The following is a 56,097-nucleotide window of genomic DNA, read 5'->3' as shown; positions in this document are numbered from 1 at the left end:
CTCGCGGCCGAGGAACGGCTCCGAGTTGTCCGAGCCGAACTTGATCGCGCCGAGGCGCTCGGTCATGCCGTACTGGGTGACCATGGCCCGGGCCGTCGCGGTGGCCTTCTCGATGTCGTTCGAGGCACCGGTGGTCGGGTCGTGGAAGACCAGCTCCTCCGCCGCGCGCCCGCCCATCATGTAGGCGAGCTGGTCGAGCATCTCGTTGCGGGTGGTGGAGTACTTGTCCTCGTCCGGCAGCACCATGGTGTAGCCGAGGGCCCGGCCGCGGGACAGGATGGTGATCTTGTGCACCGGGTCGCTGTACTGGCAGGCCGCCGCGACCAGGGCGTGGCCGCCCTCGTGGTACGCGGTGATCTTCTTCTCCCGGTCGGACATGATCCGCGTGCGCTTCTGCGGACCGGCCACGACGCGGTCGATCGCCTCGTCCAGGATGCCGTTGTCGATCAGCTTCTTGTCCGAGCGGGCGGTCAGCAGCGCCGCCTCGTTGAGGACGTTCGACAGGTCGGCACCGGTGAAGCCGGGGGTGCGCTTGGCGACGGCCGACAGGTCGACGTCGGGCGCGATCGGCTTGCCCTTCTGGTGCACCTTGAGGATGTCCAGCCGGCCCTGGAGGTCGGGGCGCTCGACCGCGATCTGGCGGTCGAAGCGGCCTGGGCGCAGCAGCGCCGGGTCCAGGATGTCGGGGCGGTTGGTCGCGGCGATCAGGATCACGCCGCCCTTGACGTCGAAGCCGTCCATCTCGACCAGCAGCTGGTTGAGGGTCTGCTCGCGCTCGTCGTGGCCGCCGCCGAGGCCCGCGCCGCGGTGCCGGCCGACGGCGTCGATCTCGTCGACGAAGACGATCGCCGGGGCGTTCGCCTTGGCCTGCTCGAAGAGGTCGCGGACGCGGCTGGCGCCGACACCGACGAACATCTCGACGAAGTCCGAGCCGGAGATGGAGTAGAAGGGCACCCCGGCCTCGCCCGCGACGGCGCGGGCCAGCAGGGTCTTGCCGGTGCCGGGCGGGCCGTAGAGCAGCACGCCCTTGGGGATCTTGGCGCCGACGGCCTGGAACTTGGCCGGCTCCTGGAGGAACTCCTTGATCTCGTGGAGCTCCTCGACCGCCTCGTCCGCGCCGGCGACGTCGGCGAAGGTGGTCTTCGGGGTGTCCTTGGTGAGCAGCTTGGCCTTGGACTTGCCGAACTGCATGACCCTGGAGCCGCCGCCCTGCATCTGGTTCATCAGGAACAGGAAGACCAGGACGATGATCACGATCGGGAGCATCGACAGCAGCAGGCTGACGAAGGTGCTCTGCTTCTCCGGGCTGATCGTGTAGCCCTCGGCGAGCGTGCTCGCGTCCTTGTCGTTGACCTGGGCCTGGAGCTTGTCGGCGATGGCGACACCCTGGTCGCCGATGTAAGAGGCCTGGAACTTGGTACCGGACGGGGTCTTGCCCGTTCCGGCACTGGGCAGCGTGGCGCCGTCCTTGAGCTGGATCTTGATCGTGTTCGAGTCACCGGTGGTGATCTGCGCCGACTTGACGTTGTGCGCGTCGATCGCCGCGACGACCTGACCGGTGTCCACCGTCTTGTAGCCGTTGGAGTCCGAAACGACCTGCATCAGCACGATGACGGCGAGGACGGCCAGCACGATCCACATGATCGGCGCACGGAAGTATCGCTTGACGTCCATCCATGCGGGGCGTTGCCGCCCCGTCCCTCCTGCCACTCAACGGCGCCGGGGGGCTGTTGGGCCGCGGCGCAATCCGATTGGTGCTCATGTGAAGAGCGGTTTATTGGACCGTACCGCAGTCGGACCCACCCATGGCGGGAGCACGGCGAGACGGCTGTGGTTCTTTGTCCCCGGGGGTCCAACGGGCGGGAACGGCCTACTGTTCCCGCCCGTAACCCGAACGGGGCCGTCAGCCGCCGTAGACGTGCGGGGCGAGGGTCCCGATGAAGGGGAGGTTGCGCAGCTTCTCCGCGTAGTCCAGGCCGTAGCCGACCACGAACTCGTTGGGGATGTCGAAGCCGACGTACTTGACGTCGATCTCGACCTTGGCGGCGTCCGGCTTGCGGAGCAGCGCGCAGACCTCCAGCGAGGCCGGACCGCGCGAGCCCAGGTTGCCGAGCAGCCAGGACAGCGTCAGACCGGAGTCGATGATGTCCTCGACGATCAGGACGTCACGGCCGGCGATGTCGGTGTCCAGGTCCTTCAGGATCCGCACCACACCGGAGGACTTGGTGCCCATCCCGTAAGAGGAGACGGCCATCCAGTCCATGGTGACCTGCGAGTGCAGGGTCCGGGCCAGGTCGGCCATGACCATCACAGCCCCCTTGAGGACGCCGACGATCAGCAGGTCCTTGCCTGCGTAGTCCCGGTCGATTCGCTCGGCCAGCTCCAGGAGCTTGGCGTCGATCTCGTCCTTGCTGATGAGCACCTTCGCGAGGTCAGCGCCCATGTCGTTCTGGTCCACCGGGGATACGTCCTCAAACGTTCGGGGTCTGTGTGGCCGGCGGTCGGCTCCCCCTGGGCATGCCTCGCCCGTCAGTCGCCCTGCCGCCGAAAGACCAGCGTGCCACACCTGCGGGTGGCCTCGACGCCCCCGGGTAGGTGCAGCGGGCCCTGTCCGCGCCATCCGGTGACCAGCAGGTCGATCGTCTCCAGGTGCCGGGCGAACAGGTCCCCGGCCGGACAGCCCGCCCGCAGCGCGGCCCGGCGCAGCACCCGGCGGCGCACCGCGGGCGGCAGTTCGGCCAGCTTCACGGCGTCCAGGGCGCCGTCGCCCGTACGGAGGTCGCGTTCGGCCAGTGCGGCCCACTGGTCGAGGGCGTCGGCGTCGTCGCGGAACAGCCGGGCGGTGCGGGCCAGCGCCTCGACCACCCCGCCGCCCAGGTGCTTCTCCAGGACCGGCAGCACCTCGTGGCGGACCCGGGAGCGGGTGTAGGCGGGATCACAGTTGTGCGGGTCGTCCCAGACCGGGATCGACTGGGCGGCGCAGGCCTGCCGGGTGGCCGCCCGGTCCAGCTCCAGCAGCGGGCGGCGGTAGCGGCCCTTCTGGGCGGGCATCCCGGCCAGCGAGCGGGAGCCGGAGCCGCGGGCCAGGCCCAGCAGCACGGTCTCGGCCTGGTCGTCCCGGGTGTGGCCGAGCAGCACCGCGATCGCGCCGTGGCGGTCGGCGGCCGCGTCCAGGGCGGCGTAGCGGGCGTCCCGGGCGGCGGCCTCCGGGCCCCCGGCGCGGCCGACCCGGACCGGGACCGCCTCCACCGGGTCGAGGCCGAGGCTGCGCAGCCGGTCGGCCACCTGGGCGGCACGCTCGGCGGATCCCGCCTGGAGGCCGTGGTCGACGGTGACGGCGCCGACCCGCAGGCCGATCTTGGGGGCTTCGAAGGCGGCGGCGATGGCCAGCGCCATCGAGTCGGCGCCGCCGCTGACCGCGACCAGGACCAGCGGCGAGCCGGGCGCGGCCGGGGTCCGGGGCAGCCCGGAGGGGTGGCGCGCGGCGTTGCCGATCAGGGTGGTGCCGACCGCGGCACCCACCAGCGGCGCCCCGGCCGGGCGCTCCCGGGGCCGGCGCACGGGCGCGGTGAAGGTGGAACCGGCCTCGGCGGCGAGGTCGGTGAGCGTACGGCGAACGGCCAGGCGTATCGCGGCGACGGCGGGGTGAGGACCCACGGCGGACGACTCCTCGACGGAGGGGGGGACAGGACGTGCGGCGGACGCGGCGGGGACCGCGCACCCGCATGAGCACCCGGTTACCGGGCGCTCACAGATGGTGGCAGATAGTGGCCACCCACTACGCCACCCGCGCCCCCGGCAGGTCGACCGTCCCACGTTCGGGTGAATGAAGAAACGCTTCTTCACTCGTCGTCGGCCTGATTGGACCACTCGTACGAGCGGGTTTGACCGGCGCGCGCCGCTTGCCGTCCGGCGTACGGCGCGCCCGCGTCACGACCGCGCTCAGCGCGCCACCCGGGCCACCCAGGCGGCCGGGTCGTGGATCTCGTCCTTGGTGGGCAGGGTGTTCGGGGAGGTCCACACCCGGTTGAACCCCTCCATGCCGACCTGCTCCACCACCCCGCGCACGAACACCGCGCCGTCCTGGTACTGGCGCAGCTTCGCGTCCATGCCGAGCAGCCGGCGCAGCAGCAGGTCGAGCCGGTTGGCGCCGCGGTCCCGGCGCTGCTGGAACTTCTCCCGGATCTCGGCGACCGTCGGCACCACGGCCGGCCCGACGCCGTCCATCACCACGTCCGCGTGGCCCTCCAGCAGCGACATCACGGCCGTCAGCCGGCCGAGGATCTCGCGCTGCGCGGGCGACTGGACGATCTCCAGCAGGTTCCCGGAGGAGGCGCCCTCCCGGCTGCCGCCACCCGGCAGGCCGCCGAGCGAACCCGCCGCGTCCCGCAGCCGCTCCAGCAGGGCGCCCGGGTCGACGTCCGTCTCGGCGAGGAAGGACTGCACCTCGGACTGGATGTGGTCGCGCAGCCACGGCACCGCGGTGAACTGCGTCCGGTGCGTCTCCTCGTGCAGGCAGACCCAGAGCCGGAAGTCGGACGGGTCGACGTCCAGCTCCCGCTCGACGTGCACGATGTTCGGCGCCACCAGCAGCAGCCGGCCCGGCCCGGGGCCCTCCGGCCCCAGCCGCGGCTTGTCGAACAGCGCCGCCGGGCTGTCCGGCGCCTCCAGCGGGGGCTCGGCCGGGGCGAAGGTCTCGTACTGGCCCAGCACCTTGGTGGACAGGAACGCCAGCAGCGCCCCGACCTCGATCCCGGTCGCCTTCTCGCCCACCGCGCCGAACACCCCGGCCGCCGTGCTGTTCGCCCGACGCGCCTGGAGCTTCTCCACCAGCGGCTGGACGACCGTGCGGAAGCCCGCCACGTTGGCCCGGATCCACCCCGGACGGTCCACCACCAGCACCGGCGTCGCCGCGGCCTGGGACAGGCTGGACGAACGCATGCCGGTGAACGCCCGCACGTGCTCCTCCGCCTCCAGGGCGTGCCGGCGCAGCTCGGCGACCACCGCCGCCGCTTCCTCCCGGCTCACTTCCGGACCCGGCCGCACCAACCTGGTCGCGGTTGCGACCGCGAGGTTCCAGTCGACCATGTCAGCACCGCCACTCGCGCTCGTCATGCCCTCACCGTACGTGCTCCCCACCACCAACGGCAGCCACCCGCCGCGAACACCTCTCCCCAACGGGCCCCGGCCCCACCGGTCTCCGGCCGCGACCGGGAGCCGGCCGGGCCCCGGGGCGTGCCCGGCGGTGGGCGGCGGACCGGTGCGCGGCGGCGGGGTGCGCGCGCCTCGCGGCGGGGGTGGGAGGGCACCTCCCGGCCGCGACCGGGAGCCGACGGGGTCCCGGGGCGTGCCCGACGGTGGGCGGCGGAGCGGTGCGCGCCTCGCGGCGGCGTGGTTGTTGAAGGGCAGCGCCGGGTCAGTGGCAGCCGCAGGTGGTGAGGCGGGCGGCGACGCGGTCCATGGCGGCGCGAGCGGTGTCGGCGGGGGCGGCGGTACGGGTCATGACGGCGAAGGCGAGCAGGCGGCCGTCGGCGTCGACGACGGTGCCCGCGAGGGTGTTGACGCCGCTGAGGGTGCCGGTCTTGGCGCGGATCAGCCCGGCCGCGTCGGCGGCGCCGGACCCGGAGCCGTACCGCTTGTTGAGGGTGCCGGTGAAGCCGGCGACCGGGAGGCCGGTGAGCACCGGGCGCAGGGCGGGGTGCTGCTCGGAGGCGGCCAGCGCGAGGAGTCGGACCAGGACGGCGGGCGGTATCGCGTTGCCCGGGTGCAGGCCGCTGCCGTCGTTGAGGACCACGGTGCCCATCGGCACGCCGAGCCGGGTGAGCTCCTGGGTGACGGCGGCCGCGGCGCCCTCGAAGCTCGCGGGCTGGTGGGCGGCGATGGCGACCTGACGGGCGATCGCCTCGGCGAGCTGGTTGTCGGAGGTGGTCAGCAGGCGTTCGACCAGCCGGGCGACGGTCGGCGAGAAGACGTCGCCGAGGGGCGCCGTGCCGGTGGCGGTCGGGGCGGGCGCGGGCGCGGCGGCGGGGCCGGCCTTGCCCGTCACGGTGATGCCGCGGGCCCGGAGCAGCGCGGCGAAGGCCTCGGCGGCCGCGGCCGCCGGGTCGGCGACCCGGTCCGGCGCGTCCTCCCGGCTCTTCGGGTCCACCTTGGCCTCGTCCACCATCAGCGGGACCACCAGGGCGATGTTCTGGGCGTCGTGGTTCCTGTGCTGCGGGCCGCCCGCGTACATCGACAGGTCGTAGTCCAGCTGGACCGTCGTGGTGCCGAGGCTCTTGAGGCTGTCGGCGGTCTGCTGGGCGAGGGAGTCCAGTGAGGCGGGGGCGGTGTCGGCGTCGGCCGGCTGACCGCCGATCTGCACCTGGTCGGCGGGCAGCGCGGTGAGCGTCGGGTCGCCGCCGCCGACCAGGGTGATGGTGCCCGGGGCCGCGCCCTGGACCACCCGGGTGTGCAGCCGGGTGTCGCCCGGGATGAGGGACAGGGCCGCGACCGCGGTGGCCAGCTTGGTGGTGGAGGCGGGGGTGGCGGGGGTGTTCTCCCCGGAGCCGTACAGGAGTTGGCCGGTGCCGGCGTCCGCGACGGCGAAGGTGACCTCGCCGAGGTTCTTGTCGGCGAGCGCGGCGGCGAGCGCCTGCCGGAGGCCCTGCGCGGTGGGGACGGCGGCGCCCGGGCCGCCCTCGACGGCGGCCAGGACGGCGCCCGGCGCGGGGGCCGGGCGCGCAGCGGACGCGTCGCCACCCCCGGTGGCGGGCACGGAGGCGCCGGGCACGGAGGCCGCGGGCGTGGGCGCGGCGGGCGGCGCGGCCCGACGGGCGGGCGCGGCGCCCGGGTCGTCGTTCGACCGGGGACCGGCGCCGCCCTTCCCGTGCTCGCCCTTCCTCCCGCCGTGGCCGTTCGGTCCGTCGTGGTCCTCACCCTCGCCCGGCCCGGCGCTGTGCCCGCCCGGCGGCGGGGCCGGCTGCGCGACCGCACCACCCGAGGTCAGGACCGTACCGACGACCAGGAGCGCCGCTCCGAACAGCCCCGCGGCCGTCCCCCCGCGGCGGCCCGCCGCCCCTCCCCCTGTGCCCACCGACCGGCCCCTTTCCCGAGCACCCGCTCCCGTAGGAGACACTTGGATTCTGTCAGTCCCTACCTTGGAGGAACCGTTGGAGTTCGACGTCCTTATCGAAATCCCGAAGGGCTCTCGTAACAAGTACGAGGTCGACCACGAGACCGGCCGTCTGCGGCTCGACCGGATGCTCTTCACCTCGACCCGCTACCCGGCCGACTACGGCTACGTCGAGGGCACGCTCGGCGAGGACGGCGACCCGCTGGACGCCCTGGTCATCCTGGACGAGCCGACCTTCCCGGGTTGCCTCATCAAGTGCCGCGCCATCGGCATGTTCCAGATGACCGACGAGGCCGGCGGCGACGACAAGCTGCTCTGCGTCCCGGCGACGGACCCGCGCTGGGAGCACCTGCGCGACATCCACCACGTGTCGGAGTTCGACCGCCTGGAGATCCAGCACTTCTTCGAGGTCTACAAGGACCTGGAGCCGGGCAAGTCCGTCGAGGGCGCCAACTGGGTCGGCCGCGCCGAGGCCGAGGCCGAGGTCACCGCTTCGATCAAGCGTCTGGCGGAGCAGGGCGGCCACTGAGCCGTCGTTCCGATCCCACTCGGCCGGGGACGGTCGGAGGCAGGTCGGGACAGCCCGGGGCCGGGGTTCGCGGATTCGTCCGCGGACCCCGGCCTCTGTCGTGTCCGGGGACGGGACGTCTTGCCGACAGCCTGTCGGCAAGACGTGAAGTTAGGTTAGGCTAACCACATATTCAGCCGATTCCCACCGGCCGATCCCGGACCCTGGAGGCCGCATGCCCACGCCCGCGCCCGCCCCGTTCTCCACCGTGCTCCGCACCGCCAGCAGCGAGGAGCACGAGGCCGCCGAACAGTCCTCGTTCATGAGCCGGCTGCTGGGCGGCGGTCTCGGGATCGAGGCGTACGCCGACCTCACCGGCCAGCTCTGGTACGTCTACCGGGCCCTGGAGGACCGGGCCGAGCAGCTCGCGGAGCACCCGCTGGCGGGCCCCTTCATCGACCGGTCGCTGCTGCGCACCGCCGCCATCGAGCGCGACCTGGCGCACCTGCGCGGGCCCGACTGGCGGGACGGCCTGGCCCCGCTGCCGGCCACCGCCGCGTACGTCGCCCGGCTGGAGGAGCTGGCCGCCGAGTGGCCGGCCGGGTACCTCGCGCACCACTACACCCGCTACCTGGGCGACCTGTCGGGCGGTCAGATCATCCGGGGCATAGCGGAGAAGACCTGGGGCTTCGAGCGCAAGGGCGACGGCGTGCGGTTCTACGTCTTCGAGGAGGTCGACAACCCGGCCGCCTTCAAGCGCGGGTACCGGGCGAAGCTGGACGCGGCCGGGGAGGCGATGGACGAGGTCGAGCGGCGCCGGGTGGTCGAGGAGTGCAAGCGGGCCTTCGTGCTCAACGGGGCGGTCTTCCGCGACCTGGACACGCGCTACCCGCTGAGTGCGTAAACGTTCCTCCTTACCCCGGTCACGGGAAACGGCCCCGGCGAGCGCTTGCTCGCCGGGGCCGTTTCGGCACTCCGTCCGGGCGTCAGGCCTGGACCGCGCCACGGCGGTTGCGCACCAGGACGGTGGCGCTGCCGCCGACCAGCAGCAGACCGGCCGCGGTGGCCAGCAGCGGGACCACCGGGGTGTCCGCGCCGGTGGCGGCCAGCGAGCCGCCGCCCGTACCGCTCAGGCCGCCGGTGGTCAGCGAGGCCCCGCCGGAGGTACCGCTGCCGGTGCCCTGGCCGCCGCCGGCCGCGGAACCGCCGCCGGCACTGCCGTTGCCGTTGCCGGAGGAGCCGGCCGGCGGCAGCTTGGCGTCCTTGTCGAAGGCGAGGGTGGCGCTGACCGGGTCCAGGGCCGTACCGGCCGGGTAGTTGGAGAAGGCCGGCACCCCCTCGGCGGTGAGCGTGGCCGGCACGCCGGAGAGCGTCACCACGCCGCCGACCGGCTTCAGGGCGGCGGCCGGGACGTCCAGCCGGGCGATCCTGACACCGCTCAGCGAGGTCGAACCGCCGTCCTGGGACTTGCCGTTGACGTCGGCGGTCAGGAAGGCGCCGTCCCGGTCGATGGTCAGGCCCAGCTTGGAGAGCGTGGTGTCCAGCGCCCAGCCGTCCTTGCCGGGGTGGCCGAGGAAGCGGACCGAGCCGTTGAAGGCGGCGCTCAGGGAGTGGTCGGTGGTGTTGTAGGCGCCGGTGGCGCCGCCGAAGCGGTAGTCGGCCGCGCCGCCGCCGAACTCGACCTTCCCGGCGGCCATCGGGGACTCCAGGTACGTGCGGAAGCTCTCCTTGACCTTCCAGTCCAGCGTCCCGTTCACCACCGGCAGGGTGGCCGGGGCCGTGCCGGGGCCCCCGCTCGCGGACGGGGAGGCGGTGGCGCCGGGCGCCTGGGTGGCCGACGGCGAGGAGCCGGCCGAGGGGGTGCCGGACGACGGGGCTGCGGTCGGCGTGCCGGTGGCCGTGGCGGTGGGGCTCGCGCTCGGGCTGCCGGTGGGGCTGCCGGTCGGGCCCGTGCTCGGCGAGGAGGTGGCGGACGGCGTGGCGGTGGCCGTCGCGGTCGGCGGCACGGTCGGCGGGGTCGTGGCCGGGCTCTGCTTCAGCAGCAGCGACAGCGGGTCCATGTCCGCCCCCGCCGGGTAGAAGCCGGCGAAGGCCCGGGCGCCCTGCTCGGTCAGCTTGGCCGCGGCGGGCGTCCCGTTGGTGGTGTCCCGTGCGACGGTGAACGTCACCAGCGGCACGTCGTCCCGGCGGGTGACGTCGGCGGCGCCCACCGACTCCTTGGAGGCGGTGTCGGCGGTCAGCGTGCCGGTGGTGCCGGAGGTGGTGATCCGCAGGTCGCTGAGCGCGACGTCCAGCGCGCCGTGGTGGGCGGTGAAGTGCACGCCGCCGGTGAAGGAGGAGCTGAGCGCGTGCGTGGTGAGGTCGTACGCCGCGTTCGCCAGGCCGAAGTGGAAGGTGCCGTCGGCGTTGCGGGTCGCGCCGCCGGTCAGCTCGATCGCGCCGCCCTGGGAGGCCGGGCCCTCGATGTAGCTGCGGAAGCTGGCCTTCACGCCCCAGTCCAGCGCTCCGGTGTCGTACGTGACGCTGCTCGGGCCGCCCGCGCCGAAGGCCAGTGCGGGGGCGCCGAGGGCGGTCAGGCCGAGGCCGGCGGTGGCGGCCGCGAGGGCGGCCAGCCGGGTGCGGTTGCGGGACATGCTGGGTACTCCGTTCGGATGGGGGGAGGGAGCGGGGGGACGCTCCCGGAGGGGTCAGGCCGCGTCGTCGGCGTCGGGCCCGGTGGCGGGGGCCCCGGCCGCGGCGGCCGCCCGGCGGCGGCGGACGAGCAGGCCGCCGGTGGTGGCGAGGGCCGCCACCAGCACCGCGCCGCCGACCACGGCCGGCACCGGGACGCCGTCCGGGGAGGACGCGGCGACGGGCGCGGCGGCCGGGGAGGCGGGCGGGCTCGCGACGGCGCCCGGCGGGGTGGCCGGGGCGCTGCCGAGGTCGGGCAGCGGGGGCAGCGCGGCGGCCGGGTCGAGGGCGACGGCGAAGCTCAGCGGGTCCATCGCGGTGCCCGCCGGGTACAGGCCGCCGAAGGCCTCGGCGCCGCCCTCGGCGAGCGTGAGCGGCAGTTCGACGGCCGTCAGCAGGCCGCCCTCGGCCTTGAGGCCGGCCGGGTCGAAGGTCGCCAGCTCGACGCCGGGGAGCTGCCGGGTGCCGCCGTCCGGGGTCCGGCCGGAGACATCGGCGAGCAGTCGGCCCTGGCCGCCGGAGACGCTGACGCCCGGGTTGGCGAGGGTGAGGTCCAGGCCGTAGCCGTCGCCGGCGCGCATGCCGGTGAAGCGGACGGTGCCGGTGAAGGCGGCGGTCAGCTCGCCGGTCGCCGGGTCGTACGCGCCCTTGGCCGGGGTCCAGCGGAAGAACGCGCCGCCGTCGGCCGCGCCGCCGCCGAGCTCCCAACGGCCTTGGGCGATCGCGCCGGTGACGTAGTCGCGGAAGGTGCGGCGCACGCCCCAGTCGAGGGCGCCGTTGGCGAACCCGGTACGGGCCGGGGCCTGGGCGGCCGGCTCGGTGGCCAGCGGGGCGGCCGGCTCGGTCGGCGACGGGGCGGTCGCCGGCGGTATGGTCGCGGGCGCGGCCGTGGCGGCCGCGCCGGACGTCGGGGCGGGGGCCGCCGGCGTCGGCTGCGCGGCGGGCAGGTTGACCGAGAGGCTGAGCGGGTCAAGGGCCGTGCCGGCCTGGTAGAAGCCGCCGAAGGCCTTCGCCCCGGCGTCGGTGAGGGTCGCCGGGACACCGCTCAGCGTCAGGGTGCCGGCCGCGCCGCGCAGGTCGACGCCGGCCAGCGAGAGGTCGGCCAGCTTGGCCTGGCTCGCGCTGCTGACCTGCCCGGTCTCCTTGGACTTGCTGCTGACGTCGGCGTACAGCCCGGCCGCGCCGCCCTGGACGGCCTTGAAGGTGAGCCGGCCGATGCTCAGGTCGAGCGCGTCGGAGCCGCCCTCCTGGTGCCCGGTGAACCGCACGCCGCCGGAGAAGGCGGCGGTCAGCGCGCCGGCCGCCGGATCGTACGTGCCGTTCGCCGAGTGGAACCGGAAGGTGCTGCCGCCGACCGTGGCCGCGCCGCCGGTCAGCCCCCAACTCCCCTTGGCGATGGGCCCGGTGACGTAGGTCAGGAAGGACTGCTTGATGCCCCAGTCCAGCCGTCCGCCGGAGACCCTGCCCTCGGCGGCGGCCGCCGGCCCCGGCGACAGGCCCACGGCCAGCAGGGCGGCGAGGGAGGCCACCAGGGCGGCGGCCAGACGGCGGAGCCGGCTGGACAGGGGCACGGCGAATCACTCCTCAGGAGGCATGGGGGGATGCCGCAAAGGGGGCCCGGTGGGCACCACCCCCTTGCGGAACCCAGGTAAGGCTAACCTAATATATGAGTCAAGAGCCCCGCCGCCCCCTCCCCAGGCGGCGGGGCGCCACAGGCACCAACTCCCGGTGAAGGGAACCAGGTTGAGCAGCGTTACGATCCGATCCGGGGCGGCCCGCGGGCCCGTCCTCCTGCTGCTCGCCCTCGGCCTGCTGCTCGCCCTCACCGCCTGCGGCGCCGCGAGCGGAACGGCCGGGGCAGCGGGGGCGGCCGTCTCCCGCACCCCCGACGCCGTCGAACCGCTGCCCGGCGAGCCCGTCCCCCGGCTCCCGGCCACCACCGCCTCCGCCGACGGCCGCCAGGTCACCGTCACCAGCGCCGAACGGGTCATCCCGCTCAACGGCAGCCTCGCCGAGCTGGTGTTCAGCCTCGGCCTCGGCCCCAAGGTGGTCGCCCGGGACGTCTCCACCACCTTCGAACAGGCCGCCGCCCTGCCGGTGATCACCCAGGCCCACGACGTCTCCGCCGAGGGCGTGCTCTCACTGCACCCCACCGTCGTCCTCGCCGACCGCTCCACCGGCCCGGCCGAGGCGATCGCGCAGATCCGGGCGGCCGGCGTCCCGCTGATCGTCCTGGACGACGCCAAGCGGCTGGCCGACGTCGGACCGCGCATCGACACCGTCGCCGCCGCACTCGGCGTCCCGGACGCCGGACGGCAGCTCAAGGAGCGCACCGAGCAGCGGATCGACCAGGCCATGGCCGCCGTCCCGGCCGACGGCCGGCACCCCCGGGTCGCCTTCCTCTACCTGCGCGGCAGCGCCTCCGTCTACCTGCTCGGCGGCCCCGGCTCCGGCGCCGGCTCGCTGATCGAGGCGGTCGGCGGCGAGGACGCCGGCACCGCGGCCGGCCTCACCAACGACTTCGTCCCGCTCACCAGCGAGGCCCTGGTCAAGGCCGCGCCCGACGCGATCCTGGTGATGAGCAAGGGGCTCGACTCGGTCGGCGGAACGGACGGCCTGCTCAAGCTGCCCGGCGTCGCCCAGACCCCGGCCGGGCTCGACCGCCGGATCGTCTCGATCGAGGACGGCCAGCTGCTCAGCTACGGCCCGCGCACCCCGCAGGTCCTGCGCGGGATCACCGCCCAGCTCTACCCGGCGGACGCCAAGTGACCACCGCCGTACGGGAGGAGACCTCCCGCGAGGCCCCCGGGGAGAGCGCCGCACCGACCGCCGGCCGGACCGCCCTGCTCACCGCCGGACTCGCCGCCACCCTGCTCCTCTGCGCCCTCCTCGCGGCCGGCGTCGGCGCCTACCGCATCCCGCTCGGCGACATCCTCGCCTCCACCGCCCACCGCCTCGGCCTCGGCGGCCACGCCCTGGACCGGGTGCCCGAGTCCGTGCTGTGGAACGTCCGGCTGCCCCGGGTGGTGCTCGCCCTGCTGGTCGGCGGCTCGCTCGGCTGCGCCGGGGCACTGATGCAGGGCGTGTTCGGCAACCCGCTCGCCGAGCCCGCCGTGATCGGGGTCTCCTCCGGCAGCGCGGTCGGCACGGTGGCCTGCATCGTGCTCGGCCTGAACACCCTGGGCGGTTGGACGGCCCCCGTCTTCGCCTTCGCCGGCGGCCTGCTGACGGTCGTCGCGGTGTACGCGATGTCCCGCTCCGGCGGGCGCACCGAGGTGGTCACGCTGATCCTCACCGGCGTCGCCGTGAACGCCTTCTGCGGCGCGCTGATCGGCATCCTGCTGTTCATCGCCGACCCCGCCGCGATCAGCCAGGTCACCTTCTGGCAGCTCGGCTCGCTCTCCCAGGCCACCTGGGGCAAGGTGCTCGCCGTCCTGCCGTTCGCGCTGGCCGGCCTGGCCGTCGCCCCGCTGTACGCCCGCAGGCTGGACCTGCTGGCGCTCGGCGAGCGCCCGGCCCGCCACCTCGGAGTGGACGTCGAGCGGATGCGGCTGGCGCTGATCACCGTCGTCGCCCTGCTCACCGCGGCGGCCGTGGCGGTCAGCGGCATCGTCGGCTTCGTCGGCCTAGTCGTCCCGCACCTGCTGCGGATGCTCGCCGGGCCCGGCCACCGCTTCCTGCTGCCCGCCTCGGCACTCGGCGGCGCGCTGGTGCTGGTGGCCGCCGACCTCGCCTCCCGCACCGTCGCCGAGCCCGCCGAGATCCCGCTCGGGGTGGTCACCGCACTGATCGGCAGCCCGTTCTTCTTCTGGCTGCTGCGCCGGACCAGGACCAGGCAGGGAGGCTGGGCGTGAGACTGCGACGCCACCGGGAGATCCCCGAACGACCGGAGCCCGGAAGCGAGTTGCTCGCCGCCGAGGGCGTCCGACTGAGCCTCGGCGGGCGCCCGCTGCTGGACGGCGCCGCCGTCCGGGTCGCGGCCGGCGAACTGGTCGCGCTGCTCGGGCCGAACGGCGCCGGCAAGTCCACCCTGCTGTCCGTACTGGCCGGCGACGTCCGGCCGGACGGCGGGTCGGTCACCCTGCGCGGCCGCCCGCCGGCCGACTACGGCGCCGCCGAACTCGCCCTGCACCGCGCCCTGTTGCCGCAGTCCGCCGCACTGTCCTTCCCGTTCCCGGCCGACGAGGTGGTCCGGATGGGCCGCGCGCCGTGGGCGGGCACCGCGGCGGCCGCCGAGGACGCGGCGGCCGTGGCCGAGGCGATGGCGGCCACCGAGTCCACCGCCTTCGCCGGGCGCCCGTTCACCGCCCTGTCCGGCGGCGAGCGGGCCCGGGTGGCGCTGGCCCGGGTGCTGGCCCAGCGCACCCCGCTGCTCCTGCTGGACGAGCCGACCGCCGCCCTCGACCTGCGCCACCAGGAGCTGGTGCTGCGGGTCGCCCGGGCCCGGGCCGCGGCCGGGGACGGGGTGGTCGTGGTGCTGCACGACCTGTCCCTGGCGGCGGCCTACGCGGACCGGGTGGTCCTGCTGACGGGCGGGGCGACGGTCGCGGACGGGCCGGTCGCCGAGGTGCTGCGGGCGCCGATGCTCAGCGAGGTGTACGGGCATCCCGTCGAGGTGCTGGCGCACCCGCGCACCGGGGTGCCGCTGGTGCTGCCGGAGCGCTGAGCGCTTCGCCGGCGCTCAGTCCTCCAGCCGGAAGCCGACCTTGATGCACACCTGGTAGTGCTTGATCCGGCCGTCCTCCAGGTGGCCCCGGACCTGCGAGACCTCGAACCAGTCGAGGTTGCGCAGCGTCCGGGAGGCCCGCTCCACCCCGTTGCGGATCGCGGCGTCGACGCTCTCGGCCGAGGACCCGACGATCTCGGTCACCCGGTACACATGGTCGGTCATGGCGGACTCCCTCAGCTGTACGGACGGCCCCCGGTCCACCGTGCACCGACCCGGGTCCGCCCGCACCCCGACGGGCGGCCTCCCGCCTCCGGAGAGGCCGCCTAGAACGCCGCCCGCACCTCGCCGACCGGCACGCCGCCGCCGAGCAGCGGGGCCGCGCCGATCCGCTCGACGGTCCCGTCCGCCCCGGTCACCCCGAGCCGGCGCAGCGCGGCCGCCAGCACCGGGCCGCGGGCCCGCTCGGCGCCGTCCTCGATCTTGAAGGCCAGCGCCCGGCCGTCCGGCAGCGCGACCACCTGGACGGCCTCGGCGCCCATCTTGGACAGCGCGCCCGGCACCGCCCGCATCAGCCAGGTGTCGGCCCGGCGGGTGCCGGCCACGTACTCGGGGTGGGCGCGCATCGCGTCGGCGACGCGGCGCGGCCCGCTGCCCTCGGCGGCCAGCAGCAGGCCGCGGTAGCCGCGGGCCAGGCCGGTCAGCGACACGGCCAGCAGCGGCGCGCCGCAGCCGTCCACCCCGGCGTGGGCGGCGGTCTCGCCGGTGGCCTCCTCCAGGGCCTCGCGGGCCAGCCGCTGGATCGGGTGGGCCGGGTCGAGGTAGCTCTCGGTGTCCCAGCCGTTGGCCGTGCAGGCGGCCAGCCAGCCGGCGTGCTTGCCGGAGCAGTCCATCAGGATCGGGGCGCGCCCGCCGCCGGCGGCGAGCAGCAGCTCCGCCTCGGTCTCGTCCAGCGGCAGGTCGGCCGGGGTGCGCAGGGCCGACTCGTCGAGCCCGGCGGAGCCGAGGATGCTCCGCACGCCATCGAGGTGAAACGATTCCGCGGAGTGGCTGGAGGCCGCCAGCGCCAGCAGCTCGCCCTCGATCGCCAGCCCGGCCCGCAGCGTGGCCACCGCCTGGAACGGCTTGGCGGTCGACCGCGGGAAGACCGGGGCGTCCGGGTCGCCGAGCGCGAACTCGACCGAGCCGTCGGCCGCGAGCAGCACCAGGGAGCCGCGGTGGCGGCCCTCGACGAAGCCGGAGCGTATGACCTCGGCGAGAACGGGCGCGGGGGCGGGCAGGGACATGGCGGTGTGAGCCTTCCGGGGCGAGGGTGGGCCGGGAGCGAGCCGGGCCTCACCCGCCCACGGCGACCCACCCGGTCAGAGCGGCCCCCGTGCGAGCAGGTCGTCGACCCGTGCTTCCCCATCACGGTACCTGCGGGTGATCTCGGCGTTGCAACCGTCGGCCGTGCGCAGCAGCCGCTGGCGCCGTCCGGACACCTCCCGCTCGTACGCCCGCAGCCGCTCCAGGGCGGCCAGCAGCTCCTCGGCCGGGTGCGCCGCCAGGTCGGCGAGCTGGACGTCGCCCATCAGCGCGTCCGCCTCCAGCCGGGACTCCCGGGTGCGCGGCGGCCCGAGGGTGACGTGCCGGGCCGAGCGCCGCACGGTGGAGGGCGCGTCGGTCAGGATGGCCGGCAGCCGGTCCAGCAGGTCGCCGGGGGCCGGGTCGGGGCCGGACGGGTCGGCCGTACGGACCGGGCCCGTGCCGGGCCGCCGGTCGAGTTCGGCGCGCAGGATGTCCATCCGCCCGTGCAGCAGCCGCCGCAGGTAGGACAGGTCGGCCTCCTGCTCCAGGGTCTCCCGGCGCAGCACCCGCAGCTGCTCCAGGCCCAGCCCCTCCAGGTCGGGCTCGTCCTCCGCGCCCGCCGCCGGACCGTCCGGGCCCCCGGGGGCCCGCACCACCGACCCGGACCGGTCCCGCGCCACGCTGCTCGCGTCCATCACCCAACCACCTGACGTCGTCCGATCCCGCCCGCTCGCGGCACCCCGTCGCTGCCGCCGGTCCGACCCGTCCCCCGACGGGCCGCGCGTCCCGTCCACCGGCCCGCCGGGAACCCCCGGAGGCTCCGGTCCCCGGCCGTGACGCCCACCGGGGCGGCACCGCCAGACGCCTGACCTACCGGCTCGACCGCCCGGCCGAACCCGGGTCCGGCGCGGCGGACCTCCTGGCGCCCCGGACCCCTCGTACGGTCCACCAGCGTGCCACCCCACCCGGCGCACGCGCACCGCCCGTGCACCCGAACGGCCCCCTGGCGAACGGGGGTGGCTGATATGACCAGCCCTTTCCCCAGGAAGAGTGGCGCCCGATTCCGCGCAGGCGCGCACCCCAGGGCGTGCACGGCCTTCGCGCGCGCCCCTGGTGTGCGCCCTGGGGAGGCCGCCGGGGCGGAGGGACGGGGCCGACCGGAGGGGCGGCCGGGCGGAACGGCCGGGAAGGGTGCGGCGCTGAGCCGGGGGCACGGCGGATGCGCGGGCGCGGAGCGGCGGCGGACGCGCCGGGCGCGGGCCGCGCGGAAAGCACCCGGGGCTCCTCCGGGGGCCGTACGGCGCTCCGGCACAATGGCGGCATGCGAGCAGTGGTGCAGCGAGTGACCGAGGCCCGGGTGACCGTGGCCGGTGAGACCGTCGGCGCGATCGAGGGGCCCGGGCTCTGCGTCCTGGTCGGCGCCACCCACGACGACACCCCCGCCAAGGCCGCCCAACTGGCCCGCAAGCTCTGGACGCTGCGGCTGCTGCCCGCGAACGACGAGGGCGTCGAGCAGAGCTGCTCGGACCTCGGCGCCCCGCTGCTGGTGATCAGCCAGTTCACGCTCTACGGCGATGCCCGCAAGGGCCGCCGCCCCACCTGGAACGCCGCCGCCCCCGGCCCGGTCGCCGAGCCGCTGGTGGACGAGGTGGTGGCGCAGCTGCGCGCGCTGGGCGCCAAGGTGGAGACGGGCCGGTTCGGCGCCGACATGCGGGTGGCGCTGGTGAACGACGGCCCGTTCACCGTCCTCGTCGAGGTCTGACCCCGCCGGGGGCCCCACCGGGCCCGGCCGGGGCGCCGAGCGGCCCCGGCGCGGCCCTGGACGGCCCTACTGCGGGACGATCACGTCCTGGGTGCCCGGCACCGTGCCGGCCAGCAGCACGGCGTCCACCGGGACGTTCCGCTTGACGATCGCCAGCGCGATCGGCCCCAGCTCGTGGTGCCGGGCCGAGGAGGTCACGAAGCCCAGCGCCCGCCCGTCCGGGTCGGTGGCCAGCCGCACCTCGGTGCCGTGCGGGGGCAGCGTCTCCTCGGTGCCGTCCAGGTGCAGGAAGACCAGCCGGCGCGGCGGGCGGCCCAGGTTGTGCACCCGGGCGACGGTCTCCTGGCCGCGGTAGCAGCCCTTCTGCAGGTGGACGGCGGTGCGCAGCCAGTCCACCTCGTGCGGGATGGTCCGGTGGTCGGTCTCGAAGCCCAGCCGGGGCCGGTGGCCCTCGATCCGCAGCGCCTCGTACGCCCAGACCCCGGCCGCCGGACCGTACCCGGCGGTGAGCCGCTCCAGCTCGGCGCGCGGCACGAACAGGTCGCGCCCGTACGGGAGTTCGCGGACGGCGGCGGCGCCCTCGACGGCGGCGGTGGAGCCGGCCGGCAGGTGCACCACGGCGTACTCGGCGGTCGCGTCGGCGACCTCCACCCGGTAGAAGAACTTCATGCCCTCCAGGTAGGCGACCAGCGCCTCCTGGGTGCCCGGCTCGACGTGCGCCCAGGTGGTGGTGCCGTCGTCCACCAGGTAGAGCGCGTGCTCGACGTGCCCGTTCGGGGAGAGCACCAGCGCCTCGGCGGCCTGCTGCGGCGGCAGCTCGCTGACGTGCTGGGTGAGCAGCAGGTGCAGCCAGGAGAGCCGGTCCGCGCCGGTCACGGTGACCACGCCGCGGTGCGAGAGGTCGACGAAGCCGACGCCCTGCGACAGCCTGCGTTGCTCGCGGAAGATGTCGCCGTAGTGGGCGGCGACGCCCTCGTCGGCCCCCTCGGCGGGGACGGCTCCGGGCAGGGAAAGCAGCGGGCTCTTCACACCGGTCATACCGGCCAGCTTACGGCTGGTCCCCGACGAGCTTGGCGGTGCAGTCGGCGCAGCGGCCGAAGATGGCGAAGTGCTTGAGGTCGGTGTCGAAGCCGTGCCGCTCGCGCAGGCTGTCGATCAGCGGCTGGGCGATCTCGGTGCCGGTCTCGGTGACCTTGTCGCAGTCCCGGCAGACCAGGTGCAGGTGGTGGTGGCGGCCGGCCAGGTGGTAGGTCGGGGCGCCGTGGCCGAGGTGGGCGTGCGAGACCAGGCCCAGCTCCTCCAGCAGCTCCAGGGTCCGGTAGACGGTGGAGATGTTGACACCGCTGGCGGTCCGGCGGACGTGGCAGAGGATGTCGTCGGGGGTGGCGTGGTCGAGCTCGTCGACGGCCTCCAGCACGAGCTGCCGCTGCGGGGTGAGCCGGTACCCGCGTTCGCGCAGGTCGGCCTTCCAGTCGCCGGAGAGCTGCCAGTCGGTGGTGCCGGTGTCCGCCACGGTACTCGTCCCTGCCAATGGTCGGGGGTCCTGGAGCAAGTGTAGGGACCGGCCGGGGGCCGGTCCCTACCTCGTGCACGGAAGTGCCGGTCGCGCGATCGGCCTACTTGAAGAAGGCGATGCCGTCGTCCGGCAGGTCGTTGATGTCCTTGATCAGCTGGGCCGGGCTGAGCACCTTCTTCAGCTGGGCGGACATGTACGGGCGCAGCGGCACGCTCGGGGCGGCCTTCTCGCCGACCCAGAGCAGCTCGCCGTTGACGAAGCCGTACAGCCGCTTGCCGCCCGAGTACTCCGGGGAGCCCTCGATCCGGGCGACCGCGTCGGTGGAGACGTCGACCTGGGGCTTGCCGTCGGCCAGCTCGCCGTACCAGATCTCGACCGTGCCGTCGTCGCGGACGGAGGAGATCTCGATCCCCCGGACACCGCTGGTGCCGTCGTGGTTGCTGGTGATGCGCCAGAACGCGTGCTCGTTCTCCAGCGGACGGACCTTCTCGCCCTCGCTGTCCAGCACCCAGGTCCGGGAGCGGAACTCCAGGAAGGGGCGGCCGTCGTGGCGGATCACGATCTCCTGGCCGAAGTTGCACTTCTCCGCGCCCGGGAAGTCGTAGACGCCCGCGCCCTCCCAGGTGCCGAGGAGGAAGGCGAGCGGGACGACGTCCCTGTGGAGGTCAGAAGGGATCTCGATCATGTTCCTGGTCGCTGTTCTCGTCGGTGTGGGACTGCCTCAACCGTACGGCAGTCTCAGCGCTGGCCCTGGTACAGCTTCATCACCGAGAAGATGGCGAACCAGGTGATCAGCACGGCCATGAGGGCCAGCAGACCGTCGAAGAAGATTTCCAGACCGGACACGGGTGGCTCCCAGGCGGCGACAGTGTGGTGGATTGTGCTCGGCTCACTCTATCCGCCGGGTTCCGGAGGGTCGCGGTGAGCCCCACCACGTCGCCGTTCGCGCCGTCCTCCCGCGGCTGCTCAAGCTTTGCCCAAGGCTTCCGGGGATGCCGGACGGCGGGGGCGCCGGCACCTCTAAGGTGGCGCCATGGCGAAGAAACTGGTCATCAAGGTCACCGCAGGGGCGGACGCGCCGGAGCGGTGCTCGCAGGCGTTCACGGTGGCGGCGGTGGCCGTCGCCAGCGGGATCGAGGTCTCGCTCTGGCTGACCGGGGAGTCCTCCTGGTTCGCGCTGCCGGGCCGGGCCGCGGAGTTCGAACTGCCGCACGCGGCGCCGCTGCCGGACCTGCTGGAGTCGATCCTGGCGGCCGGCTCGGTGACGCTGTGCACCCAGTGCGCGGCCCGGCGCGGGATCACGCAGCAGGACACCGTCGAGGGTGTCCGCATCGCGGGCGCCCAGGTCTTCGTCAGCGAGATCATGTCGGACAACGTCCAGGCGCTCGTGTACTGAGGCGCCTCGCGCGTCGACGCCTACGGGTGCTCCTCGTGGTCGGGGCGGTCCCGGTCGTGGCCGGGCTCGTCCCACTTCGGGTCGTCCCAGCGCGGGTCGTTCCACCAGTCGTCGTCCGGGTCGCGCTTGTTGGCGAACACCGCGGCGGCCGGCGGGATGACCATCGCGACCACGCACATGCCGATCGCCGCGCCGACCGAGAAGAACCGCACCACGCCCCAGGCCATGACGAACAGGCCCAGGCACACGCCCATCATGGCGAAGTAGTAGCGACGCCGCCGCCTTGCCTGCACCCCTCCACGGTACGACCGAGGGCCCCTGCTCGGCAGGGGCCCTCGGAGTCTGGTCCGGGATCGTCCCGGCTCCGGTCAGACCGCGATCGCGACCTCGACGGCGGTGCCCTGGGAGGCCACCACCTGACGGTCCACGGTCTGGCCCGGCACCAGCGCGCGCAGGGTCCACTTGCCCGGGCGGGCGAAGAACCGGAACTGGCCGGTCGCCGAGGTGGGCACCTCGGCCGTGAACTCGCCGCCCTCGTCCAGCAGCCGCACGTAGCCGTTGACCGGCTCTCCGTCGCGGGTCACCGAACCCTGGATGATCGTCTCGTTCGCCACGTCAACTCCTGCCAGGTCCGGGCCGCCGGCCTTCGCACCGCACATGTCTGTCTCCTTCTGACTTACGGGTCGAGCCGGGGGCTCAGTTGCTGCCGAGCTCGATCGGCACGCCGACCAGGCTGCCGTACTCGGTCCACGAGCCGTCGTAGTTCTTGACGTTCTCCTGGCCGAGCAGCTCGTGCAGCACGAACCAGGTGAGCGCGGAGCGCTCGCCGATGCGGCAGTAGGCGATGGTGTCCTTCGCCAGGTCGATGCCCTCGGCCTCGTACAGCGCCTTGAGCTCGTCGTCGCTCTTGAAGGTGCCGTCGTCGTTGGCGTTCTTGGCCCACGGGATGTTGCGGGCGCTCGGCACGTGGCCGGGGCGCTGCGACTGCTCCTGCGGGAGGTGCGCCGGGGCGAGCAGCTTGCCGGAGAACTCGTCGGGCGAGCGGACGTCGACCAGGTTCAGGGTGCCGATGGCGGCGATCACGTCGTCGCGGAAGGCGCGGATCGAGGCGTCGGCTGCCTGCGCCGTGTACTCGGTGGCCGGGCGGGCCGGCACCTCGGCGACCAGGTCGCGGGAGTCCAGCTCCCACTTCTTGCGGCCGCCGTCCAGCAGGCGGACGTCGCCGTGGCCGTACAGCTTGAAGTACCAGTAGGCGTACGAGGCGAACCAGTTGTTGTTGCCGCCGTACAGCACGACGGTCTGGTCGTTGGCGATGCCCTTGGCGCTCAGCAGGGCCTCGAAGCCGGCCTGGTCGATGAAGTCGCGGCGGACCGGGTCCTGGAGGTCCTGCTTCCAGTCGATCCGGACGGCGTTGCGGATGTGGTTCTTCTCGTACGCGGAGGTGTCCTCGTCGACCTCGACGATGACGACCTTCGGGTCGTCCAGGTGGGCCTGGACCCAGTCGGCGTCGACCAGGACGTCGCTGCGGCTCATGGTGGGTTCTCCATCCGAGGGCGGTTGTGCGGAAGGTGCTGCTCAGGAGGGTGCTGCAGGGTGCCCGGGAGGGTGCGGTCCGAAACCCTGTCCGAATAGCGGGACGAGGGGGTGGGCCGGTGCGGCCGGGCAGGAGACTGCGGAGTACCTCGGCGACCGCCGGCCCGGGGGGCCGGGCGCGGTCGCCGGAAAGATCGGCGGCGGGCGTCAACTGCCCTGCCGGGGGCGCCGAATCAGCGCATTCGACACAGACAGGCGGCCACGCGGCACAGGTCTACCGCCCGCCGCTTCGTGAGGTCCGTCTGTCGCTTCATGCCGACGATGCTAGGGACACCGGAGGCCCGCTGTCATCAGCGTATCGAATAGTGGGATCAGAACGACCGGATGATGGGATTTACCCCCGGTCCGGCCTGTCCGGGCCCGGCCGGCGGCCCCCGGAGGGCGTGCGCGGGGCGCGAACGACACCGCTCCACGGCCCACGCTGGACAGCGCGTCTCGCGGAGCGGAACGATTCGGCACAGCCGTGGGCGGGCCTTGGGACCGGGCCGGGGACGGGCCGGGGACGGGCCGGGGACGGGCCTGGATCAGCCCAGGAGCTTGACGTCCTTGCCGTCGAAGGTCAGCTGGAGGCCCTCCGGCAGCGGCGTCACACCGCCGCCCCCGCCCTCCTTGTCGGCCAGCTTCAGCCCGGCCGGCAGCGAGTCCAGGGTGAAGCTCATCGGCTCCAGCTGCTGGTTGGTGGCACCGGCCACCAGCCCCGCCAGCGAGCTCAGCCGGAAGCCGTCCACCGTGACGGTGTTCCCCTTGTTGCGCACGCTGCCCTCGCCGATCTCGATCGGACCCAGCGAGGCCTTGACCTTGCCCGGACCGGCGTAGGCCAGGCTCAGCCGGGAGTTGCCGCCCACCGGCAGCTTGGCGCCGTGCAGCAGCTGGGAGGCGGGCGGCAGCAGCTGCGCGAGGTCCGGGTAGGAGATCACCCCGCTGCCGGTGCCGCTGTCCACCGTGGCACTGCTCATGCTGTCGCTGACCTTGACCCCGGCGAGCCGCGCCTTGAACGAGTGCAGCGCCACCTGGTGGCTGCCGTCGCCGACGGCCAGGCCGTCGGAGGAGATCCGGACGTCGTCCAGCTTCATCGACAGCACCTGGGTGAGGAACGGGAAGCCCTCGATCGAGACGTCCGGGCGCTGGCTCATCCGGCCGCTCTTCACGATCCGGTCGGCGGCCTCGTCCTCGGCCACGCCCACCGCGATCCGGTCCGCACCCAGCAGCAGGCCGGAGAGCACCGCCAGGCCGATCGTGGCCTTCAGCCATCCGCGCATCGTGTCCCCCGTCGTCGCCGGTCGCTGTGGTCGTTCGTCGCTGTGGTCGTTCGCAGTGGGTCGTTCACCGTTCCGTGGCGGACGCAGGACACGTCCGCCCTCGCACGACCGTACGACGTCCCGCCCCGGAACATGGTTCCGGGGCGGGAATTCGACCTGAACAGGCCTGGACGGGTGGGTACGGGTGGCTCAGGCCAGCAGCTCCGTGGCGATCCAGGCCAGCGGCGCGGCCACCGCCAGCGGCAGCGCCACGCCCGCCGTCATGTGCACGAAGCGGGACGGGAAGTCGTACGCCGCGACCCGACGGCCGACCAGCGCACCCAGCCCGGCCAGCGCACCGAGCGCCAACGGGGCCCCGACCAGCAGGCCCAGCAGCACCGCCGCGGCCAGGCCCAGCACCGGGCCCAGCTGCTTCGGCCCGGGCAGCGGCGCCGCGGCCAGCAGGGTGGCCAGCGCCACCGCGCCCACCGCGGCCGGCACCCAGTCGGCCAGCAGCAGCGCGGTGCACAGCACCGTCACCACGGTGGCCGAGCCGAGCACGGTCAGCGCGTAGAACCGCTCCTTCGGGTCCGACGGGCGGAACGTCTGCAACACCAGGACGAGCAGGAAGAACCCGCCCAGGGTGCCCACCACGGCCGCCACGCCGCCGTCGGAGTCCGCCAGCAGCACCGCCACGTCCGCCGTCAGGCCCGCCAGCGCGGCGAGCAGGATGCCCTGCCGGGCCGGCCACATGCCGTTCAGCCGGAACCAGCCGGCCGCCGTCAGCAGCTGGAGCGGCGCGACCACCAGGGCCAGCGCGACCTGCCCGAGCGCGGCACCGCCGGCCAGCAGCACGGCCACGGCGGCGGTGATCAGGGCCGGCTGCAGGCCCGGGTCGATGATCGGCGAACCGGTCCGGCCGCGCGGACCGGCGGGCGGCACCGCCTGCGGCGGGACGGCCCCGTACGGCGGCGCGGCGGGGGCGCCCAGCGGGCCGGGGGCCACCGGGCGCTTGAGCGTCATGGTCGGCGGGTCGAAGGCCTCCGCCGCCTGCTGCGCGGGGGCCTGCTGCGGCGCCGGGGCCGCGTGCCGGGCCCGCGGCCCCGGCGGCCGGGGGAGCTGCAGCTGGATCGTCGGATCCGGCTGGGGCTGCACCGGCTGCTCCGGCGGCCGCCGCCGCTGCCGCGGCTGCGGAGCCTGCTGCGGCTGCGGGACCTGCTGGGCCTGCGGGACCTGCTGGGCCTGCTGGGCCTGGGGCGGCTGGTACGGCTGGTGGGCCTGCTGCGGCTGGTGACCCTGCGGCTGATGCGGCTGGTGACCCTGCGGCCGGGGCGCGCCCGACAGCGGACCGGACACCACCACCGGCGGCAGCAGCGCCGTCGCCTCGGCGTCGCTCACCGCCGGCACCGGCGGCAGCAGGGTGGTCGCGGCCGCGTCGTCGAACGCGGGCACCGCCGGCAGCACCGCGGTCGCCGCCGCGTCGTCCACCGGGTAGCCGTACGGCGACTGGTGGCCGGGCTGCTGCGGCGGGACGTACGGCTGCTGTTGCTGCTGCGGGTACGGCTGCTGCGGCTGGTGGGCCTGCGGCGGGTACGGCTGGTGGGGCTGCTGCGGCCACTCGCCGTGGCCGCCGTGGTTCGGGTGGTTCGGGTTGTTCATGTCCGTCACGCCGCTCAGCCTCCCGCGAACGGCGGGAGGACCTCGACCGTCCCGCCCTCGGTCAGGGCGACGGTCGCGTGGTCGCGGCCGCCCACCTGGGCCCCGTCGACCAGGTACGAGCAGTGCCCGAGCAGCTGGACGAGCTTCGGCCGGTCGGCGTGCCGCGCCCTGGCCGCCGCCAGCGCCTCCGCCAGGGTCGCCGCCTCGTACGGCTCCTCGGCCAGCCCGGCCTCGGACTTCGCCGCCGCCCAGTAGCGGATCGTCCCGCGCACCCGGGCGCCGCTCGCGGGCTCGGTGGTCGCGCCCATCGGGCCACCCCTTCTCGTCGTCCTCGCCCGGCTCCGGTACCCCGGTCCGGCTCGCCACCGCGACGGCCGCCCGACCACCCGAACGATGGACCCGAACAGCGCCTCCGATGTGCGCCCCCCATGATGGCGTGTCGGCCACCACGAGCGGCAATCGCCCTGGCCGGACCGGCACGGAGTACGCACCGGCCTCGCACCGGACCGCCACCCGGAGGCGCCGGACCAGCGCCGGACCGGCGCTCGAAGCTGTGTCCAGCCTCACCCGGCGCACGCCCGAATTGGGCGAACCGCCGGATTCCGGCACTCCCGGCGGAGGGGGCGGTCGGCTATCCTCGACCACCAAGAGGGATCCGGGCAGAGTCGCCCCCGGGTCCTTTTGTGCTTCCAGGACGCCGGTACGGACGTTCTTGCGATTCGTCGGCCCACCCCCGGCGCGCAGCAGGGACCTCCCGGCCGGCGCGGCACAACGACGTGCCCCGGCCGGCCGGGGCATCGCCACCCGGCACCGGGCCGCCACCCGGCGCCGGACCAGACCGGAGGGTTCGCGGTGAGGAACAGGGCAGAAACGATGCGCCCGGGGTTGCGGGACCCCCGGCGGACCCGCCGTCGCGCCCCGCACGCCGTCCGCTCCCCCGGTCCGCCGCGACCGGCCGTCGTCCTCCCCTCCCCCTCAGCACGTGCGCCATCCGGCTGTGGCGGCAGCCGTCACGCGACCGCGACGACCCGGAAAGGGGACCACCGGGTATGAGTTCTCTCCTCCTCCTCACCAATGCGCTGCAACCGTCCGCCGAAGTGCTGCCCGCCCTCGGACTGCTGCTGCACAACGTCCGGGTGGCCCCCGCCGAGGGCTCGGCCCTGGTGGACACGCCCAGCGCGGACGTCATCCTGGTCGACGGCCGGCGTGACCTGCCGCAGATCCGCAGCCTCTGCCAGCTGCTGCGGTCCACCGGCATCGGCTGCCCGCTGATCCTGGTGGTCACCGAGGGCGGCCTGGCCGCCGTCACCGCCGAGTGGGGCATCGACGACGTCCTGCTGGACACCGCGGGCCCGGCCGAGGTCGAGGCCCGGCTGCGGCTCGCGCTCGGCCGCCTCCAGGTCGTCACCGACGACAGCCCGATGGAGATCCGCAACGGCGACCTCTCGGTCGACGAGGCGACCTACTCCGCCAAGCTCAAGGGCCGGGCGCTCGACCTCACCTTCAAGGAGTTCGAGCTGATCAAGTACCTCGCGCAGCACCCCGGCCGGGTCTTCACCCGGGCGCAGCTGCTGCAGGAGGTCTGGGGCTACGACTACTTCGGCGGCACCCGGACGGTGGACGTGCACGTCCGGCGGCTGCGCGCCAAGCTCGGCGTGGAGCACGAGCAGCTGATCGGCACGGTGCGCAACGTCGGCTACCGCTTCGTCGTCCCGGAGAAGCCCGAGAAGGGCGAGCGGCCGGAGCTCGCCCAGCGCCCCGCCACCCCCCTGGACGCCTGAGGACCGGCCGGGCGGGCCGTCCCCCGCCCGGCTTGTCCGGTTCCTCCCGGAGCCGCCCGCCGGCCTGCCGAACAAGGCCCCAGCTCCCCCTGCCGCCCCGGAGGCCACACGCGTAGACTCCCCCCGTGGCCAAAGTGACGCGCGACGATGTAGCCCGGCTGGCTGGTACCTCGACCGCGGTCGTCAGCTACGTCATCAACAACGGTCCGCGCCCGGTCGCACCCGCGACCCGGGAGAAGGTCCTCGCGGCGATCGACCAGCTCGGCTACCGGCCGAACAGCGTCGCCCAGGCGATGGCCTCCCGGCGCACCAACCTGATCGGCATGGTCGTCCCGGACGCCCGCCAGCCCTTCTTCGCCGAGATGGCGCACGCCGTGGAACGGGCCGCCTCCGAGCGCGGCAAGCTCGTGCTGATCGGCAACTCCGACTACGTGGACGACCGCGAGGTGCACTACGTCCGCGCCTTCCTCGGGATGCGCGTCTCCGGCCTGATCCTGGTCAGCCAGGGCCCCTCGCAGCGCGCCGCCGAGGAGTTCGCCGCGATGGAGGGCGCCAAGGTCGTGCTGCTGCACCGCCGGCCCGAGGCCATCGACGACGTCGCGGTGGTCACCGACGACGTGGCGGGCGCCGAGGCGATCGTGCGCCACCTGCTGGAGGTGCACGGGCACCCGTACGTGGCCTGCTTCGGCGGCCCGGTCGAGTCCCCCGCCCCCGGCGACCCGGTCATCGACCACGTCGAGGGCTGGCAGCGCGCCATGGACGCGCACGGCGTCCCCACCGAGCCGCACCTGATCGACGCGCCCTTCCACCGCTACGGCGCCTACGACGTCGCGCTCGGCGTGCTCCGCTCGCCGGACCGGCCGCGGGCGATCTTCTGCTCCACCGACGACCAGGCGATCGGCGTGCTGCGGGCCGCCCGCGAGGTCGGCCTGCGGGTCCCGGAGGACCTCGCGGTGGCCGGCTTCGACGACGTGCCGGAGGCCGCGCTCGCCGACCCGCCGCTGACCACCGTCGCCTCCGACCGCGACGCGATGGCCCGGGCCGCCGTGGACCTAGTGCTGGACGACTCGCTGATGGTGCCCGGCTCGGACACCGAGCGGGTCCGCACCTTCCCGTCCCGGCTGGTCATCCGCCGTTCCTGCGGCTGCGGCGGCGACGCCCCCGGCCGGTCCGTAGCGGAGTAGCCGGCCCGGACCGGAGCGGCGGGCCCGTACCGGAGCGGCCGGTTCCGCTCGGCAGGCGGGCTGACCAGGCTTTATGAGAACCCAACGGGCTTCTCTCCCCGTTCTGAGCCGGTTCTCATCCACTCCTCATGCACCGGGCCGAGCTTGGTCGACATGAGCGAGAAGCAGCAGCACCCCAGCGAGCAGTACGGCCCGTACGAGCCCCACGAGCAGTACGACCCCTACCAGGCCCACGGCCGGTACGGGCAGCACGGCCAGTACCAGGCCCCCGGGCAGTACGAGGCCCAGGAGCCCCGGGTGATCGAGGGCACCGTGCTCGGCAGCGGCCCGGCCGCCGGCGGCTCCGGCACCACCGGCGCGGACGGGTACGGGCCCGGGTACAGCTACCGCGAGGACCACTCCGACGGCGGCTTCGACGCCCCGCCGCCGCCCCCGCCGATCCCGCCCGAGCCGCCCACGATCCTCGGGCCGGGCTCCCCCGAGGGCCCCGGCCACCACGGCGGCCGGGCCCGGCGCGGACTGCTGCGCGGCCGGCTCGCCCTGGTCACCGCCGTCGCCGCGGTCGCGGCCGTCCTCGGCGGGGTCACCGGCGGCCTGGTCGCCGCCGACCACCAGGGCTCCGAGAACCGCGTCGGCACCATCGCCAGCCCGGTCTCCGCCCGCTCCGACGGCACCGCCGACGTGGCCGCCGTCGCCGCCGCCGTCTCGCCCAGCACCGTCGAGATCACCGTCAAGACCGGCAACGGCACCGCCACCGGCACCGGCGTCGTCCTGAACACCGACGGACAGATCCTCACCAACTACCACGTGATCGACACCGCGTCCGCCGGCGGCCGGATCACCGTCACCTTCAAGGACGGCTCCACCGCCCAGGCCACCGTCACCGGCACCGACAAGGCCCTCGACGTCGCCGTGATCACCGCCACCGGCGCGAAGAACCTCACCCCCGCCGTCCTCGGCGACTCCTCCACCGTGGCCATCGGCGACCCGGTCGTCGCCATCGGCAACCCCGACGGCCTCACCGGCACCGTCACCTCCGGCATCATCAGCGCCGAGAACCGCGACGTCACCGTCCAGCTCGACGAGGGCAGCACCAGCAACAACGGCGGCTTCGGCCTCCCCTACCTGCCCGGCGTGCCCGGCCTGCGCGGCACCGCCCCGCAGTCCGACAGCGGCAGCACCACCACCTACAAGGCCTTCCAGACCGACGCCGCGCTCAACCCCGGCAACTCCGGCGGCCCGCTCATCAACGCCAACGGCCAGGTCATCGCCATCAACTCGGCGATGTACGCGCCCGGCGGATCCGGCTCCTCCGGCGGCTCGGCCGGCAGCGTCGGCCTCGGCTTCGCCATCCCGATCAACGACATCAAGCAGGTCCTGCCGAAGCTCGAAGCCGGCCAGAACCTGTGAGCACCGCTCCCTGAGACGGACAATTGCTCCCAGCAGGCCCTCCACCCGACGAGAAAGGGCACCCGCCCATGACCCCGTCCGCCGACGACCGCACCACCGCCGAGGCCGGCCACCCCTTCGCCCGGCTCCTCGTGGTCGACGACGAACCCGCCCTCCGGGACGCCCTGGAGAGCAGCCTCGCCTTCGAGGGGTACGAGGTCGCCACCGCCACCGACGGCTACGAAGCCCTGGAATCCGTCGAACGCGACCGGCCCGACCTCGTCCTGCTGGACATCATGATGCCCCGGATGGACGGCCTCACCGCCGTCCGCCGGATGCGCTCGCGCGGCGACACCGTCCCGGTGCTGATGCTGACCGCCCGCGACGCCGTCGGCGACCGCGTCACCGGTCTCGACGTCGGCGCCGACGACTACCTCGCCAAGCCCTTCGAGCTCGACGAACTGCTCGCCCGCGTCCGCGCCCTGCTGCGCCGCAACGCCCTCGCCGCCGAGGCCGCCGCCCGCGCCGCCGTCGAGGACGAGAGCGAGGTGCTCGCCTTCGCCGACCTGCGGATGAACACCGCCACCCGCGAGGTCACCCGGGCCGGCAAGCCGATCGAGCTCACCCGCACCGAGTTCATGCTGCTGGAGATGTTCCTCGCCCACCCCCGCCAGGTCCTCACCCGCGAACAGATCCTCAAGGCGGTCTGGGGCTTCGACTTCGAGCCCTCCTCCAACTCCCTCGACGTGTACGTGATGTACCTGCGCCGCAAGACCGAGCAGGGCGGCATGCCCCGCCTGATCCAGACCGTACGCGGCGTCGGCTACGCCCTGCGCCCGGCCGCCGGCACGAGCGCGTGAACCACGTCCCGCCCCCACCGCTGGCACCCCCGCTGGCACCGCCCCGCACACCCCGCCGCCGACAGCGCCTCCTCCACTGGTTCCGCTCCCGCTCGCTGCGCAGCCGCCTCACCTTCCTGAGCGCGGCGGCGGTGGCGGTGGCGATCGCGCTGTCGGCGCTGGCGTGCTGGTTCATCGTGGAGAAGCAGCTCTACGACCAGGTGCGGACCGACCTGGCCAACGCGACGCTGCCGCCGCCGCCTCGCGGGGTACTCGGCCTCCCGTGCTACGCGACGCCGGACCAGGCCCTGCAGAACCAACCGAGCGGCACGGCTGCGGAGAACAGCGCAGCGGTCGTCCGGGACACCCAGTACGTCGTGGCCAACCCGACGGGCGTCTGCCTGCCCCCGTACGCGACCAAGGCGATCGAGCTCAAGCCCAGTGACTCGGCAGGGTTCAGCCTCAAGAACGGCCAATCGATCATCCGCGACGGCCGGTTCACCGATGGCACGCCTGCGGTCGTCCGGATCTCACTGACCCATTTCCCAGCGCGCCCGGCCCTGCTGATGGTGGCCACCTCCACCCAGCCCGTCGAGGACTCCCTCCAGGGCCTCGCCATCCTCCTCGGCTCCGTCTCCGCCGGCGGCATCCTGCTCGCCGCCATCGCCGGCCGGCTGGTCGCCCGTTCCTCCCTCAAGCCCGTCGACCAGCTCACCGACGCCGTCGAGCACATCGCCCGGACCGAGGAGGTGGGCACCACCATCCCGGTCAACGGACACGACGAGATCGCCCGCCTCTCCACGTCCTTCAACTCGATGAGCACCGCCCTCGCCAACTCCCGCGAGCGGCAGACCCGGCTGATAGCCGACGCCGGGCACGAGCTCCGCACCCCGCTGACCTCCCTGCGCACCAACGTCGACCTGCTGATCCGCAGCAACGACACCGGCCGCCCGCTGCCCGCCGCCACCAAGACCAAGCTGCTCGGCAACATGAAGGCGCAGATGCAGGAACTCACCGTGCTGATCGGCGACCTGCTCCAGCTCTCCCGCCCGGACACCCCGAAGAGCGGCCCGGCCCCCACCGTGGTCGCCCTGCACGAGCTCGCCGGACGGGCCGTCGAACGGGCCAAGCTGCGCGGCCCGGGGCTGGTCTTCGAGACCGACACCGAGCCCTGGTACGTGCACGGCGACGCGGCCGGGCTGGAACGGGCGGTGATCAACCTGCTGGACAACGCGGTCAAGTACAGCCCGCCCGGCGGCACCATCGACGTCCGGCTGCACCGGGGCGTGCTGACCGTCCGCGACCACGGCCCCGGCATCCCGCCGGACGAGCTCCAGTACGTCTTCGACCGGTTCTGGCGCTCGCCCTCCTCGCGCCAGCTGCCCGGCTCCGGCCTCGGGCTGTCGATCGTCGCGCAGAGCGTCCGGGAAGCGGGTGGCGAGGTCACCCTCGGCCCGGCCGCGGACGGCGGTCCGGGCGCGCTGGCCACCGTCCGCCTGCCCGGCGGCCCCGCCCCGGAATGACGGAATGACGGAATGACGAAAGGGGCGGGTGGGGCGCCCCGACAGCGCCCCACCCGCCCCCGTCCCAGGGCTCACGCCCCGGAGCCGGCTCACGGTCAGTCGATGTCGCTGCCCGGGCCGATGATCTTGATCCGGTCCCGCGCCGGGGCCTGGAGCGGCGAGGCCGCCGTGCTGTGGGCGCTCAGGTAGGCCACGAAGACGTCCAGGTCCGAGGCGCCGACCAGCTTGTCGGTGCCGGCCGCGAAGGCCGGGAAGCCGTCGCCGCCGCCGGCCAGGAACTCGTTGGCCGCGACCCGGTAAGTGGCCGCCGGGTCGACCGGCGCGCCGTTCAGCCGCACCGAGTCCACGACCACCCGGTCCGCACCGGTCTTGCGCATGTCCAGGGTGTAGTGCAGGTTCGAGGACACCTGGAGGACCTTCGGCGCGGCCGCGTTGGAACCGCTCACCTGCTGCTGGAGCAGCTGGATCAGCTGGGCCCCGGTCAGCGTCTTGACCTGCATCATGTTGGTGAACGGCTGGACGGTGAACGCCTCGCCGTAGGTCACCACGCCGTCGCCCTCGCCGCCGGAGGCCTTGTAGACCAGGTCGGAGCGGATGCCGCCGGGGTTCATGAAGGCGACCTGGGCGCCGCCCTTGTCGGCCGGGGCCAGCCCGGCGAGCTGCGAGTCGGCGATCACGTCACCGAGCGGCTTCTCCAGGTCGCTGCTGCCGCGGCCGTTGATGTCCGAGGCGACGTAGCCGACCGGACGGTTGGCGATCGGGGCGGCCAGCTTGGAGTAGTGGTCGACCAGCGCCGTCATGTCGGACGCCTTCTCGACCGTGCGGCGCACCACGTGGTTCTCGGCCTTGACCGAGGGGCGCACGATCTCGCCGGTGGTCTTGTCCAGCTTCATGTCGATCTCGGTGAAGAGCCGGCCGAAGGAGGCGGCACTGGTCACCGAGCGCGGGACGCCATTGGGGTCGGGGATGCTGCAGGCGTACGCGTTGTGGGTGTGGCCGGTGACGATGGCGCCGACCGCCGGGTCGATCTTCTTGGCGATGTCGACGATCGGGCCGGAGATGCCCTGACCGGCCGCGCCGCAGTCGTAGTTGTAGACGCTGCTGGCCGGGTAGCCGCCCTCGTGGATCAGCGCGACGATCGAGTTGACGCCCTTGGCCTTGAGCTCGGCGGCGTACTTGTTGATCGTGGTGACCTCGTTGGCGAACTTCAGGCCCTTGACGCCCTCGGCGGTCACGATGTTCGGCGTGCCCTCCAGGGTGACGCCGATGAAGCCGACCTTCACGCCCTGGGACTTGGTCACCCAGTAGGGCGCCAGCAGCGGCTTGCCGGTCTTCTCGTCGGTGACGTTGGCCGACAGGTAGTTGAAGTTGGCGCCCTTGAAGGTGCGGCCGGGCTCGTAGCAGCCGTCGGTCGGGTGGCAGCCGCCGTCCTGCATGCGACGCAGCTCCTGCGCGCCCTCGTCGAACTCGTGGTTGCCCACGGAGGTGACGTCCAGGCCGAGCTTGTCCATCGCCTCGATGGTCGGCTCGTCGTGGAAGAGCGCCGAGGTCAGCGGGCTGGCGCCGATGATGTCGCCGGCCGCGACGGTGATCGAGTCGTCGGCCGGGATGCGCGCCTTGCGCAGCTCGGTGGCCAGGTACTCGATGCCGCCGGCCGGGGTGGCGACCTCCTTGCCGGTGGCCGGGTCGATCTCCTTGATCGTGCCGGACGAACCGGCCGGAGGCTCCAGGTTGCCGTGGAAGTCGTTGATCGCCAGCAGCTGGAGGTTGACGGTCTTGTGGCGCTTGGCGTCGGCGGCCTGGGCGGCCGTCGGCACGACGACCGTGCCGAGCAGACCAGCGGCGGCGACGACGGCGAGCGCCGTCCGTCGGGATCTGACGGTGAGCATGAAGGATTCCCCTGCACCTTGGAGGGAGCACCGGCTGCGGACAGCGGCGGCGTTCGGGCGTGTGACATGTGTTGCGACTGCGAAGCCTAGGGTCAACGCGCGTAGCTGTCAGGACGTGGAACGTAACGAGAGGATTACCTACGGACGAACCGTCACCGTCCGCCGGGTGCGGAGCCTGCGGAGAAGGCCCCTCAGACCCCCGGCTCGGCCGCCAACTTCTGGTCCGCGCGCACCCGTTCGGCCACCGCGTCCTCGGTCATCGCACGGTCGGTGTAGACCAGCGGGCGCTCCGCCTCCGTGATGATGTGTTTGACCACCTGGACGTTGCTGTTGACGTCCCAGACCGCGATGCCCGGCGACAGGGTCGGGATGATCTCCACCGCCCAGCGCGGCAGGCCCAGCACCCGGCCGGTGGCCCGCGCCTCCTCGGCCTTCTGCATGTAGATCGTCCGGGTCGAGGCCATCTTCAGGATCGCCGAGGCCTCCTTGGCCGCCGCGCCGTCCACCACGTCGGACAGGTGGTGGACCACCGCGACGAAGGACAGGCCGAGCCGGCGGCCGAACTTCAGCAGCCGCTGGAACAGCTGGGCCACGAAGGGGCTGTTGATGATGTGCCAGGCCTCCTCGACCAGGAAGATGCGCTTCTTCCGGTCCGGCCGGATCCAGGTGTGCTCCAGCCACACCCCGACGATCGCCATCAGGATCGGCATCGCGATCGAGTTGCGGTCGATGTGCGAGAGGTCGAAGACGATCAGCGGCGCGTCCAGGTCGATGCCGTCGGTCGTCGACCCGTCGAACATGCCCCGCAGGTCGCCGTCGACCAGCCGGTCCAGCACCAGCGCCACGTCCAGGCCCCAGGACTGCACCTCGCCCACCGCCACACCGAGTGACTCCACCGAGGACAGCTCGGGGTTGCGCAGGGTGTCGATGATGTCGTCCAGCACCGGCTGGCGGTCCTTCACCGAGGCCACCACGTGGGCGTGCGCGGCCTTCAGCGCGAAGCCGGCCCGCTCCTCCAGCCCGCGCCCCATCGCCACCTCGACGATCGTGCGCAGCAGCGACAGCTGGCCGTTCTGGGTGATCGCCGGGTCCAGCGGGTTGAGCTTCACCCCGCCGTCCCGGGCCGCCATCGGGTCCAGCCGGACCGGCTTTATGCCCAGCGCGTTGGCGATCAGGTTCCACTCGCCCACGCCGTCCTCACCCTGCGCGTCCAGCACCACGACCTGGCGGTCGCGGAACCTCAGCTGCCGCAGCACGTACGTCTTCTCCAGCGCCGACTTGCCGTTGCCGGACTCGCCGAGCACCAGCCAGTGCGGCGCGGGCAGCTGCTGCCCGTACAGCTGGAACGGGTCGTAGACGTACCCCTTGCCGCTGTACACCTCACGCCCGATGATCACCCCGGAGTCGCCCAGCCCCGGCGCGGCGGTCGGCAGGTAGACGGCCTGCGCCTGGCCGGTGGAGGTGCGCACCGGCAGACGGGTGGTCTCCACCTTGCCGAACATCAGGCTGGTGAACGCCTCGGAGAGGTTGCCGAGCGCCATGGGCGGACTCCTGACGGGTCAGCGGTGGACGGACGTACGGGTGTGCGGGTGCACGGGTGTGCGGGTGCGTCCGCTCAGCGGCGGATGCCGGTGGCGAACGGGAGGGTGTTGACGAAGGCCCGGTGGTGCTCGCGGTCGCACCACTCCAGCTTGAGGTAGCTCTTGCCGGCCGAGGCCCGGATGGTCCGCTTGTCGCGGGCCAGCGCGTCGGGGTTGCGCGAGGAGACCGTGATGTAGCCGACCAGGTTCACCCCGGCCGCGCCGGAGGCCAGGTCGTCGCCGCGCTGGTCCACCCGGCCGGTGTGGGCCAGGTCGCGCGGGTCGACCGTGCGGTTCATCTTGGCCGCGCGGCTCGCCTCGGCCTCGTCGTTGGTCTTCTCGGTCAGCATCCGCTCGATCGCGACGTCGGTGGGCTCCAGGTCCATCGTCACCGCGACCGTCCGGATCACGTCCGGGGTGTGCACCAGCAGCGGCGCCAGGAAGTTGACGCCCACCGGGGTGAGCGGCCACTCCTTGATCCACGCGGTCGCGTGGCACCACGGCTCCCGGGTCGCCGACTCCCGGGTCTTCGCCTGCAGGTACTGCGGGTCGGTCGCGTCCAGCTCGGCCGGCCAGGCGTTGCGCCGGGACATCGCCTGGATGTGGTCGATCGGGTGGTCCGGGTCGTACATCGAGTGCAGCAGCGAGGAGAGCCGGGCCTGGCCCAGCGGCTGGCGCACCCGGATGTCCGCCTCGGCCAGCCGGGCGCAGATGTCGGTCAGCTCGCGCGCCATCACGGCCGCCAGCCCCTCGTCGTCCCGCGCCCGCCGCCCGGTGGCCGTCCGGCCCATCGCGTGCGCCTCGGCGGCCAGGTCACGGGTGTAGTGCATGCAGGCCACCAGGTACGCCCGGTGCTGCTCCGAGGAGGTCGACACCATCGACTGGAGCTGGTCGTACGAGTCCTGCAGCCAGCGCGGCGAGGACGGGTCCCCGCGCCGCTCGACGTCCTTGGCGTGCGCGTCCGGGTCGGCCGGCAGGGTCCGGGCCAGGATCTGCAGCCGGGTCACGAAACCGTCCCCGTTGGCGACGTGCTTCAGCAGCGTCCCGAAGCGGTCGACCAGGGCCTCCTGGTCCTCCGAGTCCCGCAGGCCCACGCCCGGGCCCTCGATCTCGATCGCGGCCGTCACCGTGCGCCGCTCCAGGTGCATCAGCACCCCGACCTCGTCCGGCCCGAACGGCGCCGTCAGCCAGCGCAGCCGCCCCACCCCCGGCGGCGGGCCGACCTCCACCTCCCGGCCGTCCAGCCGGGTGCCCGCGTCCATCACGTCCGAACGCCACACCGCCCGCCCGCTGCGGACCGTCCGGCGGTAGGTGCGGTTGATCTCCACCCACTTGTAGAACGTCCGCCTGCGGTACGGCACGTACACCGCCGCGATGGCGAGCGCCGGCAGACCGACCAGACCGCCGATCCGCAGCGGCAGGACCGGCATCAGCAGGCCCCAGAGCATGCCGAGGAAGGCCCCGAAGATGATCAGCACGATCTCGCCGGACTCCCGGTTCCGGCCGATCGGCGCGTTCGGGCGGGCCTTGCCGATCAGGTAGGTGCGGCGCTGGTGGACGTACGGCTGGGCGTACTGGGCACCGTACTGGCCGAGCGGTTCACTGCTCACTTACCCGTCACCCTCCCTTCGCTGGATTGCTGTCGCGGATCGGAACCGGGCCCTGCTTCGGCCCGCCCTGCGGCGGCGGGGACGGCGTCCGCCCGGCGTGCGCGGCGATGCCCGGCGCGACCGAACCGCCGCCGGCACCCCCGCCGCCACCCGTACCGGCCGCCTGGCCGCGGTCGCCGTGGGTGCTGATGCCCTGCTTCATCAGGTTCGCGGTGCCGTTGATCATCGCCGAACCGGCCTGCACGGCATTGGCCCGGGCCCCGCGCATGTTCAGCATCTCGTCGCCGAAGCCCGGCACGAAGCGGTAGACCGAGGCGCTCGCGAAGATCGACAGGAACAGGATCGCCAGCCCGGACAGCACCCGGGCGAAGTCGTCGTCCGCCCCGGAGCCGGTCGCCACCGCGCCCGCCAGGCCCAGGATGACCACGATGATCGGCTTCGCCAGGTCCACCGCCAGCATCACCCCCGCCCAGCGCCGCACGTGCTTCCACAGCTGCCGGTCCACCAGCCCCGCGTACACCGCCGTACCCAGCAGCGCGCCGACGTACAGCATCGCCGCCCGGATCAGCAGCTCCACCCAGAGCACCGCCGCCGCCAGCACCGCGACCAGCGACACGATCACGAGTATCAGCGGGCCGCCGCCCACGTCGCCCTTCTCCAGCGTGTCCGCGAAGCCCCCCAGGTACGACCCGGTGTCCGTCTTCGTCCCGACCGCGATCGCCTTGGTCAGCCCGTCCGTCACGCTCACCACGGTGTACAGGATCAACGGCGTGAAAGCGGACGCCACCACCGTCAGCCACAGGAAGCCGATCGCCTCCGAGAACGCCGTCGCCAACGGCGCCCCCCGCACCGCCCGCTTCGCCACCGCCAGCAGCCACAGCACCAGCGTGATCACCGTCGACACGGCGAACACCACGGCGTACTGCTGCAGGAACGACGCGTTGGTGAAGTCCACCTGCGTCGTCCCGTCGATCGCCCCCGACAGCTTCCGCACCACCCACGCCGCGGCCTGCGCACAGCTCTTGGCCAACGACCCGAGCGGATCGGTCACGGCCCCGACGGCGCCGCCACCGGGGAGGGAGCCCCCGCCGGGCTTGTCGGCGCAGAGAATGTCGCTGCCCGAGATCGGCAGGTCAGGGCAGTTGGATTTGGCGGTGCCGCTCGGATTCGGCGTCGGCGACGGCTCCGCGAGCACCCGCTGGGCGGCCGCCAGCGCCGCCACCTGCAAGGTGGCCAGCACACCGGCGAGGGTGCCCACGCGGCGCCGTGCGCCGGAACGGCGTGAGGTCTGGTCAACGCGCAAAGCGGAACCCCCCGAACTGCTGGACGGCGCCGGTGATCTCATCGGCGGTGGCGGCCTGCTGGTCTGCGGGCAGCGGCGCGGGGCCCTGCCTGCTGGTGTAGTCGGTGAGCTTCCAGTCGCTGCCCGTCCAGTGCAGCGAGAGCGTGAGGGTGAACCAGTTGGTGGTCACCGGCTGGACGGAGTGCTCGCCGGCGAGGCCGGTGAGGCCGGTGCACCACACCTCGACCTTGGCGTCGCCGTCGCTGTAGCCCGTCGACTTGGTGCCGACCGGTACCGTGCGGCTGACGAAGGTGAGGCCCTTGGGCGCGTGGCCCTGGGCGTCGAGGCCGTAGCGGGTGGCGGTGTCGCCGCCGAAGCCCTGGTCCAGCCGGCCCTGGAGCCCTGCCAGGGCGTCCGGGTCGGCGATGGTGGTGATGATGCCGTGCCGGCTGTCGGTGCGGAACATGTCCGCGGAGCCGATCGCCACCGCGTAGTTGGTGGCGGCCGACTGGGCACCGGGTTCGGTGTGCGGGTAGCCGGTGGGGATGCCGTTGACGGTGGTGCCGACGGGCTGGTCGCCGCTGGGGGCGGGGCCGGCGCCGGAGCCGGCGCGGTCGGCGGAGGCGCCGCCGCCTCCGGTGCCGCTTCCGCTGCCGGGTGTGACCCGGTTGGCGATGGCGATGGCCACGACGAGCAGGGTGACGACCACGAGGACGGCCAGCAGAGCGCGCAGCGGGCGGGACTGACGGTGGTTCTGCTGGGGGGAGGACTGTTCGCCGACCGGCAGGCGCGTACGGGTGCGCGGCTGGTCGTCGGACAACGGCACGGCGGCCCTCCTGGTGCGGGGAGCCGGGGCGGCTCCGGGGGCCCTCCGCCCGGGGGCGGGCGCGAGCGGAGGGTGGGAACGGGGGTGGGGTCCTGGCGGGCCGGCCGTCGGAGGGGGTCCGGACGGGGACCCGGTCTCAGGCAGGTCGGACTACTGCTGTCCGATCGTCAGATCGCCATGCCGTAGACAATGGTGAACAGAGTGCCGAGTGATCCGATGATGAACACGCCGGTCAGTCCGGCGACGATCAGCCCCTTGCCCTGTTCGGCGCCGAAGCTGTCGCGCATCGCGGTCGCCCCGATCCGCTGCTTGGCCGCGCCCCAGACCGCGATGCCGAGGCAGAGGAGGATGGCGACGGCCATGATGACCTCGACCATCACCCGCGCCTCCGACCCGAGGGTCGCGAACGGCCCCCAGTCCGGGGCGATTCCGCCGATGATGGTGTCGATGTTCGGCTTCTTGGGGGGGTCCTCGGCCAGGTGGCTGACCGCATTGGTGTGCACGCTGCTCAGGTTCATTTCCATCTCACCGCCCGATCAGGCAAATTCAAGGGCCCGGACCCGGCCCGCGCGAAGGGTCGGTACCTATTCTTGGCCAGATCTGATGTCGACTTGGCTACTTCTCGCGGATTGGTCGTGAGGCATCGGACACGTACGCGAGGATGTACACCGTACGAAGGATAGCGCTCACTGTTCGTATCTCTGATGATTGCGGTGAGCAACGCCTTCCGGGACACTTCGACTGACGACTCGTCGGGATGGTGCTGATGGTACTCCGGAAGGCCGGTACGGCCGCCGTCGCTGCGGGAGTTGTTGGTTTCGGGTTCATCGGGCTGGTGACGATAGGGACTTATGCGGCGAGTGGGACGCCGCAGCAGGCGGCGAATCGTTCCGCCCTGTCCCCCGGAACGGTCCCCGCGGCCTACCAGGAACCGATCCAGCGGTGGGGTGCGCTCTGCGCGGAGATCTCCCCGCCGATGCTCGCGGCGCAGCTGTACCAGGAGAGCGGTTTCGACCCCAAGGCGCGCTCCGGGGTCGGGGCGCAGGGCATGGCGCAGTTCATGCCGGGCACCTGGAGCTCGTACGCCACCGACGGCAACGGGGACGGCAGGGCGGACGTCTGGGACCCGCTGGACGCGATCGCCTCGGCCGCGACCTACGACTGCGCGATCGCCAAGCAGGTCGCGAAGGTCCCGGGCGACCCGCAGGCCAACCTGCTGGCCGCCTACAACGCCGGCGAGGGCGCGGTGCTCAAGTACAACGGGATCCCGCCGTACCGGGAGACCCAGGGCTACGTGCGGAACATCCAGGCGATGGCCCGCAGCTTCACCGCGCCGGTCTCGCCGACCGCGCCGCTGGAGGTGTCCGCGCAGTCGTCGGCCGCGATCTACTTCGCGCAGACCAAGCTCGGCACCCCGTACCTGTGGGGTGGCGAGGGCCTGCCCTCGCAGAACGGGCGGTTCGACTGCTCGGGCCTGACCCAGGCCGCGTTCGCCAGTGTGGGCATCACCCTGCCCCGGGTGGCCAACGACCAGTGGTACGCCGGGCCGCACCCGTCGCGGGACCAGCTGCGGCCGGGCGACCTGGTGTTCTGGGCGACGGACCTGAGCGATCCGCGGAGCATCCACCACGTCGGGATCTACGTCGGCGGCGGGTACATGATCAACGCGCCGCACACCGGCGCGGTGATCCGCTACGACAAGATCGACACCCGGGAGTACATCGGCGCGACCCGGGTCACCTCGGACGGCGCCCAGGCGCTGCCGACCCGCAACAACGACGGCGTGGTGAACGCCCCGAGCCGGCCGGGCGGGACGGAGCCCACCGCCCCGGCGGGAGGCCAGGGCGGCACCCAGGGCAGCGCGCCGGGCAGTGCTCCGAGCGGTGCTCCGGCAGCCTCCGGCCGGCCCGCGGCCGCCGCCCCGCCCGCGCAGGCCGGGCCGAGTCCCACCGGGACGGGAGGGTAGGCCCGAGGAGGCCGGGACGGCCGGGACCTGTGTGCGCGCCGTGGACGCTGAGTCACGTTTACATAACCGCGTGTTTCCATGGAACGCTGTGTCCCGGCGATGACGTTGGGTCCGGTGGCCCCCCGTCAGCTTTCGGCGCCGGGCCAGCCCCGGCGGGAACGTACAGGTGCAGTGGACCAGAAGGAGGTGCGGCGTGTCGACGCCGCTTGCCGACACGACCAACCCCGACCTCGACCTGCTCTACGCCGTCAACGGCCTGGCCAAGCGCTCCCCGCAGTGGCTTGACCACCTGGTCTCGTGGATCGGCGAGTACGGCATCCTGATCGGCCTGGCGATGCTGGGCCTGGTGGCCTGGCTCCAGGCCAGGCGCCGTCCGGACGCGCCGGTGGCGATGGCCGGGCTGCTCTGGGTGCCGCTCTCGGTGGCGGTCGCCGAGCTGGCGAACCTGCCGATCGCCGCGATCGTGAACCGCCCACGCCCCTTCGTCGACCATCCGGGGCTGCTGGTGCTGGTGGACGGCAAGGCCGGCACCCACTCCTTCGTCAGCGACCACTCGACCATGACGATGGGCGTCGCGGTGGCGCTGTTCCTGGTGAACCGCAGGCTGGGCTGGATCGCCGGCGGGCTGGCGCTGCTCCAGGGCTTCTGCCGGATGTTCATGGGCGTCCACTACCCGACCGACGTGATCGGCGGCTTCGCGCTGGCCGTCGCCGTGGTGCTGCTGCTGGCGCCGATCGCGATGGCGGTGCTGGTGCCGTTCTGCCACGCGCTGAGCCGGACGGCGGTCGCCCCGCTGATCCGGGCGCCCGAGCGCGGCGGCGCGGCCCGCGGCGGGGCCGGTCCGCGCGGCCGTCGGCGCGGGCGCGGGGCGGTGCGGGCCGGGGAGCAGCCGCCGGAGTCCGACCTCGCGGCCTGAGCCCGCGGGCGGACGCGGCCAGGCGGTCCAGGCGGTCAGTCCGGCTCGGCGCCGTTCCCGGCGAGGTGGTCGGCCCCCTCACGGCGGGCCAGGTCGCGCGAGCGGCGGGCCGGGGAGTACCAGCCGCAGCTGCAGGTCGCGAAGGCGAAGGAGCCGCGCTCGCTGATCACGAGGCGGTGTTCGGGCATCCTGGTGGTGCCGGGTGCGACCGGCAGCTCACTGTGCACGTGGTTCACCGTAACGCGCCGGACGCCCCCCGCGCGACGCTCCGGCGGTACCGGCCCCGTAACCCTTCGCGCCCCAACTCGTTTGCCCGGAAAGAGCTCTGCCCACCGGTGGTGTCCGGCGGGGCAGTCGGGCCCGAGGGGGTTGTCGCGAGGATGAAGATGACCGACCAGCAGCGCACCGGACGGCCGGCACGCCGGCCGGGTCCGCACCTGCGCTCGGCGGCCGGGGCCGCCCTGCTCGCCGCCGCCCTGGCCGCGGGGGCCGCCGGCTGCTCCGGAGGATCCGCCGACGGCTCCTCCGACCAGCAGTCGGCCGCGCCCGACCAGCTCGCCGCGGACCCGCTGACGGCGGTGCGCAACGCCGCCGACATCACCGGCCGCACCGGCTCCGCGCACACCGCGACGGAGCTGGTCACCGAGTCCGCCGAGAAGAAGGCCTCGTTCAGCGGCACGGGCGGCTACGACTACGTCAAGCGGATCGGCCGGCTGGAGGTCCAGGTGCCGCCGGGCGCGGCGACCACCGGGAAGATCGTCGAGGTGGTCCTGCCGGGCACCGTCTACCTCCAGAACAGCGGCGCCAAGGTCCCCGAGGGCAAGTGGGTCAAGCTGGACGTGCGTCAGCTGCCGGACGGCAACCTGGTCAGCAGCGGCGCCACCGACCCGGCCTCGGCGGCGGGGGCGCTGCGCGGGGCGCAGAAGGCGGAGGCGGTGGGCACCGAGACCGTCGACGGCGTCGCGCTGCACCACTACCGGGGCACCCTGGACCTGGCGAAGGCCGCCGACGCGACCGGCGGGCGGGGCGGGGACGGCCTGCGGACGGGCGCGCAGACCTTCACCGTCAAGGAGGTCCCGTACGACGCCTGGCTGGACGACCAGGGCCGGCTGCGCAAGGTGGTCGAGGTGTTCACCTTCGCCGGGGTGGCCGGGTCGAAGGAGCCCAAGGACCAGGTGAAGGTGACGTCGACGACCTCGTTGGCGGACTTCGGCAAGCCGGTGGAGGCGGCCGAGCCCGCGGCCTCGGACATCTACCAGATGAAGCCCACGGAGAGCCCGAAGTAGGGCGGGTCCGATGCTCCCGGGCGGCCGGGGCGAGACGGGGTGCGGCCGGGGCGGGTGGCCGTCCGGGGAGCGACGGCCACCCGTTTCGGCGGTGCCGAGATGGCCCGTCCGTGCCATGTGGACGGGCCCCGGAGTGCCTAGGCTGGGCTCCGGGTGGCTGCCGCCCGGGCTGGCGAGGCACTGAAGGGGTGGTGCAGGTGGTGTCGTCCACGGGCGGCCGCAGCGGCGGCCACGACGACGCGGCCCTCGACGAGATCGATCTGGCCGGGGAGCTGATGATCGCCGCGACGGCCAGCTCCGGCGACCGGCTGCCGACCGAGCGGATCGACGAGGTGCTGCTGGACCGGAGCGAACCCGGGCAGGCCGACCGGGAGGCCGACGGCTAGCGGGGCCCGCGCGGCGGGCCCCGGAGCGGCGGACGGCCGGCGGCTCAGCTGCGCAGCAGGCGGCTGATCGCGGCGGTGGCCTCGGCCACCTTGGCGTCCAGTTCGGCGCCGCCCTCCTCGGCGGCCGCGGCGACGCAGTGCCGCAGGTGCTCCTCCAGCAGGGAGAGCGCGAAGGACTGCAGCGCCTTGGTGCCGGCCGAGACCTGGGTGAGCACGTCGATGCAGTAGACGTCCTCGTCCACCATGCGCTGGAGGCCGCGGATCTGGCCCTCGATCCGGCGCAGCCGCTTGAGGTGGGCGTCCTTCTGCGCGCTGTAGCCGTGCGGGCCGTGGTGCCCGGCCGGGGCGTGGCCGGCGTGCGGGTCGGTCCCCTGCGCGTGCTCCGGCTCGGTGCGCGCTTGCGTGGTGGTCATCGGCCCCGCCTTCGTCTCAGTGCCTGGTGGCTGCGTCGGCCACCAGTGTCCAACACCAGGGCCCTCCGTGGTGTTCCGACGGCCGACCCGGCACGTGCCGCCGGGCCGGGAGCGGGGGTGGCCGGCGGTTCACCCGTCTGAGCGGCGCCCCGGTCTTCCGTACGCACGACGGGGACAATCCGGGCGAGGTTCCGTCAGACTGAGGGCTCCAGTCCGCACGTGGCGGTGCGGTCCGGATCAGCCGGTGCGGCAGCCGAACGGAAGGGGAGCTTCCGGCTCCTTCCCCGGCCCCCCGTTTGCGTGATTGCGCTTGGTTGCACCTAGCATCGTTCAGTCCCTACCCCGCACATCGGAGATTTCCGTGCGTTTTAGCCTGACCCCGAAGGAGACGAGCTTCTACGACATGTTCGCCGCCGCGGCGGAGAACCTCGTCGTCGGATCGAAGCTCCTCTTGGAGCTGCTGGGATCAGACGTGTCGGCCCGTGCGGAGATCGTCGAGCGCATGCGCGCCGCCGAGCACGCCGGGGACGACACCACCCACGCCGTCTTCCACCAGCTGAACTCGTCCTTCATCACGCCCTTCGACCGCGAGGACATCTACAGCCTCGCCTCGTCGCTGGACGACATCATGGACTTCATGGAGGAGGCCGTCGACCTGGTCGTCCTCTACGACATCCAGACCCTGCCGAAGGGCATCGAGCAGCAGATCGAGGTGCTGGCGCGCGCCGCGGAGCTCACCGCCGAGGCGATGCCGAACCTGCGCAGCATGTCCAACCTCACCGAGTACTGGATCGAGGTCAACCGGCTGGAGAACCAGGCCGACCAGATCCACCGCAAGCTGCTCGCCCACCTGTTCTCCGGTCAGTACGACGCCATCGAGGTCCTCAAGCTCAAGCAGGTCGTGGACGTCCTTGAGGAGGCGGCGGACGCGTTCGAACACGTCGCCAACACGGTGGAGACCATCGCCGTCAAGGAGTCCTGACCCTCGTGGACATGGCAGCACTCATCGCCGTCGTCGGCGTTGCGTTCTTCTTCACGTACACCAACGGCTTCCACGACTCGGCGAACGCGATCGCCACCTCGGTCTCCACCCGGGCGCTCACCCCCCGGGCGGCGCTGGCGATGGCCGCGGTGATGAACCTGGCCGGCGCGTTCCTCGGCAGCGGCGTGGCGCACACCGTCTCCAAGGGGATCATCGAGACCCCCACCGGCGACAAGGGCATGGTGATCCTGTTCGCCGCCCTGGTCGGGGCGATCGCCTGGAACCTGGTCACCTGGTACTTCGGCCTGCCGTCCTCCTCCTCGCACGCGCTGTTCGGCGGCATGGTGGGCGCGGCGATGGCCGGCGGCATCGACGTGATCTGGAGCGGGGTCCTCGACAAGATCGTCATCCCGATGATCGTCTCGCCGGTGGTCGGCCTGGTCGGCGGCTTCCTGGTGATGCTGGCGATCCTGTGGATCTTCCGCCGGGCCAACCCGCACAAGGCCAAGCGCAACTTCCGGGTCGCCCAGACCGCCTCGGCCGCCGCGATGGCGCTGGCGCACGGTCTCCAGGACGCCCAGAAGACCATGGGCATCGTGGTGATGGCGCTCACCATCTCCGGCCACCAGTCCGGCAACGGGATCCCGGTCTGGGTGAAGATCTCCTGCGCGACCATGCTCTCGCTGGGCACCTACGCGGGCGGCTGGCGGATCATGCGGACGCTCGGACGCAAGATCATCGAGCTGGACCCGCCGCAGGGCTTCGCCGCCGAGGCCACCGCCGCCACGGTCATGTACGTCACCTCGTTCGTCTTCAAGGCGCCGATCTCCACCACCCACGTGATCACCGCGGCGATCATGGGCGCGGGGGCCACCAAGCGGATCCGCGCGGTGCGCTGGGGCGTCGCGAAGAACATCGTGCTCGGCTGGTTCATCACGATGCCGGCGGCCGCGCTCGTCGCGGCGCTGGTGTACTGGTTCGCCCACCTGTTCTGGGGCTGACGGCCCCGCGGGACGCACGGAGCAGGACGCGCGGAGCAGGACGCACGAACGGACAGGGCCCGCCCCCACATCTCGGGGGCGGGCCCTTTTCCATGCCCCGTGGCGGCACCGCCATGCAGCACCACGGGACAGCTCGCGGTCCGTCACGCCGCTCGGCGCCGGGGCGCCGCCCGTGACGGGGCCGGTCTAGCCGAAGCGGCCGGAGATGTAGTCCTCGGTCGCCTGGACCTGCGGGTTGGAGAAGATCCGCTGGGTGTCGTCCAGCTCGACCAGCTTGCCCGGCTGGCCGACGCCGGCCAGGTTGAAGAAGGCGGTGCGGTCGCTGACGCGGGCCGCCTGCTGCATGTTGTGGGTCACGATGACGATGGTGAACTGCTCCTTCAGCTCGCCGATCAGGTCCTCGATGGCGAGGGTGGAGATCGGGTCGAGCGCGGAGCAGGGCTCGTCCATCAGCAGGACCTGGGGCTCGACCGCGATGGCGCGGGCGATGCACAGGCGCTGCTGCTGACCGCCGGAGAGGCCGGCCCCCGGCTTGTTCAGCCGGTTGTGGACCTCCTTCCAGAGGTTGGCGCCCTTCAGCGAGCGCTCCACCACCTCGTCCAGCACGGCCTTCTTCTTCACGCCGGCGAGCCGGAGACCGGCGATCACGTTGTCGTAGATCGACATGGTCGGGAACGGGTTCGGGCGCTGGAAGACCATGCCGACCGAGCGGCGCACGGCGACCGGGTCGACGTTGGAGGCGTACAGGTTCTCGTCGTCCAGGAGGACCTTGCCCTCGACCCGGGCGCCGGGGATCACCTCGTGCATCCGGTTGAGGGTCCGCAGGAAGGTGGACTTGCCGCAGCCGGAGGGGCCGATGAAGGCGGTCACCGAGCGGGGCTCGATGCTCATCGAGATGTCCTCGATGGCCTTGGTGGTGCCGTAGAAGGCCGACAGTCCGCTGACGTCGATACGCTTGGCCATGATCGTTGCTTCTCTCGTCTGTCTCGTACGTCAGTCGGTCGCTCAGTGCCCGCCCTTGGGCGAGCGCCAGCGCGCGATGCCCCGGGCGATGAGGTTGAGCCCCATCACGAAGGCGATCAGCACCAGCGCCGCGCCCCAGGCACGGGCGTAGCCGAAGTCGTTGTTGACCTGCGAGTACTGCTGCCAGATGTACATCGGCAGGGACTGCTGCGGGCCTTCGAACGGGTTGTTGTTGATGGAGTCGGCGCCGAACACCAGCATCATCACCGGGGCGGTCTCGCCCGTGATGCGGGCGACCGCGAGCATCACACCGGTGGTGATGCCGCCGATCGCGGTGGGGAGGACGATCCGCAGGATGGTCTTCCACTTCGGCACGCCGAGCGCGTACGAGGCCTCGCGCAGCTCGTTCGGGACGAGCTTGAGCATCTCCTCGGTGGACCGGACCACGACCGGCATCATCAGGATCGCCAGTGCGAGGCTGCCCGAGAAGCCGGAGTAGCTGAAGCCCAGCGCGAGGTTCCAGATCGAGAGGATGAACAGACCGGCGACGATCGACGGGATGCCCGTCATGACGTCGACGAAGAAGGTGACCGCCTTGGCGAGCGTGCCGCGGCCGTACTCGACCAGGTAGACGGCGGTCAGCAGACCGATCGGGGCGGCGATGGCGGTGGCCAGGCCGACCTGCTCCAGGGTGCCGATCAGCGCGTGGTAGATGCCGCCGCCGGGCCCGGACTGGATCACGCCCTTCATGGAGTGGCCCAGGAAGTTCCCGTCGACCACGTGGATGCCCTGCTGGACGGTGTAGACCGTCAGGGCGACCAGCGGGACGACGGCCAGGATGAAGGCGACCCAGACCACCGAGGTGGCGAACCGGTCCTTGGCCTGCCGACGGCCCTCGACCTGGGCCGAGAGGGTGTAGCTGATCAGGAGGAAGAGCAGGCCCGAGATCAGGCCCCACTGGAGGTGGCTGGCCAGCCCGCCGACCGCGCCGATCCCGCAGCCGAGGGCGATCGAGCCGGCGGCGACGGCGGCCGGGGCCCACTTGGGCAGGCGGTTGGCGGTCAGCGGACGGCCGACGGGCCGGGCGTCCTCGACGAGCGCGGTGACGGTCATGCGTTGGCCCCCGAGTACTCCTTGCGGCGGGCGATGATCAGTCGCGCGGCACCGTTCACCAGCAGGGTGATGACGAACAGGACGAGGCCGGAGGCCATCAGCGCGTTGCGGCCGTTGTCCCCGGCCTCGGCGAACTTCAGCGCGATGTTCTGCGCGAAGGTGCCGCCGCCGGCGTCGAGGATGTGCAGCGACAGGACGTTGCTGGCGGACAGCACCACCGCGACCGCGATGGTCTCGCCGAGCGCGCGGCCGAGGCCGAGCATCGAGGCCGAGATGATGCCGGGGCGGCCGAACGGCAGCACCGCGGTGCGGATCATCTCCCAGCGGGTCGCGCCGAGCGCGAGCGCCGCCTCCTCGTGCATCCGCGGCACCTGGCGGAACACCTCGCGGGAGACCGCGGTGATGATCGGCAGGACCATGATCGCCAGCAGGATGCCGACGGTGAACAGGTTGCGCGGGGTGCCGGTCCTGGTCTGGTCGAAGATGTACGTCCAGCCCAGGTACTCGTTGAGCCAGCTGGTCAGACCGTCCATGTGCGGCACGAGGAAGAGCGCGCCCCAGAGGCCGTAGACGATGCTGGGGACGGCGGCGAGCAGGTCGACCAGGTAGGCGAACGGCTGGGCGATCCGGCGCGGCGCGTAGTGCGAGATGAACAGCGCGATCCCGATGGCCACCGGGACGGCGATCGCCATCGCGATGACGGCGCTGACGATGGTGCCGAAGGCCAGGACGGCGATGCCGAAGACGGGCTTCGGGGCGTCCGGCGTCCACTCGAAGGAGGTGAGGAAGTTGCCTTCGTTGGTGCTCAGGGCCTGGACCGACCGCCAGGTCAGGAACGCCGCGATGGCGGCCATGATGACCAGCAGCAGGATGCCCGAGCCCCGGGCGAGGTTCATGAAGATCTTGTCGCCGACCCGGCTGTCGCGCGGCCGGCGTTCCCTGCCTCGCGGGGCGGCAGGGGAGGATGAAGTCATTGGTCTACTCCGGTCTGGTGGTGCCGCCCCGGAAGGGGGAACGGCACCATGGCGGCGGTGCCCCGGACGTGGTGCTGGGTGTGGTGCGTTCCGGTGGGGCGGCCCCGGCCCCCCTCGCTCACGGGGCCGCCCCACCGGGGGTCCTGTCGGGTCAGGCCAGGGTCGCGATGACGCCGTTGACCTTGTCGGTCACGGCCTTCGGCAGCGGGACGTAGCCCTTCTCGCCGACGGCCTTCTGGCCCGCGTCGCTGGCCGTGTAGGTCAGGAAGGACTTCAGGGTGTCGAGGGTCTCGGCCTTGTTGCCCTTGTCGCAGACGATCTCGTAGGTGATCAGGACCAGCGGGTAGGAGCCCTCGTCCTTGGTCGCGTAGTCGAGCTTCAGCGCGAGGTCGCTGCCGGTGCCGGCGGCCTGGGCCTTGGCGATGGTGCTGGCGGCGTTCTCGGCGGTGGCCGCGACCGGCTTGGAGGCGCCCGTGTTGATGTCGGCGCTCTTCAGGCTGTTGGTCTGGGCGTAGGCCAGCTCGACGTAGCTGATCGAGTTCTTGACCTGCTTCACCTGGGCCGAGACGCCGGCGCTGCCGTTGGCCGACTGGCCGCCCTTGGCCGCCCAGGCCTTGCCGGCCGGGTAGGTCCAGGCGCCGCCGCCGGCGGCGGCGAAGTACTTGGTCAGGTTCTCGGTGGTGCCGGCGTCGTCCGAGCGGTGGAAGGTCTGGATCTCCGCGTCCGGCAGCTTGGCGCCCGGGTTCAGGGCCGCGATCGCCGGGTCGTTCCACTTGGTGATCTGCGAGTCGAAGATCTTGGCGGAGGTCGGGCCGTCCAGGACCAGGTTGTCGACGCCGTCGACGTTGTAGACCAGCGAGATCAGACCGCCGACCATCGGCAGGTCGATGCCCTGGCCGCCGGTGCAGACCGCCTTGGAGGCGTCGACCTCGGCCGGCTTGAGGGCCGAGTCGGAGCCGGCGAACTGGATCTTGCCCTGGTTGAACTGCTGGATGCCGGCACCGGAGCCGCCACCCTGGTAGTTGATCGTGCTGCCGGAGCAGGCGGCGGCGAAGCTGGTCTTCCAGACGTCCATCGCCGCGGTCTGCGCGGTCGAACCGGCGGCGATCAGCGAACCGGCCTTGCCACAGTTGATCGCGCTGGTCGCGGCGGAGCCGTTGGAGCCACCGGACGCGGTCGTGTTGTTGTTGTTGTCCGACCCGCAGGCGGCGAGCGACAGCGAGCTGACGAGCGCCATGGCACCGATCGCGAGGGCCTTGGAGCGGCCGTTCCGCTGGAGCTTCACAGGGGTGTCCCTTTCTGTGGCATTGCCCTTGGCGTGCGCCGTACGCGTACGGCCCAGCGCGGGTTTTGCTGTGGTCCGGGGCCCGTGCGGCCCTCCGGTGGTCCCGAAGTTAGGCCGGGTAAGTGACACGACAGCCGGTCGCAAGTGAACGGCGAGTGAACCTCGAACGGATGACAGGAAACTACGTCAGGTAGTAACGGTTGCGTCACGGGGAGGGCGCGACGAGATCACTTCCACCGTTCCTTCACCGGCCCGGCCCCCGCGGCCCGCACCGGCTCCGCCCCCAGGACCGCCAGCAGGGCGTCGACCAGCAGCCGGTCCTGGTCGTGGGTGAGCCGTGCGCGCGCCTTCCCGGCCGGCAGCCAGTCCAGCCGGTCCACCTCCCGGTTGGGCCGGAAGGACCCGCTCGACGGCACCGCCGCCCAGTAGCGGACCTCCTTCGGACGGCCCTGTACCCGGTAGTGCTGGGTGGGCAGCTCCGGGCCCAGCAGGCAGTGGAACCCGGTCTCCTCCCGGACCTCGCGCAGCGCCGCCTCGGCCATCCCCTCACCGGCTTCGAGCTTGCCCTTCGGCAGGCTCCAGTCGTCGTACTTGGGCCGGTGGACCAGCGCGATCCGCGGCCGCCCCAGCCGGCCGCTCTTCTTCGGCCGGCCCGGCAGCCACAGCACCGCGCCCGCCGCCAGGATCACCGGGCCGTGCCCCGCACCGGCCGCCGCCCGGCCGGTGCGGGGGCGCTCGCCCACCTCAGACCGTCCGGGGTGCGACGGAGTGCCCCCAGGCGTCGGCCGGGACGAGCTCCAGCCAGCCGTCCGGGCCGGGCGGCAGGTCCGGCCAGCGGCGGCCGACGGCGTACCGCGCCGACTCCACCTCCAGCCGCTGGTCGGCGTGCACCACGCCCAGGACGTACGCGGTCGCCGGGGTGATCCGCGGGGTGCGCGCCGCGGTGGCGGCGGTGACGGCGGCGTCCGCCGCCTCCTGCTGCCGGTCCAACACCGCGTCCAGCCCGTCCAGCTCGGAGGAGGCGCGGCCGCACACCTCCAGCACGTACCGGGCCCGCTTCACCAGGATCCGCAACCGCGCCCAGGGCGCGTCGTCGGCCGCCAGCGCGGTGTCCGCGTCCGTCGCCCCGCGGGACGCCGGCACCGCGCCCAGCCGGCGCAGCCCGTCCCCGCCGTACGGCGTCGCGGCCCGCTGCAGCGGCAGCTGCTGGGCGCCCGCGGACAGCGCGGCGAACGCGGCGGCGGCCTGCGGCAGCAGCACGGCCGGGGCCCGGCCGTCCGCCGAGTCCAGCAGCGGCGCCTCGCCGACCAGCAGGGTCATCCGGTCCGCCAGCGCGTGCAGCCGGGCGGAGCGGAGCTCCTGGAGCACGGTGGAGTGCGCCCTGGTCCGGGCCAGGGTCAGCTGCCGGTCCAGCAGCGCGCGCGCCTTGGGGGCGCCCGCGTGGCCGGCCAGCATGCCCGTCCCCTCCGGGTCGGTGCCGCTCAGCAGGTCCAGCGCGCCCAGCAGCCGGGCCGAGCGGCGGACGTAGCCGGGCTCCAGCGCCAGCAGGTTGAGCAGCCAGCGCAGCTCGGTGCGCGACTCCTGCGCCCAGGTCTGTTCGAAGACCGAGCCGAAGGTGTGCAGCAGCCCGCCGATCCGCCGGACGGCCCGCAGCAGGTCCGAGGTGCCGGCCGACGGGACGGTCGAGGCCGTCCCGGGTCTGGCACCGACCTCGCCCACCGCCAGCGGCAGCGCGCGCAGGAAGGCGCCGGCCTGGACGGTGAGGTGGCGGGAGAGGATGTCCCCGGCGGTCGCTGTGGAGGCCGCCTGGGCCGTCATCGGCGCTTCGGTCATGGCGTGGTAGATCCCCGTTCCCCCGGGGCGGTCCCCCGGAGCTGGTGGCCGACCGCCGGAACAGGTCCCCTTCGGGCCCGAGGGGCCCGACTGCTCCGGCGGCTCGCATCAGTGGGCGCGTCAGCGCGAGGTGGCGGCCCTGCGGCGCTGGCGCGAGTCGATCAGCAGGTCCTGGACGTGTCGCAGCGGCCGGCCCTCGGCGTCCTGCGAGTGCCTGGTCCAGGCGCCGTCCGGCCCCAGGTGCCAGGACTCGGTCTCGTCCGACACCCCGAGGTCGATCAGCCCGGACAGCTCGGCGCGGTGTGCCGGATCGGTGATCCGCAGCAGCGCCTCGATCCGGCGGTCCAGGTTGCGGTGCATCATGTCGGCGCTGCCGATCCAGACCTCCGGATCGCCGTTGTTGCCGAACACGAAGATCCGGGAGTGCTCCAGGAAGCGGCCCAGGACGCTGCGGACCCGGATGTTCTCGCTCAGCCCCGGCACGCCCGGGCGGATCGCGCAGATCCCGCGCACCCAGACGTCCACCGGCACCCCCGCCTGGGAGGCCCGGTACAGCGCGTCGATCACGGCCTCGTCGACGATCGAGTTGACCTTGACCTTCACGTAGGCCGGACGGCCCGCCCGGTGGTGGGCGATCTCGTTGTGGATCCGCGCGACCAGCCCGTCGCGCAGGCCGCGCGGGGCGGTCAGCAGACGGCGGTAGGACTCGCGGCGCGAGTAGCCGGAGAGCCGGTTGAACAGGTCCGAGAGGTCCGCGCCGACCTGCGGGTCGGAGGTGAGCAGGCCGAGGTCCTCGTACAGCCGGGCCGTCTTCGGGTGGTAGTTGCCGGTGCCGACGTGCGAGTAGCGGCGCAGGGTGTCGCCCTCCTGCCGGACCACCAGCGAGAGCTTGCAGTGCGTCTTCAGCCCGACCAGGCCGTACACCACGTGGCAGCCGGACTCCTCCAGCTTGCGGGCCCACTTGATGTTGGCCTGCTCGTCGAAGCGCGCCTTGATCTCGACCAGCACCAGCACCTGCTTGCCGGACTCGGCCGCGTCGATCAGCGCGTCGACGATCGGCGAGTCGCCGGAGGTGCGGTACAGGGTCTGCTTGATCGCCAGCACGTCCGGGTCGGCGGCGGCCTGCTCCAGGAAGGCCTGCACCGAGGTGGAGAAGCTGTCGTACGGGTGGTGCAGCAGGACGTCGCGCTCGCGCATCGCGGCGAAGATGTCCGGCTGGGAGGCCGACTCGACGTCGGTCAGCCCGCGGGCCGTGCCGGCCACGAACTTCGGGTACCTCAACTCCGGGCGGTCCAGCTCGGCGATCCCGAACAGCCCGGTCAGATCCAGCGGCCCGGGCAGCGGGAAGACCTCCGCCTCGGTGATGTTCAGCTCCCGCACCAGCAGGTCCAGGATGTACGGGTCGATCGACTCCTCGACCTCCAGCCGGACCGGCGGGCCGAAGCGCCGCCGCATCAGCTCCTTCTCCAGGGCCTTGAGGATGTTCTCGGTGTCGTCCTCCTCCACCTCCAGGTCCTCGTTGCGGGTGACGCGGAAGGCGTGGTGGGCCAGCACCTCCATCCCCGGGAAGAGCTCCTCCAGGTGGGCGCCCATGACGTCCTCCAGCGGGACGTACCGCTGGGGCGAGGCCTCCAGGAAGCGGGCCAGCGACTGCGGCACCTTGACCCGCGCGAAGTGCTTGTGCCCGGAGACCGGGTTGCGCACCACGACGGCCAGGTTCAGCGAGAGTCCCGATATGTACGGGAAGGGGTGCGCCGGGTCGACGGCCAGCGGGGTCAGCACGGGGAAGATCTTCTGCCGGAACAGCGTGTGCAGCCGGGCCTGCTCCTTCTCGGCCAGCTCCGACCAGCGGACCAGCTCGATGCCCTCGGCGGCGAGGTCCGGCAGCACCTCCTGCTGGAAGGCGGCGGCGTGGCGGGCCATCAGCTCGCGCGAGCGGGTCCAGATCAGGTCCAGCACCTCGCGCGGCTGGAGGCCGGAGGCACTGCGCGTGGCGACGCCGGTGGCGATCCGGCGCTTGAGGCCGGCCACCCGGACCATGAAGAACTCGTCCAGGTTGCTCGCGAAGATCGCCAGGAACTTCGCCCGTTCCAGCAGCGGGATGCCCGGGTCCTCGGCCAGCTCCAGGACCCGCTCGTTGAACGCGAGCCAACTGCGCTCGCGGTCCAGGAAGCGGCCCTGCGGCAGCGCTTCGAACTCCTCTTCGTCCGTGGCCGGCAGCTCCGGCGGGATCCCCAGCGCGCTGGACATCCGGGCCGGGGGCGACAGCGGGGCAGAGACGGGGCGGGGGATGCTCATGGGCTCCAGCTCCTCCAGCAGCAGGACGGCGTCCGGACGCGATGGGCTCTGCGGGCCGTCGCCCTCGCCCCGGGCCGGACCCGGGGACAGCACCCACCCTCCGGGCGCGGTCCGTACAGGACCGGCCGGTGCGTGGCGGTCGACTCTGCACGAGCGAGACACTACGGACTTCATCCTGTGATCTTCGCGGCAGCAATTGAATCCACGGTAAACACCGCATGGCCGGGAGGAAAGCTGAGTCGGTCGGGGCAAGGGGTTAAGCCGTCCCGTACCCCGTCCGTTCCCTGGTCCGTGCCCCGGTCCGGGGGTGTTCCGGGGGCGTTCCGGCCGACGGCGGCTACCGGCGGCTAGGCGGGGCGGGGCGCCCGGTACGGGGCCCGGTACATGAGGTCCACCTCGTGGACGGTGAACGCCAGGCGTTCGTACACCCGCACGGCCACCGGGTTGTCGGCGTCGACGTAGAGGAGGACGGCACCCAGTCCGCGCTCGCCGGGGCCGGTGCCGGTCAGGTGGCGAAGGCCCGCCGCGGTCAGTGCCCGGCCGAGGCCGCTGCCCTGCTCCGCCGGGTCCACGCCGACCACGTACACCTCGCCGAGCTCGGGCTCGGTGGCGGTGGCCGGGTGCACCTTGGTCCAGTGGAAGCCGACCACCTTGCCGTCCCGGGTGGCGAGGAAGAAGCCGGCCGGGTCGAACCAGGGCTCGGCGATCCGCTCGGCCAGGTCCTGCTCGGTCCAGGTGCCCTGCTCGGGGTGGTGGGCGAAGGCCAGGGCGTTCAGCCGCAGCCACTCGGCGTCGTCCTCCCCCGGGCGGAAGGTCCGGAGCTCGATGCCCGCGGGGACGACCACGTCCTCGGTCTGCGGGCCGGGCCGGCGCATCTGGCGCAGTTCGCGGACCAGCTCCGCGCCGTACGCCTCGGCCAGGTGCCGGGCCGCCGGGTGGCCGCCGTGCACCCAGAAGTCCACCGCCTCGCGCCCCGCGCGGTGGGCCTGTGCCAGGACGGCGTCCACCAGCGGACGGGCCAGGCCGCGACCGCGGACGGCGGGATCGACCACCAGCTCGGCGGCGGGGTTGGCGGCCGGGTTCTCCGGCACCTCCAGCTGGCCGTAGCCGAGGACGGCTCCGGTTTCGGACTCGGATCCGGCCCCGGATTCGGTCTCTACGAGATGGATGACGCCCGGGCGCGGAGTCTCCGCGTTCCGCAGCCGGAGCCGGCCCTGCTCGGACACGGCGGCCCGGCCGTCCACCGCCTGGGCCTCCGCCAGAACACGCAGGGCGCCGTCGCGCTGCGCGGGCCGGAGCACATCGTTCGCAATGACCGCTGTCTGATCGTCCATGCCCTGACGATACGTCACCGGAAATGCGAAGAACCCCC

General features: G+C 73.2%; 54 protein-coding genes (1 of these 54 only partly in view). 18 read left to right on the top strand and 36 right to left on the bottom strand.

The features are described 5' to 3' along the window. The 5 genes from ftsH to dacB all read right to left on the bottom strand — a co-directional run. On the bottom strand, positions 1–1,674 hold the 5' portion of the coding sequence (ftsH, locus tag AMK13_RS40135; protein WP_074006436.1) for an ATP-dependent zinc metalloprotease FtsH. Its footprint begins 381 nt before the window's first position; the window shows 1,674 of its 2,055 coding nt (coding positions 1–1,674); the start codon lies at positions 1,672–1,674; its stop codon lies off the left edge, out of view. A 229-nt stretch (positions 1,675–1,903) separates the two neighbouring features. Beyond that, positions 1,904–2,458, bottom strand: coding sequence for a hypoxanthine phosphoribosyltransferase (hpt, locus tag AMK13_RS40130; RefSeq protein ID WP_049654051.1), 555 nt, complete (start codon positions 2,456–2,458; stop codon positions 1,904–1,906). Between the two features lie 71 nt (positions 2,459–2,529). Continuing rightward, positions 2,530–3,657, bottom strand: a complete 1,128-nt coding sequence (tilS, locus tag AMK13_RS40125) for a tRNA lysidine(34) synthetase TilS (RefSeq protein WP_074006435.1) — start codon at positions 3,655–3,657, stop codon at positions 2,530–2,532. A gap of 285 nt (positions 3,658–3,942) precedes the next feature. Then, positions 3,943–5,115, bottom strand: coding sequence for a zinc-dependent metalloprotease (locus AMK13_RS40120; protein ID WP_049659916.1), 1,173 nt, complete (start codon positions 5,113–5,115; stop codon positions 3,943–3,945). Between the two features lie 301 nt (positions 5,116–5,416). Beyond that, the gene (dacB, locus tag AMK13_RS40115; protein WP_074006434.1) at positions 5,417–7,072 is read right to left on the bottom strand and encodes a D-alanyl-D-alanine carboxypeptidase/D-alanyl-D-alanine endopeptidase; all 1,656 of its coding nucleotides are present in this window, start codon (positions 7,070–7,072) and stop codon (positions 5,417–5,419) included. Positions 7,073–7,148: 76 nt separating this feature from the next. On the opposite strand from dacB, the gene AMK13_RS40110 reads away from it, so the two are divergent. Both AMK13_RS40110 and AMK13_RS40105 read left to right on the top strand, forming a co-directional pair. Then, positions 7,149–7,640: an inorganic diphosphatase gene (locus tag AMK13_RS40110; protein WP_030244505.1), complete on the top strand. Its 492-nt coding sequence runs from the start codon at positions 7,149–7,151 to the stop codon at positions 7,638–7,640. 214 nt (positions 7,641–7,854) lie between these two features. Beyond that, a complete protein-coding gene (locus AMK13_RS40105) occupies positions 7,855–8,523 on the top strand; it encodes a biliverdin-producing heme oxygenase (protein WP_074006433.1) in 669 nt (222 codons plus the stop codon). Between the two features lie 82 nt (positions 8,524–8,605). Here AMK13_RS40105 and AMK13_RS40100 read toward each other — a convergent pair whose 3' ends face one another. Together AMK13_RS40100 and AMK13_RS40095 are read right to left on the bottom strand one after the other, a co-directional pair. Then, positions 8,606–10,252: an HtaA domain-containing protein gene (locus AMK13_RS40100; protein ID WP_074006432.1), complete on the bottom strand. Its 1,647-nt coding sequence runs from the start codon at positions 10,250–10,252 to the stop codon at positions 8,606–8,608. 54 nt (positions 10,253–10,306) lie between these two features. Continuing rightward, positions 10,307–11,860, bottom strand: a complete 1,554-nt coding sequence (locus AMK13_RS40095) for an HtaA domain-containing protein (protein WP_074006431.1) — start codon at positions 11,858–11,860, stop codon at positions 10,307–10,309. Positions 11,861–12,032: 172 nt separating this feature from the next. Here AMK13_RS40095 and AMK13_RS40090 point away from each other — a divergent pair, with 172 nt between their 5' ends. The 3 genes from AMK13_RS40090 to AMK13_RS40080 are packed head-to-tail and all read left to right on the top strand — an operon-like array spanning position 12,033 to position 14,955. Further along, positions 12,033–13,058 carry a heme/hemin ABC transporter substrate-binding protein gene (locus AMK13_RS40090; RefSeq protein ID WP_234348688.1) on the top strand — a complete coding sequence of 342 codons (1,026 nt, stop codon included), beginning with the start codon at positions 12,033–12,035 and terminating at the stop codon, positions 13,056–13,058. Then, entirely contained in the window at positions 13,055–14,143 is a 1,089-nt protein-coding gene (locus AMK13_RS40085; RefSeq protein WP_074006430.1) for a FecCD family ABC transporter permease, read from the top strand. Before AMK13_RS40090 ends, AMK13_RS40085 begins: the two co-directional genes overlap by 4 nt. Positions 14,144–14,145: 2 nt before the next feature. Next, positions 14,146–14,955 (top strand): heme ABC transporter ATP-binding protein, encoded by an 810-nt coding sequence (locus AMK13_RS40080; protein ID WP_241853238.1) that lies wholly within the window; start codon positions 14,146–14,148, stop codon positions 14,953–14,955. A 15-nt stretch (positions 14,956–14,970) separates the two neighbouring features. Here AMK13_RS40080 and AMK13_RS40075 read toward each other — a convergent pair whose 3' ends face one another. The 3 genes from AMK13_RS40075 to AMK13_RS40065 all read right to left on the bottom strand — a co-directional run bounded on the left by AMK13_RS40075 (position 14,971) and on the right by AMK13_RS40065 (position 16,937). Then, positions 14,971–15,180, bottom strand: a complete 210-nt coding sequence (locus AMK13_RS40075) for a dodecin (RefSeq protein ID WP_049661518.1) — start codon at positions 15,178–15,180, stop codon at positions 14,971–14,973. Between the two features lie 101 nt (positions 15,181–15,281). Continuing rightward, on the bottom strand, positions 15,282–16,241 hold the full coding sequence (locus AMK13_RS40070) for an asparaginase (protein ID WP_074006429.1): 960 nt from the start codon (positions 16,239–16,241) through the stop codon (positions 15,282–15,284). 75 nt (positions 16,242–16,316) lie between these two features. Then, positions 16,317–16,937 carry an RsiG family protein gene (locus AMK13_RS40065; RefSeq protein WP_234348561.1) on the bottom strand — a complete coding sequence of 207 codons (621 nt, stop codon included), beginning with the start codon at positions 16,935–16,937 and terminating at the stop codon, positions 16,317–16,319. A gap of 626 nt (positions 16,938–17,563) precedes the next feature. On the opposite strand from AMK13_RS40065, the gene dtd reads away from it, so the two are divergent. Continuing rightward, entirely contained in the window at positions 17,564–18,004 is a 441-nt protein-coding gene (dtd, locus tag AMK13_RS40060; protein WP_049656260.1) for a D-aminoacyl-tRNA deacylase, read from the top strand. 66 nt (positions 18,005–18,070) lie between these two features. Here the strand turns inward: dtd and ygfZ are convergent, their stop codons facing one another. From ygfZ to AMK13_RS40045, 3 genes are all read right to left on the bottom strand, one after another. Further along, positions 18,071–19,033, bottom strand: a complete 963-nt coding sequence (gene ygfZ, locus AMK13_RS40055; RefSeq protein ID WP_049656263.1) for a CAF17-like 4Fe-4S cluster assembly/insertion protein YgfZ — start codon at positions 19,031–19,033, stop codon at positions 18,071–18,073. Between the two features lie 19 nt (positions 19,034–19,052). Further along, positions 19,053–19,517, bottom strand: coding sequence for a Fur family transcriptional regulator (locus AMK13_RS40050; protein WP_049656259.1), 465 nt, complete (start codon positions 19,515–19,517; stop codon positions 19,053–19,055). Between the two features lie 103 nt (positions 19,518–19,620). After that, positions 19,621–20,205 carry an FABP family protein gene (locus AMK13_RS40045; RefSeq protein WP_049656257.1) on the bottom strand — a complete coding sequence of 195 codons (585 nt, stop codon included), beginning with the start codon at positions 20,203–20,205 and terminating at the stop codon, positions 19,621–19,623. 348 nt (positions 20,206–20,553) lie between these two features. On the opposite strand from AMK13_RS40045, the gene AMK13_RS40040 reads away from it, so the two are divergent. Next, positions 20,554–20,916 carry a DsrE family protein gene (locus tag AMK13_RS40040; protein WP_049656255.1) on the top strand — a complete coding sequence of 121 codons (363 nt, stop codon included), beginning with the start codon at positions 20,554–20,556 and terminating at the stop codon, positions 20,914–20,916. A 20-nt stretch (positions 20,917–20,936) separates the two neighbouring features. On the opposite strand, the gene AMK13_RS40035 is transcribed toward AMK13_RS40040, so the two are convergent. The 7 genes from AMK13_RS40035 to AMK13_RS40010 all read right to left on the bottom strand — a co-directional run bounded on the left by AMK13_RS40035 (position 20,937) and on the right by AMK13_RS40010 (position 25,714). Further along, complete coding sequence (locus tag AMK13_RS40035) at positions 20,937–21,209, bottom strand: DUF3099 domain-containing protein (RefSeq protein ID WP_074006428.1); 273 nt, start codon at positions 21,207–21,209, stop codon at positions 20,937–20,939. 75 nt (positions 21,210–21,284) lie between these two features. After that, positions 21,285–21,575: a DUF1416 domain-containing protein gene (locus AMK13_RS40030; protein ID WP_030059605.1), complete on the bottom strand. Its 291-nt coding sequence runs from the start codon at positions 21,573–21,575 to the stop codon at positions 21,285–21,287. A 37-nt stretch (positions 21,576–21,612) separates the two neighbouring features. Then, on the bottom strand, positions 21,613–22,449 hold the full coding sequence (locus tag AMK13_RS40025; RefSeq protein WP_049656251.1) for a sulfurtransferase: 837 nt from the start codon (positions 22,447–22,449) through the stop codon (positions 21,613–21,615). A 233-nt stretch (positions 22,450–22,682) separates the two neighbouring features. After that, positions 22,683–22,763, bottom strand: a complete 81-nt coding sequence (locus AMK13_RS46515; protein WP_350517234.1) for an Ms5788A family Cys-rich leader peptide — start codon at positions 22,761–22,763, stop codon at positions 22,683–22,685. Positions 22,764–23,033: 270 nt separating this feature from the next. Then, on the bottom strand, positions 23,034–23,768 hold the full coding sequence (locus tag AMK13_RS40020; RefSeq protein WP_049656250.1) for an LmeA family phospholipid-binding protein: 735 nt from the start codon (positions 23,766–23,768) through the stop codon (positions 23,034–23,036). A 189-nt stretch (positions 23,769–23,957) separates the two neighbouring features. Continuing rightward, positions 23,958–25,415: a hypothetical protein gene (locus AMK13_RS40015; protein WP_079272947.1), complete on the bottom strand. Its 1,458-nt coding sequence runs from the start codon at positions 25,413–25,415 to the stop codon at positions 23,958–23,960. 5 nt (positions 25,416–25,420) lie between these two features. Then, positions 25,421–25,714 (bottom strand): MoaD/ThiS family protein, encoded by a 294-nt coding sequence (locus tag AMK13_RS40010; protein WP_049659718.1) that lies wholly within the window; start codon positions 25,712–25,714, stop codon positions 25,421–25,423. Between the two features lie 741 nt (positions 25,715–26,455). Between AMK13_RS40010 and AMK13_RS40005 the strand changes: the two genes are divergently transcribed. The 5 genes from AMK13_RS40005 (at position 26,456) to AMK13_RS39985 (ending at position 32,122) form a co-directional block, all read left to right on the top strand. After that, entirely contained in the window at positions 26,456–27,187 is a 732-nt protein-coding gene (locus AMK13_RS40005) for a response regulator transcription factor (protein WP_074006427.1), read from the top strand. A gap of 125 nt (positions 27,188–27,312) precedes the next feature. After that, positions 27,313–28,371: a LacI family DNA-binding transcriptional regulator gene (locus tag AMK13_RS40000; protein ID WP_049659714.1), complete on the top strand. Its 1,059-nt coding sequence runs from the start codon at positions 27,313–27,315 to the stop codon at positions 28,369–28,371. 153 nt (positions 28,372–28,524) lie between these two features. Further along, the gene (locus AMK13_RS39995; protein ID WP_079272946.1) at positions 28,525–29,781 is read left to right on the top strand and encodes a S1C family serine protease; all 1,257 of its coding nucleotides are present in this window, start codon (positions 28,525–28,527) and stop codon (positions 29,779–29,781) included. A gap of 68 nt (positions 29,782–29,849) precedes the next feature. Next, a complete protein-coding gene (locus AMK13_RS39990) occupies positions 29,850–30,620 on the top strand; it encodes a response regulator transcription factor (protein WP_074006426.1) in 771 nt (256 codons plus the stop codon). Next, a complete protein-coding gene (locus AMK13_RS39985) occupies positions 30,617–32,122 on the top strand; it encodes a HAMP domain-containing sensor histidine kinase (RefSeq protein ID WP_241853236.1) in 1,506 nt (501 codons plus the stop codon). The genes AMK13_RS39990 and AMK13_RS39985 overlap by 4 nt, the downstream gene beginning before the upstream one ends. Before the next feature lie 95 nt (positions 32,123–32,217). On the opposite strand, the gene AMK13_RS39980 is transcribed toward AMK13_RS39985, so the two are convergent. From AMK13_RS39980 to AMK13_RS39955, 6 genes are all read right to left on the bottom strand, one after another. Beyond that, positions 32,218–34,011 (bottom strand): bifunctional metallophosphatase/5'-nucleotidase, encoded by a 1,794-nt coding sequence (locus AMK13_RS39980; protein WP_074006425.1) that lies wholly within the window; start codon positions 34,009–34,011, stop codon positions 32,218–32,220. Between the two features lie 191 nt (positions 34,012–34,202). Next, a complete protein-coding gene (locus AMK13_RS39975) occupies positions 34,203–35,552 on the bottom strand; it encodes an ATP-binding protein (RefSeq protein WP_049654291.1) in 1,350 nt (449 codons plus the stop codon). 74 nt (positions 35,553–35,626) lie between these two features. Continuing rightward, a complete protein-coding gene (locus AMK13_RS39970) occupies positions 35,627–37,201 on the bottom strand; it encodes an SCO6880 family protein (RefSeq protein ID WP_049654294.1) in 1,575 nt (524 codons plus the stop codon). A gap of 7 nt (positions 37,202–37,208) precedes the next feature. Then, on the bottom strand, positions 37,209–38,459 hold the full coding sequence (locus AMK13_RS39965; RefSeq protein ID WP_198959524.1) for a hypothetical protein: 1,251 nt from the start codon (positions 38,457–38,459) through the stop codon (positions 37,209–37,211). A gap of 34 nt (positions 38,460–38,493) precedes the next feature. Next, the gene (locus AMK13_RS39960) at positions 38,494–39,309 is read right to left on the bottom strand and encodes a hypothetical protein (RefSeq protein ID WP_074006423.1); all 816 of its coding nucleotides are present in this window, start codon (positions 39,307–39,309) and stop codon (positions 38,494–38,496) included. Positions 39,310–39,476: 167 nt separating this feature from the next. After that, entirely contained in the window at positions 39,477–39,827 is a 351-nt protein-coding gene (locus AMK13_RS39955; protein ID WP_049654299.1) for a hypothetical protein, read from the bottom strand. A 248-nt stretch (positions 39,828–40,075) separates the two neighbouring features. Between AMK13_RS39955 and AMK13_RS39950 the strand changes: the two genes are divergently transcribed. Beyond that, on the top strand, positions 40,076–41,275 hold the full coding sequence (locus tag AMK13_RS39950) for a C40 family peptidase (RefSeq protein WP_074006442.1): 1,200 nt from the start codon (positions 40,076–40,078) through the stop codon (positions 41,273–41,275). A gap of 193 nt (positions 41,276–41,468) precedes the next feature. Next, on the top strand, positions 41,469–42,191 hold the full coding sequence (locus tag AMK13_RS39945) for a phosphatase PAP2 family protein (RefSeq protein ID WP_074006422.1): 723 nt from the start codon (positions 41,469–41,471) through the stop codon (positions 42,189–42,191). A gap of 35 nt (positions 42,192–42,226) precedes the next feature. Here the strand turns inward: AMK13_RS39945 and AMK13_RS39940 are convergent, their stop codons facing one another. After that, the gene (locus AMK13_RS39940; RefSeq protein WP_143204767.1) at positions 42,227–42,418 is read right to left on the bottom strand and encodes a hypothetical protein; all 192 of its coding nucleotides are present in this window, start codon (positions 42,416–42,418) and stop codon (positions 42,227–42,229) included. Between the two features lie 159 nt (positions 42,419–42,577). On the opposite strand from AMK13_RS39940, the gene AMK13_RS39935 reads away from it, so the two are divergent. After that, entirely contained in the window at positions 42,578–43,477 is a 900-nt protein-coding gene (locus AMK13_RS39935) for a hypothetical protein (RefSeq protein ID WP_079272945.1), read from the top strand. Between the two features lie 197 nt (positions 43,478–43,674). Next, positions 43,675–43,863 carry a hypothetical protein gene (locus tag AMK13_RS42685; protein WP_049655983.1) on the top strand — a complete coding sequence of 63 codons (189 nt, stop codon included), beginning with the start codon at positions 43,675–43,677 and terminating at the stop codon, positions 43,861–43,863. Positions 43,864–43,907: 44 nt separating this feature from the next. Here the strand turns inward: AMK13_RS42685 and AMK13_RS39925 are convergent, their stop codons facing one another. Next, complete coding sequence (locus AMK13_RS39925; RefSeq protein WP_049655968.1) at positions 43,908–44,276, bottom strand: metal-sensitive transcriptional regulator; 369 nt, start codon at positions 44,274–44,276, stop codon at positions 43,908–43,910. Between the two features lie 361 nt (positions 44,277–44,637). Between AMK13_RS39925 and AMK13_RS39920 the strand changes: the two genes are divergently transcribed. Further along, on the top strand, positions 44,638–45,258 hold the full coding sequence (locus tag AMK13_RS39920; RefSeq protein ID WP_030059626.1) for a DUF47 domain-containing protein: 621 nt from the start codon (positions 44,638–44,640) through the stop codon (positions 45,256–45,258). A gap of 5 nt (positions 45,259–45,263) precedes the next feature. Then, the gene (locus tag AMK13_RS39915; protein ID WP_049655972.1) at positions 45,264–46,259 is read left to right on the top strand and encodes an inorganic phosphate transporter; all 996 of its coding nucleotides are present in this window, start codon (positions 45,264–45,266) and stop codon (positions 46,257–46,259) included. A 186-nt stretch (positions 46,260–46,445) separates the two neighbouring features. Here AMK13_RS39915 and pstB read toward each other — a convergent pair whose 3' ends face one another. From pstB to mshD, 8 genes are all read right to left on the bottom strand, one after another. Further along, the gene (gene pstB, locus AMK13_RS39910; RefSeq protein ID WP_049655974.1) at positions 46,446–47,222 is read right to left on the bottom strand and encodes a phosphate ABC transporter ATP-binding protein PstB; all 777 of its coding nucleotides are present in this window, start codon (positions 47,220–47,222) and stop codon (positions 46,446–46,448) included. Between the two features lie 42 nt (positions 47,223–47,264). Continuing rightward, the gene (pstA, locus tag AMK13_RS39905; RefSeq protein WP_049655976.1) at positions 47,265–48,335 is read right to left on the bottom strand and encodes a phosphate ABC transporter permease PstA; all 1,071 of its coding nucleotides are present in this window, start codon (positions 48,333–48,335) and stop codon (positions 47,265–47,267) included. After that, positions 48,332–49,309 (bottom strand): phosphate ABC transporter permease subunit PstC, encoded by a 978-nt coding sequence (gene pstC, locus AMK13_RS39900; RefSeq protein ID WP_049655977.1) that lies wholly within the window; start codon positions 49,307–49,309, stop codon positions 48,332–48,334. The genes pstA and pstC overlap by 4 nt, the downstream gene beginning before the upstream one ends. A 151-nt stretch (positions 49,310–49,460) precedes the next feature. After that, a complete protein-coding gene (gene pstS, locus AMK13_RS39895) occupies positions 49,461–50,594 on the bottom strand; it encodes a phosphate ABC transporter substrate-binding protein PstS (RefSeq protein ID WP_049655979.1) in 1,134 nt (377 codons plus the stop codon). Positions 50,595–50,821: 227 nt separating this feature from the next. Then, complete coding sequence (locus AMK13_RS39890) at positions 50,822–51,337, bottom strand: NUDIX hydrolase (RefSeq protein ID WP_049655980.1); 516 nt, start codon at positions 51,335–51,337, stop codon at positions 50,822–50,824. A 1-nt stretch (position 51,338) separates the two neighbouring features. After that, positions 51,339–52,427, bottom strand: coding sequence for a CHAD domain-containing protein (locus AMK13_RS39885; protein ID WP_074006420.1), 1,089 nt, complete (start codon positions 52,425–52,427; stop codon positions 51,339–51,341). 120 nt (positions 52,428–52,547) lie between these two features. After that, positions 52,548–54,725: an RNA degradosome polyphosphate kinase gene (locus AMK13_RS39880; protein ID WP_074006440.1), complete on the bottom strand. Its 2,178-nt coding sequence runs from the start codon at positions 54,723–54,725 to the stop codon at positions 52,548–52,550. Positions 54,726–55,072: 347 nt separating this feature from the next. Next, positions 55,073–56,059: a mycothiol synthase gene (gene mshD / locus AMK13_RS39875; RefSeq protein WP_074006419.1), complete on the bottom strand. Its 987-nt coding sequence runs from the start codon at positions 56,057–56,059 to the stop codon at positions 55,073–55,075. Positions 56,060–56,097 lie beyond the last annotated feature (38 nt).

The sequence above is a fragment of the Streptomyces sp. CB02056 genome (assembly GCF_001905545.1).
GTDB lineage: Bacteria > Actinomycetota > Actinomycetes > Streptomycetales > Streptomycetaceae > Kitasatospora.
Note: the sequence above shows the minus strand (reverse complement) of the source record. Positions and strands in the feature narration are given on the sequence as shown.

What these genes read in the sequence shown, in the direction of transcription:
- AMK13_RS39990 (WP_074006426.1), top strand. Translation starts at nt 29,850, where the DNA reads ATGACCCCGTCCGCCGACGACCGCACCACCGCCGAGGCCGGCCACCCC.
- AMK13_RS39975 (WP_049654291.1), bottom strand. Translation starts at nt 35,552, where the DNA reads ATGGCGCTCGGCAACCTCTCCGAGGCGTTCACCAGCCTGATGTTCGGC.
- AMK13_RS40005 (WP_074006427.1), top strand. Translation starts at nt 26,456, where the DNA reads ATGAGTTCTCTCCTCCTCCTCACCAATGCGCTGCAACCGTCCGCCGAA.
- AMK13_RS40100 (WP_074006432.1), bottom strand. Translation starts at nt 10,252, where the DNA reads ATGTCCCGCAACCGCACCCGGCTGGCCGCCCTCGCGGCCGCCACCGCC.
- AMK13_RS40030 (WP_030059605.1), bottom strand. Translation starts at nt 21,575, where the DNA reads ATGTGCGGTGCGAAGGCCGGCGGCCCGGACCTGGCAGGAGTTGACGTG.
- AMK13_RS40040 (WP_049656255.1), top strand. Translation starts at nt 20,554, where the DNA reads ATGGCGAAGAAACTGGTCATCAAGGTCACCGCAGGGGCGGACGCGCCG.
- AMK13_RS39935 (WP_079272945.1), top strand. Translation starts at nt 42,578, where the DNA reads ATGACCGACCAGCAGCGCACCGGACGGCCGGCACGCCGGCCGGGTCCG.
- AMK13_RS39880 (WP_074006440.1), bottom strand. Translation starts at nt 54,725, where the DNA reads ATGAGCATCCCCCGCCCCGTCTCTGCCCCGCTGTCGCCCCCGGCCCGG.
- AMK13_RS40045 (WP_049656257.1), bottom strand. Translation starts at nt 20,205, where the DNA reads ATGATCGAGATCCCTTCTGACCTCCACAGGGACGTCGTCCCGCTCGCC.
- dtd (WP_049656260.1), top strand. Translation starts at nt 17,564, where the DNA reads ATGCGAGCAGTGGTGCAGCGAGTGACCGAGGCCCGGGTGACCGTGGCC.
- AMK13_RS40010 (WP_049659718.1), bottom strand. Translation starts at nt 25,714, where the DNA reads ATGGGCGCGACCACCGAGCCCGCGAGCGGCGCCCGGGTGCGCGGGACG.
- AMK13_RS46515 (WP_350517234.1), bottom strand. Translation starts at nt 22,763, where the DNA reads ATGAAGCGACAGACGGACCTCACGAAGCGGCGGGCGGTAGACCTGTGC.
- pstC (WP_049655977.1), bottom strand. Translation starts at nt 49,309, where the DNA reads ATGACTTCATCCTCCCCTGCCGCCCCGCGAGGCAGGGAACGCCGGCCG.
- AMK13_RS40105 (WP_074006433.1), top strand. Translation starts at nt 7,855, where the DNA reads ATGCCCACGCCCGCGCCCGCCCCGTTCTCCACCGTGCTCCGCACCGCC.
- AMK13_RS39980 (WP_074006425.1), bottom strand. Translation starts at nt 34,011, where the DNA reads ATGCTCACCGTCAGATCCCGACGGACGGCGCTCGCCGTCGTCGCCGCC.
- AMK13_RS40020 (WP_049656250.1), bottom strand. Translation starts at nt 23,768, where the DNA reads ATGCGCGGATGGCTGAAGGCCACGATCGGCCTGGCGGTGCTCTCCGGC.
- AMK13_RS40065 (WP_234348561.1), bottom strand. Translation starts at nt 16,937, where the DNA reads ATGGACGCGAGCAGCGTGGCGCGGGACCGGTCCGGGTCGGTGGTGCGG.
- AMK13_RS40075 (WP_049661518.1), bottom strand. Translation starts at nt 15,180, where the DNA reads ATGACCGACCATGTGTACCGGGTGACCGAGATCGTCGGGTCCTCGGCC.
- AMK13_RS39885 (WP_074006420.1), bottom strand. Translation starts at nt 52,427, where the DNA reads ATGACCGAAGCGCCGATGACGGCCCAGGCGGCCTCCACAGCGACCGCC.
- pstA (WP_049655976.1), bottom strand. Translation starts at nt 48,335, where the DNA reads ATGACCGTCACCGCGCTCGTCGAGGACGCCCGGCCCGTCGGCCGTCCG.
- AMK13_RS39925 (WP_049655968.1), bottom strand. Translation starts at nt 44,276, where the DNA reads ATGACCACCACGCAAGCGCGCACCGAGCCGGAGCACGCGCAGGGGACC.
- AMK13_RS40070 (WP_074006429.1), bottom strand. Translation starts at nt 16,241, where the DNA reads ATGTCCCTGCCCGCCCCCGCGCCCGTTCTCGCCGAGGTCATACGCTCC.
- pstB (WP_049655974.1), bottom strand. Translation starts at nt 47,222, where the DNA reads ATGGCCAAGCGTATCGACGTCAGCGGACTGTCGGCCTTCTACGGCACC.
- mshD (WP_074006419.1), bottom strand. Translation starts at nt 56,059, where the DNA reads ATGGACGATCAGACAGCGGTCATTGCGAACGATGTGCTCCGGCCCGCG.
- AMK13_RS39950 (WP_074006442.1), top strand. Translation starts at nt 40,076, where the DNA reads ATGGTACTCCGGAAGGCCGGTACGGCCGCCGTCGCTGCGGGAGTTGTT.
- AMK13_RS39995 (WP_079272946.1), top strand. Translation starts at nt 28,525, where the DNA reads ATGAGCGAGAAGCAGCAGCACCCCAGCGAGCAGTACGGCCCGTACGAG.
- AMK13_RS39955 (WP_049654299.1), bottom strand. Translation starts at nt 39,827, where the DNA reads ATGAACCTGAGCAGCGTGCACACCAATGCGGTCAGCCACCTGGCCGAG.
- AMK13_RS40025 (WP_049656251.1), bottom strand. Translation starts at nt 22,449, where the DNA reads ATGAGCCGCAGCGACGTCCTGGTCGACGCCGACTGGGTCCAGGCCCAC.
- AMK13_RS40120 (WP_049659916.1), bottom strand. Translation starts at nt 5,115, where the DNA reads ATGACGAGCGCGAGTGGCGGTGCTGACATGGTCGACTGGAACCTCGCG.